We start from the raw sequence: 57,671 nt of genomic DNA on the forward strand, positions 1-57,671 counted from the left end.
TGGAAGCCCAGTAATGGGTGGAGCTGACCGGTACTAATAGGCCGAGGGCTTGTCCTCAGTTGCTCGCGTCCACTGTGTTAGTTCTGAAGTAACGAACACGCCCCCTTCGGGGTGCGGCGGTTCAACTTCATAGTGTTTCGGTGGTCATAGCGTTAGGGAAACGCCCGGTTACATTCCGAACCCGGAAGCTAAGCCTTTCAGCGCCGATGGTACTGCAGGGGGGACCCTGTGGGAGAGTAGGACGCCGCCGAACAACCCGCCCTTTTAGCTCAGTCGGTAGAGCGTCTCCATGGTAAGGAGAAGGTCAACGGTTCGATTCCGTTAAAGGGCTCAGAGAAAAGGCCCCCGCCAGCTGGCGGGGGCCTTTTTGCGTTTCCGGGGTCGGCGTCTCACCCCAGCCGATCGGCGGCCGCGTCGATGAAGCTACGTACGCGCTGCTCGAAGTCCCGCTCGATCTCGACGAGCGACCGGCGGTCCTGCGCGTGGGTGATCTCCCCGAGCTTGTCCGATATCGCGTCCATCAGGGGGCGTAGGCCCGGGTCGTCCGCCACCAGACGGAGCCGGAACGCTGCCGTCTCCGCGGCGGCGCCGAGCCGGTCGCTCTCCAGAAGGGCGGTGAAGAGGCTTTCCTCGTCCCTTGGCGTGCGGTTGCGGCGGAACCACAGGGTGATCATGCCGCGTTTGAGGTCGGTCACGGCGCCGGCGTAGGCGCTGTACGCGGTGAGGCGCTCCTGGCGGAGGCGCTCCACACGGGCCACCGCCTCCGAGCGTTCCGCGGTGCGGCGTTGGAAGAGGTACGTGCTCAACGAGCCGACGAGTGTGCCGAATACGGCGACCAGGCTGGCCAGAACGGTAGTCACGGCCGGGCACGCTAACGCAGGACCGGGCTCCCCGCCCGGTGTGCGGGCACACGCGTCGAGCCCGGCTCGTTGCGGGACGGGGGCACGACCGCTCAGTCGCCCTGGCGGGGCTCCGGGACGCGGAAGGCCAGGATGGCCATGTCGTCCGAGGCCGGCTCGGCGGCGAAGCGCTCCACGGCGCGCAGGACGCGGGAGGCGACGGCGCCGGCCGTGAGGCCCGTACACGTCGTCAGGACGTCCGCGAGGCCGTCGTCGCCCAGCATGCGGGTGCCCTCGCGGCGCTCGGTCACGCCGTCCGTCACGCAGAGCAGGACGTCACCCGGGTCGAGCGTGAGGTTCTCCTCGTACAGCTCCAGGTCGTCCATGACGCCCAGCAGGGGCTGCGGCTCCGCCGCCGGTTCGACCGTGCCGTCGGGGCGCAGCCGCAGCGGCAGGGGGTGGCCGGCGCAGACCAGCTTGAGGGCCGCCCCGCCGTCGTCCTGCGGGCGCAGTTCGCCGTACAGGAGCGTGAGGAACCGGCTGCGGGCGCCCTCGTCGAGGATCGCCGCGTTCAGCCGCTCCAGCACCGCCGGACCGCCGAAGCCCTCACGGGCCAGCAGGCGCAGCGCGTGGCGGGCCAGGCCGGTGACCGCGGCGGCCTCCGGGCCCGTGCCGCAGACGTCGCCGATGGCGAAGCCGTACGCGCCGTCCTCGATGGGGAAGACGTCGTAGAAGTCGCCGCCGACCTCGTTGCCCTCGCCCGCGGCCCGGTAGATGACCTCGACCTCCATGCCCGGGATCGCGGGCTGGCTCGGCGGCAGCAGGCTGCGTTGCAGGGAGCGGCTGATCGCCATGCGCTCCGAGTACAGGCGGGCGTTGTCGAGGGCCAGGGCGGCCCGCCGGGACAGGTCCTCGGCGAGTTCGAGGATCTCCTGGCGGAAGTGGTCCTCGGCCGGCTTCCCTAGGGTGAGCATGCCGATGACCCGGTTGCGGGCCATGAGCGGCAGGACGACGGTCTCGCCGGCCACGGCCGAGGCAGTGGCCAGGGTGGTGCCGATGCCGGAGGTGTGGTCGGTGGGCGAGCCGAGGCCGACGGTGCGCATGGACGTGCGCAGGGCGGCCTGCCGGGCCGCCTCCGAGGGGGCCGTCCAGTGGCGGACGGTCTGGTCCGCGGCCGGCTCGGGCGGTGCGATGCGGGACAGCAGTGCCTTGAGGCCGTCGATCAGCTCCTCGTCCTCGTGCAGGACGTATGACAGGAGCGGCTCGGAGGCCGGATCCGCGATCGTGTACACGGCGCACCAGGTGGCCAGGGTGGGCACCGTCATCTGGGCCATGAGGGCCAGGGTCTGGTCCCGGTCGAGGGTGCCGGCCAGCAGGTCGGAGGCCTCGACGAGGAACGACAGGGAGCCGCGGCGCAGCCGCTCCAGCTCGCCGAGCCGGGCGGACTCCACGGCGAGGGCGATCCGGTCGGCGGCGAACTGCAGGCGCAGGGCCTCGTCGTTGCTGTAGCGGCCGGGCGTCTCGGCGGCGACGCCGAGGGAGCCGGTGAGGCGGCCCTCGACCTTGAGGGGCACGGTGACGACGGAGCGCATGCCGGTGCCGCCCAGGAGCGGTACGGCGCCGGGGACGGCGGTGAGGTCGTCGTGGACGGCGGGCATGCGGGCGGAGCCGTACCGGCTGGTGCCGGCCTCGACGGGTACCCGGGCGAAGCGCTGGCGGGTGGAGGGCAGGCCCGTGGTGGCCCGCACCTCCAGCTCGGTCTCGTCGTCGGTGGCCAGGAGCAGGAAGGCCGCGTCGCCGTCGAGCATGTCGCGGGCGCGCTCCACGGTGCGCTGGAGGAGGCTGTCGAGGTCGTCGGGGGCCGGGGAGCCGATGAAGACCTCGAAGGGGTCGCCGGCGCGGTTCTCCGACAGCTGGCCGGGGTCGGCGGGTGCGGCGGCGCGGGCCGGGGTCTGCAGCACCGCGCGCTCGGTGTCCTGGACGAGCAGGCAGACCGTCGAGGGCTCACCGGCGGCGTCGCGGACGCGCAGGTGGGAGGCGTACACGGGGATGACGCGACCATCGGCTCCGCGCAGCCCGTAGCTGCCCTCCCAGCGGGACAGGCGCAGGGCCTCGGCGATGCCGGTCCCGGTGCCGGGGGTGTGCGGCCAGGCGGCGAGGTCGGCGAGGGGGCGGCCGGTGGCCTTGTCCGCCGAGTAGCCGAACAGTTGTTCGGCGTCTTCGTTCCAGGCCGCGATCAGGCCCTGGCGGTCGATCTGGAGGACGGCGACCCGGACCCGGGTGTCGGTGACCGGCAGCTGGTCGTCGGGGACCGCGGGGCCCGCGGACCGGGTGCCGACGGGACGGGCGGGGAGGGCGAGCTGGAACCAGACGTGCTTGCCGGCGGTGGCGTACTCGACGCCCCAGCGGTCGGCCAGGGCGGCGCAGAGCATCAGGCCGCGGCCGCCCTCGTGGTCGGGGCTGGCGTAGGCGCGGTCGGGGTGCTGGAGCGGGACCTCGCGCTCGGGGTAGTGGTCGGCGACCTCGACGCGGACGCCGTCGGCGGAGCGCAGGCACAGGACGTCGGCGCGGGTGCCGGCGTGGACCACGGCGTTGGTGACGAGTTCGCTGGTCAGGACCACGGCGTCGTCGACGATGTCGGCGAAGCCCCAGCCCTGGAGGGTGTCGCGGACGAAGGCGCGGGCCGTGGCGACCGAGCGCCCCTCGGGTTCGAAGCTCGCCGCCGCCCGGGCCGTGATCACAGCACTCCTCGTTCGTGTCGCACCACCCGGCTCCACCATGGACCGCCCCTCCGGTGCCCGGTTCCTCACGCGCCGCCGCCCCTGCCGGGCGGACCGGGGCGGTTGGACAGTCGCCTGCCAGGTTACTTACCTTCGCCGTCTCGGCGGACGGGGTCCGCGGGGATTCCACCCGCAAGGTGCGGGTCCGGTACGAAGGTGCCGAAGTTTTATGGCCGGGTTCGGCCAGGGTGAAACACTGGGAAGGCTTGGCAAGAGGCGTACCCCGGTACGTACCCCGGTACGGCGGTCGACCCTTTCGGGAGGGACACGGTGGAGTCTGGCGTGGCGGCGCGGAGGGCCAGTGCGCGCGGCAAGGGAGGGCGGCCGCGGCGTGGCGGGACCACGGAAGTGGACTCGGCGGCCCTCGACCGGCTACTGGTCGCGCTCGTCTCGATGCGCGACGGCAACTTCCGCAAGAGGCTGACGGTCTCCGGCGACGGGGTGATGGCGGAGATCGCCGCCGTCTACAACGAGGTCGCGGACCGCAATCTCCACCTGACGGGCGAGATCGCCCGAGTGCGGCGCATGGTGGGGCGCGAGGGGAAGTTGAGCGAGCGGCTGGAGACCGGGGCCTGCGAGGGCTCCTGGGCGGCCGCGATCGACGCCTCGAACCAGTTGGTGGAGGATTTGGCGCGGCCGGTGTCCGAGGTCGGCCGGGTCCTGTCGGCCGTCGCGGAGGGCGACCTGGGCCAGCGGATGGACCTGCGGACGCAGGCGGCCGACGGGGTCGGGCACCCGCTGCGCGGGGAGTTCCTCAAGGTCGGGCGCACGGTCAACAACCTGGTGGACCAGCTGTCGGCCTTCACCGACGAGGTGACGCGGGTCGCGCTGGAGGTGGGCACCGAGGGCAAGCTCGGCGGCCAGGCCCAGGTGCGCGGTATGTCCGGTTCGTGGAAGGACCTCACGGACTCCGTCAACACGATGGCGTACCGGCTCACCGCTCAGGTGCGTGATATCGCGCTGGTGACGACGGCCGTGGCCAAGGGCGACCTGTCGCGCAAGGTCACGGTGCACGTGGCCGGCGAGATGCTCCAGCTCAAGAACACCGTCAACACGATGGTGGACCAGCTGTCGTCGTTCTCCTCCGAGGTCACGCGGGTGGCCCGGGAGGTGGGCACCGAGGGCGAGCTGGGCGGCCAGGCGCAGGTGCCCGGCGTGGCGGGCGTGTGGAAGGACCTGACGGACTCCGTCAACACGATGGCGGGCAACCTGACCGCCCAGGTGCGCGGGATCGCGCAGGTCACGACGGCCGTGGCGAACGGCGACCTGTCCCAGAAGGTGACGGTCAGCGCGCGCGGCGAGGTCGCGCAGCTGGCCGAAACGATCAACCAGATGACGGAGACCCTGCGGACCTTCGCCGACGAGGTCACCCGGGTGGCGAGCGAGGTCGGCGCGAAGGGCCTGCTCGGCGGTCAGGCGCAGGTGCCGGGCGCGGCGGGTACGTGGAAGGACCTCACCGACTCGGTGAACACGGTCTTCCGCAACCTGACCACGCAGGTGCGCGACATCGCGCAGGTGACCACCGCGGTGGCCAACGGCGACCTGTCGCAGAAGGTCACGGTCGACGTCGCGGGCGAGATGCTGGAGCTGAAGAACACCGTCAACACGATGGTGGACCAGCTGCAGTCCTTCGGTTCCGAGGTGACGCGGGTGGCCCGCGAGGTCGGCGTCGAGGGCGAGCTCGGCGGTCAGGCGCAGGTGCCGGGCGCGGCGGGTACGTGGAAGGACCTCACCGACTCGGTGAACACCGCCTTCCGGAACCTGACCGGTCAGGTGCGCAACATCGCGCAGGTCACGACGGCCGTGGCGAACGGCGACCTGTCCCAGAAGGTCACGGTGGACGTCTCCGGCGAGATGCTCCAGCTGAAGAACACCGTGAACACGATGGTCGACCAGCTGTCGTCGTTCGCCGACCAGGTCACGCGGATGGCCCGGGACGTGGGCACGGAGGGCCGGCTGGGCGGTCAGGCGCGGGTGGACGGGGTGTCGGGCACCTGGAAGGAGCTGACCGACTCCGTCAACTTCATGGCCGGCAACCTGACCTCCCAGGTGCGGCAGATCGCCCAGGTGACGACGGCGGTGGCGCGCGGCGACCTGTCGCAGAAGATCGACGTGGACGCGCGCGGCGAGATCCTCGAGCTCAAGAACACCATCAACACGATGGTCGACCAGCTCTCCGCGTTCGCCGAGCAGGTGACGCGGGTGGCCCGCGAGGTGGGTACGGACGGCCGGCTGGGCGGACAGGCCCAGGTGCCGGGCGTGGCCGGCGTGTGGCGGGACCTGACCGACTCCGTGAACGGCATGGCCGGGAACCTGACGGCCCAGGTGCGCAACATCGCCCAGGTCGCCACCGCGGTGGCGCGCGGCGACCTGTCGCAGAAGATCGACGTGGACGCGCGCGGCGAGATCCTTGAGCTCAAGAACACGCTCAACACGATGGTCGACCAGCTGTCGTCCTTCGCCGACCAGGTGACCCGGGTGGCCCGCGAGGTGGGCACCGAGGGCATCCTGGGCGGCCAGGCCGAGGTCAAGGGCGTCTCGGGCACCTGGAAGGACCTGACCCAGTCCGTCAACTTCATGGCGAACAACCTGACGTCCCAGGTGCGCAACATCGCCGAGGTGACCACCGCGGTGGCCATGGGCGACCTGTCGAAGAAGATCACCGTCGACGCCAAGGGCGAGATCCTCGAGCTGGTCACCACCGTGAACACGATGGTCGACCAGCTGTCGTCGTTCGCGGAGCAGGTGACGCGGGTGGCCCGCGAGGTGGGTTCCGAGGGCATCCTGGGCGGTCAGGCGCGGGTGCGCGGGGCGACCGGCATCTGGAAGGACCTGACCGACAACGTCAACCTGATGGCCAACAACCTGACCTCGCAGGTGCGCAACATCTCGCAGGTCTCGGCGGCCGTCGCCAACGGTGACCTGACGAAGAAGGTCACCGTCGAGGCGCGCGGCGAGGTCGCCCAGCTCGCCGACACCGTGAACACGATGGTGACCACGCTGTCCTCGTTCGCCGACGAGGTGACGCGGGTGGCGCGGGACGTGGGCACCGAGGGGCGGCTGGGGGGCCAGGCCCACGTGCCGGGCGTCTCGGGCACGTGGAAGGACCTCACGGAGTCCGTGAACCTGATGGCCTCCAACCTGACCGGCCAGGTGCGGCAGATCGCCATGGTCACCACCGCCATCGCCAAGGGCGACCTGACCAAGAAGATCGACATCGACGCGCGCGGCGAGATCCTGGAGCTGAAGACGACCATCAACACGATGGTCGACCAGCTGTCGTCGTTCGCCGACCAGGTGACGCGGGTGGCCCGCGAGGTGGGAACCGAGGGCATCCTCGGCGGCCAGGCGCGGGTGCGCGACGTGGACGGCACCTGGCGGGACCTGACCGAGTCCGTGAACGAGATGGCCGGGAACCTGACCCGGCAGGTGCGCGCCATCGCGGCCGTGGCCACCGCGGTGACCCGCGGCGACCTGAACCTGAAGATCGACGTGGACGCGGCCGGTGAGATCCAGGTCCTCCAGGACAACATCAACACCATGATCGCGAACCTGCGCGACACCACCCTGGCCAACAAGGAGCAGGACTGGCTCAAGGGCAACCTGGCCCGCATCTCCGGCCTGATGCAGGGCCGCCGGGACCTCGACGACGTCGCCTCGCTCATCATGAGCGAGCTCACCCCGGTGGTCTCCGCGCAGCACGGCGCGTTCTTCCTGGCCGTGCCGCCCGGCGGCAGCGACGAGATCGGCACCGGCGCCGGGGGCCCGTACGAGCTGCGGATGCGCGGCAGCTACGCGTACGCGGGCAGTGCCATGCCCACCAGCTTCCGGCCCGGCGAGGGGCTCATCGGGACCGTCGCGGAGGAGAAGCGGACGATCCTGGTCGAGAACACCCCGCCCGGCTACCTGAAGATCTCCTCCGGGCTGGGGGAGGCCCCGCCGGCCCACGTGATCGTGCTGCCGGTGCTGTTCGAGGGGCAGGTGCTGGGCGTCATCGAGCTGGCCTCGTTCCAGCCGTTCACGCAGATCCAGAAGGACTTCCTGTCGCAGATCGCCGAGATGATCGCGACCAGCGTCAACACCATCAGCGTCAACTCCAAGACCGAGGCGCTGCTCAAGCAGTCGCAGGAGATGACCGAGCAGCTGCGCGAGCGCTCCGCGGAGCTGGAGAACCGGCAGAACGCGCTCCAGCTGGCCAACGCGGAACTGGAGGAGAAGGCCGAGCTGCTGGCCCAGCAGAACCGGGACATCGAGGTGAAGAACACCGAGATCGAGGAGGCCCGGCAGGTCCTGGAGGAGCGGGCCGAGCAACTCGCGGTCTCCATGCGCTACAAGAGCGAGTTCCTGGCCAACATGTCGCACGAGCTGCGCACTCCGCTGAACTCGCTGCTGATCCTGGCCAAGCTGCTGGCGGACAACGCCGACGCCAACCTCTCCCCGAAGCAGGTGGAGTTCGCCGAGACCATCCACGGCGCCGGCTCCGACCTGCTCCAGCTCATCAACGACATCCTCGACCTGTCGAAGGTCGAGGCGGGCAAGATGGACGTCTCCCCGACCCGGATCGCCCTGGTGCAGCTGGTCGACTACGTGGAGGCCACCTTCCGGCCGCTGACCGCGGAGAAGGGCCTGGACTTCTCGGTGCGGGTCTCGCCCGAACTGCCGGCCACCCTGCACACCGACGAGCAGCGGCTCCTGCAGGTGCTGCGCAACCTGCTGTCCAACGCGGTGAAGTTCACCGACACCGGTGCGGTGGAGCTGGTGATCCGGCCGGCCGGGGCGGACGTGCCCGTGGAGATCCGCGAGCAGCTGCTGGAGGCCGGCTCCCTGCGCGAGCCGGACGGCGACCTGATCGCCTTCTCGGTGACCGACACCGGCATCGGCATCGCGGCCAGCAAGATGCTGGTGATCTTCGAGGCGTTCAAGCAGGCCGACGGCACGACCAGCCGCAAGTACGGCGGCACGGGCCTGGGCCTGTCGATCAGCCGCGAGATCGCCCGCCTGCTGGGCGGCGAGATCCACGCGGCCAGCGAGCCCGGCCGCGGCTCCACCTTCACGCTGTACCTGCCGCTGCACCCGAGCGAGCTGCCGCCGCAGGGGTACGCGCCGCCGGCGCCCGGCGGACGGGCCGACGTGCACCGACGGCCGGCCCGGGTACAGCCCGCCCCGGTCCCGCCGGCGCTGGAGCCGCCGAGGCCGGCGGGCATCGAGGCGGGCGCGCCCGGTGCGGCGCCCACGCTGTTCCGACGGCGGCGCAAGACGCTCAGCGAGCTGGAGCCGCGGCCCGCGCTGCCCGGTCAGGGCGGCCAGGTCGGGGTGCCGGAGCCCGGGGCGTGGGCGACGGTGCCCGAGGAGCCGCCCGCGGCGCCGCGGACGTACGACTTCCACGGCGGCGAGAAGGTGCTGATCGTCGACGACGACGTGCGCAACGTCTTCGCGCTGACCTCGGTGCTGGAGCAGCACGGGCTGGCGGTGCTGTACGCGGAGAACGGCCGCGAGGGGATCGAGGTCCTCGAGCAGCACGACGACGTCACGGTCGTGCTGATGGACATCATGATGCCCGAGATGGACGGGTACGCGACCACGGCGGCGATCCGCAGGATGCCGCAGTTCGCGGGCCTGCCGATCATCGCGCTGACCGCGAAGGCCATGCAGGGCGACCGGGAGAAGGCCATCGACTCCGGGGCGTCGGACTACGTCACCAAGCCGGTGGACCCGGACTACCTGCTGACGGTGATGGAGCAGTACATGCGCAGCAAGTGACGCCCGGCGCGGCGGCGGGGACCCCAGGGGGCGTCCCGGGGCGTCCCGGGAACCTTCCGTCCCGCCGCCGCGTTCCCGCTCCGGAGAGCTCCGTTCACAGTGACATCTCGGTGACAGGGTGTGGCGATCTCGGGAGTGGGGCTACGATGACCGGCACAAGGACGGGCGGGTTCTGCGAGCCGGGGAGGCCCCCTGAGGGGGCGAGGAGGACAGGGCATGGTGCAGAAGGCCAAGATCCTCCTGGTCGACGACCGACCGGAGAATCTGCTGGCGCTGGAGGCCATCCTCTCCGCGCTCGATCAGACACTGGTCCGGGCGTCGTCGGGAGAGGAAGCGCTCAAGGCGCTGCTCACGGACGATTTCGCGGTCATCCTGCTGGACGTCCAGATGCCGGGCATGGACGGGTTCGAGACGGCCGCGCACATCAAGCGGCGGGAGCGGACCCGGGACATCCCGATCATCTTCCTGACCGCGATCAACCACGGTCCGCACCACACCTTCCGCGGGTACGCGGCGGGCGCGGTGGACTACATCTCCAAGCCCTTCGACCCGTGGGTGCTGCGGGCGAAGGTGTCGGTGTTCGTCGAGCTGTACATGAAGAACTGCCAGCTGCGGGAGCAGGCCGCGCTGCTCCGGCTCCAACTGGAGGGCGGCGGGCACACCGGCGCCGGCGGCTCGAAGGAGTCGGCCGGGCTGCTCGCCGAGCTGTCGGCACGACTGGCGGCCGTCGAGGAGCAGGCCGAGGCACTGACCAAGCAGCTGGACGACGACTCGGCGGACGCGGCGGCGGTGGCGACCGCCGCCCACCTGGAGCGCAAGCTCACCGGGCTGCGGCGCGCGCTGGACGCCCTGGAGCCCGGCACCGGCGGGGCCTCGGCCGTGCTGCCGGCCCAGACCTGAGGCACGACGGGCCCGCCGCCACCCGGACCTGACGCCGCGTCGGCCGTGAGCCCACGGCCGACCCGACGTCAAATCGCCACCCGCGTCGGCGACACGAACGGGTGAAGCGGTGGGCACACGTGTCCCCCGCCCCCGACACCGGTACCCTCGCCCCCATGGCCTCACGTACGTCCGGCAAGGGTTCCCAGGGCACGGCGGGCACCGCGAAGGCCCGCTCCGGCCGTACCCCGGCGGCGAAGAAGGCCGCCCCCGCGCGCAAGCCGCCCGCGAAGAAGGCGGCGCCCGCCAAGCGGCCCCCGGCCAAGAAGGCGGCGGCCGCGCCCAAGGCGGCGCCGTCCCCCACCGGGGGCGTCGTCCGGGTCGTGCGCGCCCTCTGGCTCGGTGTGGCCCACGCGGTGGGTTCGGTGCTGCGCGGTTTCGGCCGCGGCGCGAAGAACCTCGACCCCGTGCACCGCAAGGACGGCCTCGCGCTGCTCCTCCTCGGCCTCGCCCTGATCGTCGCCGCGGGCACCTGGTCCAACCTGCGCGGCCCCGTCGGCGAACTGGTCACCATGCTCGTCACCGGCGCCTTCGGCCGGCTCGACCTGCTGGTCCCGCTGCTCCTGGGCGCCATGGCCGTCCGGTTCATCCGGCACCCCGAACAGGTCGACGCCAACGGCCGCATCGGCATCGGCCTGACCGCCCTCGTCGTCGGCGTCCTCGGACAGGTGCACATCGCCTGCGGCTCGCCCGGCCGGGACGCCGGCAGCGCCGCCATCCGCGACGCGGGCGGCCTGATCGGCTGGGGAGCCTCCCAGCCGCTGGTCTTCACCATGGGCGCGCCGCTGGCCGTGCCCATGCTCGTGCTGCTCACCGTCTTCGGCCTCCTGGTGGTCACCGCCACCCCGGTCAACGCAGTCCCGCAGCGGCTGCGCCAGCTGGGCGTACGGCTCGGGGTCGTGGCACCGCTGGAGGAGGACCCGTACGAGGCCGGCGCCGACCGGCACGACGAGGCGCAGTGGCGGGCCCGCACCCGCCGGGGCGGCCGTCCCGACGACGGCACGGACGACCTGGACGGCGTCGACGGCCCGGAGCGGGCCGAGGAGCAGGCGCTCGCCAAGCGCCGCCGGACCCGCCGGCCGTCGGGGCAGCCCGCCCTGGACCGGCCGATGGACGCGGTGGACGTGGCCGCGGCGGCCGCCGCGGCCCTCGACGGGGCGGTGCTCAACGGGCTGCCGCCGTCGCCGCTGGTCGCCGATCTGACCCAGGGCGTGTCCGTCGACCGCCCCGCGGGCCGGCCGGCGGAGACCACGGCACCGGTGCCGGCGCCCGTGGCGCCCGTGCCCGTGCCGACGGCGCGCGAGGCGCGGCCCCCGGTCGTTCCGGACCTCACCAAGTCCGCGCCCGAGGTGTCCGACCCGCTGCCGCCGCGGGCCGAGCAGCTGCAGTTGCGCGGCGACATCACGTACGCGCTGCCCTCGCTGAACCTGCTGGAGAAGGGCGGCCCCGGCAAGACCCGCAGCGCCGCGAACGACGCGGTGGTCGCCTCGCTGACGAACGTCTTCTCCGAGTTCAAGGTGGACGCCGCCGTCACCGGCTTCACCCGCGGCCCGACGGTCACCCGGTACGAGGTGGAGCTCGGCCCCGCCGTGAAGGTCGAGCGGATCACCGCCCTGACCAAGAACATCGCGTACGCCGTGGCCAGCCCGGACGTGCGGATCATCAGCCCGATCCCCGGCAAGTCCGCGGTGGGCATCGAGATCCCCAACACCGACCGCGAGATGGTCAACCTCGGCGACGTGCTCCGGCTGGCGGAGTCGGCGGAGGACGACCACCCGATGCTGGTCGCCCTCGGCAAGGACGTCGAGGGCGGCTACGTCATGGCCAACCTCGCGAAGATGCCGCACGTGCTGGTGGCCGGCGCCACCGGCTCCGGCAAGTCGTCCTGCATCAACTGCCTGATCACCTCGATCATGGTGCGGGCCACCCCGGAGGACGTGCGGATGGTGCTGGTCGACCCCAAGCGGGTCGAGCTGACCGCGTACGAGGGCATCCCGCACCTGATCACCCCGATCATCACCAATCCCAAGCGGGCCGCCGAGGCCCTGCAGTGGGTGGTGCGCGAGATGGACCTGCGCTACGACGACCTGGCGGCCTTCGGCTTCCGGCACATCGACGACTTCAACGAGGCGATCAGGAACGGCAAGGTCAAGCTGCCCCCCGGCAGCGAGCGGGAGCTGAGCCCGTACCCGTACCTGCTGGTGATCGTCGACGAGCTGGCCGACCTGATGATGGTCGCCCCGCGCGACGTCGAGGACGCGATCGTCCGCATCACGCAGCTGGCCCGCGCGGCCGGCATCCACCTGGTGCTCGCCACCCAGCGGCCCTCGGTGGACGTGGTCACCGGCCTGATCAAGGCGAACGTGCCCTCGCGGCTGGCCTTCGCGACCTCCTCGCTCGCCGACAGCCGCGTCATCCTCGACCAGCCCGGGGCCGAGAAGCTCATCGGCAAGGGCGACGGGCTGTTCCTGCCGATGGGGGCCAACAAGCCGGTCCGACTGCAGGGCGCCTTCATCACCGAGGGCGAGATCCAGGCGGTCGTGCAGCACTGCAAAGACCAGATGACGCCGGTCTTCCGGGACGACGTCACGGTCGGGCAGAAGCAGAAGAAGGAGATCGACGAGGAGATCGGCGACGACCTCGACCTGCTGTGCCAGGCGGCCGAGCTCGTGGTCTCCACCCAGTTCGGCTCGACCTCGATGCTCCAGCGCAAGCTGCGGGTGGGCTTCGCGAAGGCCGGGCGGCTCATGGACCTGATGGAGTCGCGCGGGGTGGTGGGGCCCAGCGAGGGCTCCAAGGCCCGGGACGTGCTGGTCAAGCCGGACGAGCTGGACGGGGTGCTGGCCGTGATCCGCGGGGAGACCGAGGCGTAGCGGGGGCGCACCCGGGGTGCGGCGGGGGCGTGGCGGGGCGGATCCCGTGAGGGTTCCGCGTCCGGTTCGTGAGGACTTCCGGGAGTGTCCGGCCAGTCTCACCCGTAAGGGATCGGGGGGCAACCGTTTCCCTTGGTCGTGCGTCAAGTTGAGGTGAAAGGGCGGTGCCGCCCCGCAGGCTCCGCCGACGGGCTGCGAAACGCCATACGGATGGCGTACGCGGTCCGCGCTCCCGGTTGCTCCACCCTTTCGTCACCCCCCTAGACTGGACATCCAGCAGGTGGTTACACGCTCGAAAGGCGCCCTCGTGTCCATCGGCAACGCCAACTCCCCCGAAGACGACCGGCCTTCCACCGGCGACGACACCGGTACCGGCGACGGCACCGGGCCGTCCATCGGCCGGGTCCTCCAGCAGGCCCGCATCAGTGCCGGCCTCACCGTCGACGAGGTCTCCTCCACCACGCGCGTCCGCATTCCGATCGTGCACGCGATCGAGCAGGACGACTTCACGCGGTGCGGCGGCGACGTGTACGCGCGCGGCCACATCCGCACCCTGGCGCGCGCCGTGGGGCTCGATCCGGCCGAGCTGATCGAGCAGTACGACGCCGCCCACGGCGGCCGCCCCGCCCCGACCCCCGCCGCACCCCTGTTCGAAGCCGAAAGGATCCGGCCAGAGCGGCAGCGGCCCAACTGGACCGCCGCCATGGTCGCGGCGATCGTCGCCGTGATCGGGTTCGTCGGCTTCACCGCCTTCGGCGGCGGGGACGACTCGAAGAAGCACGCGGTGGCGGAAGGTTCCGCCTCGCCCCAGCCCGCCCCGAAGCCCAGTGCCACCGTCAAGCAGGTCAGGCCGAGCCCGGCCAAGCCCACCGCCGAGCCCTCGGACAGCGCCATCGCGGCCGCCCCGAAGGACATGGTCACCGTCGTGATGACCGCGGTCGGCGGGGAGAGCTGGATCTCGGCGAAGGACCACAACGGCCGGCTGCTCTTCGACGGCATGCTCGAAGAGGGCGACTCGAAGACCTTCACCGACAAGAAGTCCGTCGACCTCGTGCTCGGCGACGCCGGATCCGTGAAGCTCTTCGTGAACGGCAAGGAGATCAAGGACGAATTCCAGCCAGGTCAGGTCGAGCGCCTGACCTACACCAAGGACGACCCGCGGCCGGCCGACGGAACCGGCCAGGGCGACGCCCAGGCGGGCTGACCTCGGCGTTCCGGTCCGCGCGGACATCCGCGACGAACCGGGCGGAAGCTCCTCCGGATCCCCGGGGCGCGACACGACGCCCCGGGGATCCGCGCTGGTCGGGGGCACCCGGCGGGGGCCGGCGCCGGGACGAAGTAGTCTTGAGTCCATGCCCGAACGCCGTACCGTCGCCCTTGTCACCCTTGGCTGCGCCCGTAACGAGGTGGACTCGGAGGAGCTCGCAGGCCGCTTGGCGGCGGATGGCTGGGAGCTCGTCGAGGACGCCGCCGACGCGGACGTCGCCGTCGTCAACACCTGTGGCTTCGTCGAAGCCGCGAAGAAGGACTCCGTGGACGCCCTGCTGGAGGCCAACGATCTCAAGGATCATGGCCGCACGCAGGCCGTCGTGGCCGTCGGCTGCATGGCCGAGCGCTACGGGAAGGAGCTCGCCGAGGCCCTTCCCGAGGCCGACGGCGTGCTCGGTTTCGACGACTACTCCGACATCTCCAACCGCCTCCAGCTGATCCTCAGCGGCGGCCACGTCGAGGCCCACACGCCGCGCGACCGCCGCAAGCTGCTCCCGATCAGCCCCGCCGAGCGCCAGGACGCCGCCGGCGTCGCCCTGCCGGGCCACGCCCAGGAGGAGCCCGCCCCGGCCCCCAGCGACCTCCCCGAGGGCCTCGCGCCCGCCTCCGGCCCGCGTGCGCCGCTGCGCCGCCGCCTGGACACGAGCCCGGTCGCCTCGGTCAAGCTCGCCTCCGGCTGCGACCGGCGCTGCTCCTTCTGCGCCATCCCGTCCTTCCGCGGCTCGTTCATCTCGCGCCGCCCGAGCGACGTGCTGGGCGAGACCCGCTGGCTGGCCGAGCAGGGCGTCAAGGAGATCATGCTGGTCTCCGAGAACAACACCTCGTACGGCAAGGACCTGGGCGACATCCGCCTGCTGGAGACCCTGCTGCCCGAGCTCGCCGAGGTCGAGGGCATCGAGCGGGTCCGGGTCAGCTACCTGCAGCCCGCCGAGATGCGCCCCGGCCTGATCGACGTGCTGACCGCGACGCCGAAGGTCGTGCCGTACTTCGACCTGTCCTTCCAGCACTCCGCCCCGGACGTGCTGCGGGCCATGCGCCGCTTCGGTGACACCGACCGCTTCCTGGAGCTGCTGGACACCATCCGCTCCAAGGCCCCGCAGGCCGGTGTGCGGTCCAACTTCATCGTCGGCTTCCCGGGCGAGACCGAGGCTGACTTCGCCGAGCTGGAGCGCTTCCTGACCGGCGCCCGGCTCGACGCCATCGGCGTCTTCGGCTACTCCGACGAGGAGGGCACCGAGGCCGTCACGTACGACAACAAGCTCGACGAGGACGTCATCGCCGAGCGGCTGGCCCACATGCAGCGGCTCGCCGAGGAGCTCACGGCGCAGCGCGCCGAGGAGCGGGTCGGCGAGACGGTCGAGGTCCTCGTGGAGGCCGTCGGCGAGGAGACCGGTGACGAGGACGGGGCCACCGGCCGCGCCGCTCACCAGGCCCCGGAGACCGACGGCCAGGTGATCTTCACCAGTGGCGAGGGCCTGACGGTCGGCCGCATCGTGACGGCCAAGGTGGTCGGCAGCCTGGGCGTGGACCTGGTCGCCGAGGCCCTGGACCTCGAGGGGGCGGCGGGATGACCGGAGTCCCGGCACCGGCGGCGGGCGGCACCGGCCGTCGGCCCGCACCCAGCGGCAAGCTGGGCGCGGCGGCCGTCAACCAGGCCAGCCTGTGGAACATCGCGAACATCCTCACGATGGTCCGCCTCGTGCTGGTGCCGGGATTCGTGCTCCTGCTCCTGGCGAACGGCGGGTACGACCCGGCCTGGCGCTCGCTGGCCTGGGCGGCCTTCGCCGTCGCCATGATCACCGACCTGTTCGACGGCCATCTGGCCCGGACCTACAACCTGGTCACGGACTTCGGGAAGATCGCCGACCCGATCGCCGACAAGGCGATCATGGGGGCCGCGCTGATCTGCCTGTCCTGGCTGGGCGACCTGCCCTGGTGGGTGACCGGGGTGATCCTCGGGCGGGAGCTCGGGATCACGTTGCTGCGCTTCTGGGTGATCCGGTACGGAGTGATCCCGGCGAGCCGCGGCGGCAAGATGAAGACCCTGGCGCAGGGCACCGCGGTCGGCATGTACGTCCTGGCGCTGACCGGACCGCTGGCGACACTGCGCTTCTGGGTGATGGCGATCGCCGTCGTGTTGACGGTGGTGACCGGCCTCGACTACGTCCGCCAGGCGATCGTCCTGAGGCGGCGGGGGATGGCCGAGGAGCGCGCCGCACGCGGCGCGGAGGGCTGACCGCGAGACGACATGGGCGAGCTGGTGGGGAGTAACGGGGAAACCGGTGCGGCTGGGACCGCCACCGAGGTACTCTCCTTGCTCGCGGAGCGTGACCAGACGCTCGCGGTCGCCGAGTCGCTCACCGGAGGACTGGTCGCGGCGGAGTTGACCGCGGTTCCCGGTGCGTCCCGGAGCTTCCGTGGCTCGGTCACGGCGTACGCCACCGACCTCAAGCGCGATGTGCTGGGCGTCGACGGCGCACTGCTCGCGGCCCGCGGCGCGGTCGATCCGCAGGTGGCGGCCGCGATGGCGGTCGGAGTGCGGAACGCGCTGGGGGCTTCGTGGGGCATCGCGACGACCGGAGTGGCCGGTCCGGATCCGCAGGACGGGCAGCCGGTCGGCACGGTCTACGTCGCCGTGGCCGGTCCGACGGGCGGGAAAACCGCCGCGCTGAGGTTGAACGGCGGCCGCGCGGAAATCCGTATGGAGAGTGTACGGAGGGTGCTCGAACTGCTCTCGAGCGAACTCCAGGACAATGCGGGGACACAGGATACGGAACAGAACGGGGGGATTTGATGTTTGCAGCCCTGAGTGAACACGACATCGCTCCCCGCACGGCCGCGGCGCGAGGCGGTACGGTGGGGCGTGAAGGATGCGGCTATACGGTCAGAGGAGGGAGCCACCGATGATTCTGCTCCGTCGCCTGCTGGGTGACGTGCTGCGTCGGCAGCGCCAGGCCCAGGGCCGTACTCTGCGCGAAGTCTCCTCGTCCGCCCGAGTCTCGCTCGGCTATCTCTCCGAGGTGGAGCGGGGGCAGAAGGAGGCGTCCTCCGAGCTGCTCTCCGCGATCTGCGACGCGCTGGACGTACGGATGTCCGAGCTGATGCGTGAAGTCAGCGATGAACTCTCGCTCGCCGAGCTGGCCGCGTCCGCGGCCGCGAGCGACCCGGTGCCGGCACCGGTACGCCCGATGCTCAACTCGGTGTCCGTGGCCTCGGTCGCGGGTGGACCCGAGCGGGTGACCATCAAGACGCCGGCCGAAGCGGTGGCAGTCGTAGCCGCGTGAGCTGAGTGTGGCCGGGGCCCCGGCGGTGCGCGTGAGGCGTGCCGGCCGGGGCTCCGTGCTGTCCGGTGACGTGCGGCGGCTGCGCTGCGTGCCGTTCTGGGTGCGGAGCGTAGGACCGTACGGGAGACTGGGGCGCGTGGCGGAGCGGCGCGGCGTCGGGGGCCCGGGGGGTTCCTCGGGCGTGCGCGGCCGCGGCCCGCGGGGGTGCATACCCGTGCCCGTGCGGGTGGGGCTGGGCCTGCTCGGCGGTCTCCTGTGGTGGTGGGCCGTGGCGCGGCTGGCGCTCGCCCCGCCGGGGCGGGCGGGGCTCCTGGAGGGGGCCCTGGCGTTCGGGGGCTGGGGGCTGGGCCTGCTGCCGGTGCACTGCGTGGGGCTGGCGGAGGCGCCGGGGGTGTCCGCGGCCCGACGGCGCGGCGAGGGGCTGCTGACGGGGGCGTGGGCGGGGCTCACCAGGGCATGGCGACGCCGCCGTTCGGGCGCAGGATCTGGCCGGTCATGAAGGACGACGCGTCCGAGGCCAGGAACAGCACGGTACGGGCGATGTCCGCCGCCTCGCCGACCCGGCGCAGCGGGGACAGCCGCACCATCGCCGCCTCGGTCTGCTCCTGGGCCTCGGGGGAGTGCTTGTCCGTCATCGCGGTGCGGATCCAGCCCGGGGCGACGGCGTTGACGCGGATGCCGTACGGCCCGGTCTCGGTGGCCAGGGTCTTCGTCATCTGCACGACGGCGGCCTTGGCGGCGCTGTAGCAGAGCAGGCCGGGGCTGGCCGCGTCGACGGCGCCGGAGGCCATCGTGACGATGCTGCCCGGGGTGCCGGCCGCGAGCATGGTGCGGGCCGCCTCCTGGCAGGCGTACAGCACCCCCTTGAAATTGACGGCGAAGACCCGGTCGAGGTCCTCGTCGAGGGTGTCGACCACGCTGCTGGTGTGCATGATGCCGGCGATCGCCGCGGTGACGTCGAGGCGTCCGGTGGCCCGGGCGGCGCTCGCGACGGCCTCCTTGAGCTGGGTGCGGTCGGTGACGTCCAGGGGGTGGGCGCGGGCGGCGCCGCCGGCGTCCGCGATCTCGGCGACGGTCTCGGCCAGGCCCTTCTCGTCGCGGTCCGCGCAGTGCACGGTGGCACCGGCCGCGGCGAGCAGGAGGGCGGAGGCGCGGCCGATGCCGCTGGCGGCGCCGGTGATCAGTGCGGTGCGGCCGGTGAGCCCGTACGGCGTCGGGGGCGGGGGCGTAGGGGGCATGCCGGGACGGTACGACCGGATCTGACGGGTCGTCAACTAGCGGGTGGGTCCCGATTGGCAGCGCGGGCACCAGTAGGTGGGGCGACCGTCCTGCGGGGCGCTGCGCAGGGGAGTGCCGCAGCGGAAGCACGGGCGGCGGGCCCGGCCGTAGACGTACAGGGTCTGGCCGGGGCGGTGGCTGCCGGTGGTGCTGCGGCGGCCGGGGTGGGCGCGGTTGGCCTCCAGGAGGCGGTGGGCGAGCTCGACGATCCGGTCGGGCTCGGGGAGCTCGCCGACCGGGAGCCAGGGGGTGACCTGGGACAGGAAGCAGAGCTCGCACTTGTACACGTTGCCGATGCCGGCGAGGTTGCGCTGGTCGAGCAGGGCCTCGCCGAGGGGGCGGGCGGGGTCGCGGAGCAGGTTCGCGCGGGCGGCGTCCGGGTCCCAGTCCGGCCCGAGGAGGTCGGGGCCGAGGTGGCCGACGGCCTTGGGCTCGGCCGCGGTGCGCAACAGCTCCAGGACGGGCAGGCGGTAGCCGACGGCGGTGTGGGCGCTGTTGCCGAGGACCGCGCGGATCTGGAAGGCGGGGCCGCCGGTCCACTTCTCGCCCGGGGCGTAGAGGCGCCAGGCGCCCTCCATGCGGAGGTGGCTGTGCAGCGTGAGGCCTCCCTCGACGCGGGTGAGCAGGTGCTTGCCGCGGGGTGTCACGTCCAGGACGGTGCGGCCGGTCAGGTCGACCGTGGCGAGGCGGGGCACGCGCAGGTCGCACGTCGTGAGCACCTCGCCCGCGAGCGCCTCGTGCAGTCGGTGCGCCGCGTGCCAGACCGTGTCTCCTTCGGGCATGGGGCCATTGTCCTCCCGGCACGGGAGGGCGACGGCGCCGGGAGCGAGGTGGTCGGGAACGGGAGGGGCCCGCCCCGCTCCTGGGAGCGGGGCGGGCCCGGGGCCGCGGGATCAGCCCGCGAACTGCTCGCCGAAGAGGGCCTGGCCCGACGGGTGGCCGGTCTCCTTCAGGTTGAAGGACGTGGCTCCGGTGCCGGTGCCGGCCGGCAGCTGCCAGACGCGGCCCACCTTCTTGTCCTCGCCCGGCCCGCCGACGTAGAGCTCGGGGATGCCGTTGCGGTCGCCGTCGACCCAGGCCACGGCCGCGCCGAAGCGGTCCATCTCCTCGGACGTGCTGGGCACTCCGGCGGTGTTCTGCGTGATCGTCCGGGCGCCTGCCGTGGTCAGCCCCTGCTTGCCGCCGCGCAGGAGGGTGACGGAGCCGGCCCGGCGGACGGTGCCGCCCTGGGCGTCCTTGTACTCGGCGCCCACGGCGAGGTCCGCGTAGCCGTCCTTGTCGACGTCGGCGAGGGAGCGGGCCTCGCCCCAGCTGTCGTAGCGCTCCAGCGGGCCGGGGACGCCGGGGGTGTCCTGGTCGATGCGGCGCGGCGTGAGGGTCGTGCTGAAGCCGTCCTTGCCGCCGTAGGCGACGAAGATCTTGCCGAGCGGGTCCGTGTACGTCCGGCGGTGCCCGAGGACCATGTCCTGGGCGCCGTCGCCGTTGATGTCGCCGATCTCGGGCTGCATCCACATGTAGCGGGTGCCGGGCAGGGCGATCTGGCGGCTCGCGGTCCATCCGGTGGCGGTGCCCTTGTAGACCATCAGGTTCTGCTTCCAGGGGTTCGCGCTGATCGCGCCCATGTCGGGGCGGCCGTCGCCGGTGAAGTCGGCGATCACGAAACCGCGCGGAGCCGTGCCGTCCTGCCGCAGGGTCTCCCGGTAGCGGACGGGCTTGAAGCCGCCGCTCCGGGTGACGGGACCGCGCACGATGCCGAAGCCGGCCTCCGTGTACGTGCTCGGGCCCATGCGGGTGATCGTGCCGACGAGGTCGGCGATGCCGTCTCCGTCGGTGTCGCCGACGTCGACCCACCACGGGTCGAGGGCATGCGGGGTGGTGGAGGCGGTGACGGCCAGGAGCGTGCTCCCTGACAGGCCCTGCTTGCTGCCCCACAGCACCCAGATCCTGCCGTCGCCCCGGGCGTTCATGACCACCAGGTCGTCGAGGCCGTCGCCGTCCAGATCGCCGAAGCCCTGGATGCGGCCCCACCGACCCCCGGGGTCCGGGGCCTCGGTGCCGTTTGCGTCGGTCTGGGTGACCAGACGGGTGCCGGCCTTGCCGATCCCGGTGGCGGAGCCGTAGGCGACGGCGACGGCGCCCGCCTGCTCGACCGTCCCCACCGTGGCTTCGCTCGCGCTGATCGCGAGGTCCGGGTAGCCGTCGCCGTTGTAGTCGGCGTACGTGCGGTGCTTGGCGGGCGCCGCCGCGGTGCTGATCGCGGTGGCGGTGGCGGTGGCGGCGACGGTGCTGCCGGGCGCCGCGGTCGCCGTGACGGGCGACAGGGCGGCGGCGGTGAGTGCGGTGGCCGCGGACAGGCCGATCGCACCCATGGCGCGCATGCGCATGGGATTCCCCCCGTGTTCGTGTTGTCGGTGAAGCGTGGCCGAATGGATCCCCCCACCGGCCGGTTCACGATGATCGTAAGGGCGGACGAGGGGCCTCCGCCCAGGCTGCTTCCACGACCGGTCACGGCCTCAGCCGCAGCCCCCGCGGGGTGGCGTGGAAACCGGCCGACTCGAGCGAGCGGCCCAGGGGCGAGGTGAGGGCCGGGGCGCCGTTGGTGCGCTCGACCGTCAGGGAGCCGACCTGGCCCGCGCGGGCCGCGGCGGCCAGCGCGGACGTGGCGGCCAGCAGCGCGGGAGAGTCCGGCTCCGACCAGGCGAGCAGGGTCTTGCCGCCGCGCTCCAGGTAGAGCACCAGCTCGCCGTCCACCAGGACCACCAACGAGCCCGCCTTGCGGCCGGGCTTGTGGCCGGCGCCGTCCGGCGGCTCCGGCCAGGGCAGGGCGGCCCCGTAGGCGTTCGCCGGATCGGCCGCGGCCAGCACGCGGGCGTCCAGTGGCGAGTCGGCCCGGTCGCGGGCCGTGGCGGTGGCGCGCAGCCGGTCCACGGCGCCGTCCATCGCGAACTGGGCCGCGCCCAGGCCTTCCACGACGTACCCCCGGCGCGCCTGGCCGCTGTCCTCGAACGCCGACAGGACGCGGTAGACGGCGGAGAAGCCGCCCTCGATCCCCTCGGCCGCGACCGCCCCGCGGGTGACCACACCGTGCCGGTCGAGGAGCGTACGCGCCACGGCGTGCGCCCGGTGCGTGGTGTCCGGCTCCGCCTCCGGCAGCAGCGACCAGCGGCCGGAGACCGTCGGCGGGCCGGTCCGGGAGGCCGGGCGGGCGGCCGCGGTGAGGCTGCCGTACCGGCCCCGGGGGACGGTGCGCTTGGCGCGGTGGGCGGTCGAGCCGGCCGTGCGGCCGCTGCCCAACAGGGAGCGCAGCGGCGCCAGGGTGTCGTTCGTGAGCCGGCCCGACCAGGCCAGGTCCCACACCGCCTCGGACAGCTGGACGTCCGAGGCCTCGGGGTGGGCGCGCCGCACCGAGTCCGCGATCTGGCGGAAGAACAGCCCGTACCCGCCCGCCAGCGCGTCCAGCACCGTCTGGTGCAGCGGGGACAACTCCAGCGGGTGCGGCGGCGGGAGCAGCAGCGGGGCCGCGTCCGCGAGGTAGAGGGAGACCCAGCCGTCCTTGCCCGGCAGCGCGCCGGCGCCCGCCCACACCACCTCGCCGGCGGTGGTCAGCTCGTCCAGCATCCCCGGCTGGTACTGCGCCACCCGCGACGGCAGCACCAGCCGCTCGAGGGCCGAGGCGGGCACCGGGGCTCCCTGGAGCTGCTCGACGGCCCGGGCCAGGCCGTCGAGGCCGCGCAGACCGCCGCCCCCGCCCCCGGACGCGCCCACGTGCTGCCACTGCGGCAGGAACGAGGCCAGCGCGGCCGGCGGCACCGGCTCCAGCTCCTGGCGCAGCGCGGCCAACGACCGCCGCCGCAGCCGGCGCAGCACGGCCGCGTCGCACCACTCCTGGCCCAGCCCCGAGGGGTGGAACTCGCCCTGCACGACCCGGCCCGCCCCCGCGAGCCGCTGCAACGCGCCCTCGGTCACCGCCACGCCCAGCCCGAACCGGGCCGCCGCGGCCGCCGACGTGAACGGGCCGTGGGTGCGCGCGTACCGGGCCAGCAGGTCCCCCAGCGGGTCCTTGACCGGCTCGGTGAAGGCCTCCGGCACCCCCACCGGCAGGGCCGTGCCCAGCGCGTCCCGCAGCCGGCCGGCGTCCTCGACCGCAGCCCAGTGGTCCGCGCCCGCGATCCGCACCGCGATCACCCGTCGGGCGTGGTTCAGCTCCGCCACCCAGGCCGGGTCGCCGCCGCGCTCCACCAGCTCGGCCGGCGTCAACGGGCCCAGCAGGCGCAGCAGGTCGGCGATCCCCTCCGCGTCCTTGACGCGCCGGTCCTCCGTCAGCCACTGGAGCTCCGACTCCAGCTCGGCCAGCACGTCCGCGTCGAGCAGTTCGCGCAGCTCCGCCTGGCCCAGCAGCTCCGCCAGCAGCCTCGAGTCCAGCGACAGCGCCGCCGCCCGGCGCTCCGCCAGCGGGGAGTCGCCCTCGTACAGGAACTGGGCGACGTAACCGAACAGCAGGGAGCGGGCGAACGGCGAGGGCTCCGGCGTGGTCACCTCGACCAGCCGCACCCGGCGCGCCTCGATGTCCCCCATCAGTTCCGTCAGGCCCGGTACGTCGAACACGTCCTGGAGGCATTCGCGCACGGCCTCCAGCACGATCGGGAACGAACCGAACTCCGAAGCCACCTGCAGCAGCTGGGCCGCCCGCTGGCGCTGCTGCCACAGCGGCGTCCGCCGGCCCGGGTTGCGGCGCGGCAGCAGCAGGGCCCGGGCCGCGCACTCCCGGAACCGGGCCGCGAACAGGGCCGAGCCGCCGACCTGGTCGGTGACGATCTGGTCGACCTCGCCCTTGTCGAAGGCCACCTCGGCCGCGCCCAGCGGGGCCTGCTCGCTGTCGAACTCGAAGCCGGGGGCGGCCGGATCGGAGTCCAGCAGGTCCAGCCCCAGCAGGTCGGCGTCCGGCAGCCGCAGCACGATGCCGTCGTCCGCGTGCATCACCTGGGCGTCCATTCCGAACCGCTCGGCCAGCCGGGCCCCCAGCGCCAGCGCCCACGGTGCGTGCACCTGCGCGCCGAACGGGGAGTGCACCACGACCCGCCAGTCGCCCAGTTCGTCGCGGAACCGCTCCACGACGATCGTCCGGTCGTCCGGCACGTGCCCGCAGGCCTCGCGCTGCTCCTTCAGGTAGGCCAGGACGTTGTCCGCCGCCCAGGCGTCCAGGCCGGCGGCCAGCAGCCGCAGCCGGGCGTCGTCCTCCGCCAGACCGCCCACCTCGCGCAGGAACGCACCCACCGCCCGCCCCAGTTCGAGGGGCCGGCCGAGCTGGTCGCCCTTCCAGAACGGCAGCCGGCCCGGCACCCCGGGGGCCGGGGTGACCAGCACCCGGTCCCGGGTGATGTCCTCGATCCGCCACGAGGTGGTGCCGAGCGTGAACACGTCCCCGACCCGGGACTCGTACACCATCTCCTCGTCCAGCTCGCCGACCCGGCCGCCGCCCTTCTTCGGGTCGGACCCGGCCAGGAACACCCCGAACAGGCCGCGGTCCGGGATCGTGCCGCCCGAGGTGACGGCCAGTCGCTGCGCACCCGGCCGGCCCGTGACCGTACCCGCCACCCGGTCCCACACCACCCGCGGCCGCAACTCCGCGAACGCGTCCGAGGGGTAACGCCCCGCCAGCATGTCCAGCACCGCCGTGAACGCCGACTCCGGCAGCGCGGCGAACGGCGCGGCCCGGCGCACCAGCGCCAGCAGGTCGTCCACCTGCCACGTGTCGAGGGCCGTCATCGCCACCACCTGCTGCGCGAGCACGTCCAGCGGATTGGCCGGGATCCGCAGCGACTCGATGGACCCGCTGCGCATCCGCTCGGTCACCACCGCCGCCTGCACCAGGTCGCCCCGGTACTTCGGGAACACCACGCCCGTCGAGACCGCGCCCACCTGGTGGCCGGCGCGGCCCACCCGCTGCAGCCCGGACGCCACCGACGGCGGGGACTCCACCTGGACGACCAGGTCCACGGCGCCCATGTCGATGCCGAGTTCGAGGCTGGAGGTGGCGACGACGGCCGGCAGCCGGCCCGCCTTGAGGTCCTCCTCCACCAGCGCCCGCTGCTCCTTGGAGACCGAGCCGTGGTGCGCCCGGGCCAGCAGGGGCGGGGCGCCGTGGGACGCACCCGACTGCGCCATGATCTCCGCCGGCGGTACGCCCTCCGGCAGCGCCTCGCCCACCGCCCGCTCGTACGCGATCTCGTTGAGCCGGTTGCACAGCCGCTCCGCCAACCGCCGCGAGTTGGCGAACACGATCGTCGAGCGGTGCGCCTGGACCAGGTCCGCGATCCGCTCCTCCACGTGCGGCCAGATGGACGGCTTGTCCCCGCCGTCCCGGCCTTCGGAGGCGGGGGAGCCGCCCAGCTCGCCCATGTCCTCCACCGGTACGACGACCGAGAGGTCGAACTCCTTGCCGGAGGGCGGCTGGACGATCTCCACCTTGCGGCGCGGGGACAGGTAGCGGGCCACCTCGTCCACCGGCCGGACGGTCGCCGACAGGCCGATCCGGCGCGCCGGACGGGGCAGCAACTCGTCCAACCGCTCCAGGGACAGGGCCAGGTGCGCGCCGCGCTTGGTGCCGGCCACCGCGTGCACCTCGTCGAGGATGACCGTCTCGACGCCCGCGAGGGCGTCCCGGGTCGCCGAGGTGAGCATCAGGAACAGCGACTCGGGCGTGGTGATCAGGATGTCCGGCGGCCGGGTGGCCAGGGCCCGCCGCTCGGCGGGCGGGGTGTCACCCGAGCGGATGCCCACCTTGATGTCCGGCTCCGGCAGCCCCAGCCGCACCGACTCCTGCCGGATGCCGGTCAGGGGGCTGCGCAGGTTGCGCTCCACGTCGACGGCGAGCGCCTTCAGCGGGGACACGTACAGCACGCGGCAGCGCTTCCTCGGCTCCGCGGGCGCGGGCGTGCTCGCCAGCCGGTCGAGGGCGGCGAGGAAGGCGGCGAGGGTCTTGCCGGATCCGGTCGGCGCGACGACGAGCACGTCCGAACCCTCCGCGATGGCCCGCCAGGCGCCGTCCTGGGCGGCGGTGGGCGAACGGAAGGCCCCCGAGAACCAGGAGCGGGTCGCGGGGGAGAACGAGTCGAGCGCGGAACCGGCCATGCACCCCATCGTGCACCCCGGCACTGACAAGCGGACCGAACGGCGGGGGCCGCGGGCTGGCGGTGGCCGGTCCTCAGCGTCCGGTGCGTTCGCGGCGGTACGCGCCCGGCGGGACGCCCACGATGCGGGTGAAGTGGCGGTTCAGGTGCGGCTGGTCGGTGAAGCCCACCGCCACGGCGGCCTCCGCCACCGGCGCACCCGACTCGAGCAGCGCCCGGGCCCGGCGCACGCGCGCGTCGGTGAGCCAGGCGTGCGGGGGCAGCCCGTACGCGTCCTTGAAGGCCCGCAGCAGCGCGAACGGGCTCGTGTCGAGCGAGGCGGCCAGCCGCTCCAGCGACGGCGGCTCGGCCAGCCGCTCTTCCAGCACGGCCCGCGCGCGGGCCGCGGTGGCCGCCCCCGCCCCGCGCACGGTGCGGGCCGGCAGGGTGCCGCCGTGCCGGCGCAGCAGGCCCGCCAACGCCACCCGCAGCAGGCTGTCGGCGGCCAGCGCGTTGCCCTCCTCGGCGGCCCGGTGCACCTCCTTGATGAGCCGGGCGGCCTGGGCGTCGGCCACGACGTCGGCCGTGAATCCCGGGGTGCCGTGCAGGGTGGACAGCTCACGCGCCACGTCGGCGATCAGGTCCCGGGCCGGGTACAGCGTGTGGTACGCCCAGCCGTCGCTGGATCCTGCCTTCGCCGTGTGCGGGACCTCCGGGTTGATCAGTACGACGTCCCCGGCACTGGCCCGGACCGGACCGGTCGGCAGCCCGACCTCCTCGATGCCGCCCGTGACGGTGGCCACCACGTAGCCGTCGTGCGCGTGACGGGGGAAGGCGTGCCGGACGTAGTGGGCCTTCAAGAGGTCCAGGCCGGGCAGCTCGGGCGGCTGCCAGTGCCGTGCCCACTCCCCGTTGCCGCTCATGGGGCCATTCTGCGCCCGCCGCCCGGGGCCCGGCCGCGGGTGTCCGGTGGGCGAGACCGGTCGGCGAGACCGGTCGGTGGCAGGTGCAAGAACGTACAAGACCCGGTCACCCCCTCCCCCCTACCGTCGGGGGCGTGGCAGAGACAGCAGCAGCACCGGCGGCAGGGACGGCGACCGCTTCGACCGAGGCGGCCCGGCGGGCCGTGGTGCGGGACGGACTCGGCGTCGGCGTGGCCGTCGGCCTCTCCGGCTTCGCCTTCGGCGTCACCGCCGCGGGGTCGGGCCTCAGCGTGGCGCAGGCGTGCGTGCTCAGCCTGCTCGTCTTCACCGGCGCCTCGCAGTTCGCGCTGGTCGGAGCCCTCGCGGCCGGGGGCAACCCGTTCACGGCGGCCGCCGGGGCGTTCTTCCTCGGCACCCGCAACGCCTTCTACGGCCTGCGCCTGTCGCGGCTGCTGGCCGTGCCCCGCCCCGTGCGCCCGCTCGCCGCGCACTGGGTGATCGACGAGACGGCCGCCGTGGCCATGGCCCAGAAGGACCGGGCCACCGCCCGGCTCGGCTTCACCGTCACCGGCCTCACCCTGTACGTGCTGTGGAACCTCACCACCCTGCTCGGCGCCCTCGGTGCCGAGGCCATCGGCGACACCGACGCGTGGGGGCTGGACGCGGCCGGGCCCGCGGTGTTCCTCGCGCTGCTCGCGCCGAAGCTGCGTACCGCCACCGAGCGGGCCGCGGCCGCCCTGGCCGTCGTCCTGGGCCTGGGCTTCCTGCCCGTACTGCCCGCCGGCGTGCCCGTCCTGGTGGCGGCCCTCGCCGCCCCCGCCGTCCTCTACGTCAAGGGACGCGAGGCCAGGCGGCGTGACGGGCACGGCGCCCCCACCTCCGAGACCCCGCAGGGAGACGACCGATGAACGTCTGGATCGCGATCGCCGCCACCGCCGCGGGCTGCTACCTCCTCAAGCTGGCGGGACTCCTCGTCCCCGCCGGCACCCTGGAGCGGCCGGCCGTGCGCCAGCTGGCCGGCCTGCTGCCGGTGGCCCTGCTGGCCGCCCTCACGGCCCAGCAGACCTTCGGCTCGGGCCAGGCCCTGGTGCTGGACGCGCGGGCCGCGGGCGTGGCGGCCGCCGGTGTCGCGCTGCTGCTGCGCGCCCCGTTCCTGCTCGTCGTCGCGGTCGCGGTGCTGGTCACGGCCGGAGTGCGGGCGCTGGGCGGCTGACCCCGGGCCACGGCCGCGTCACCGCCCACGGCCCGTGGTGAGCGGCCGGCCGTACGCCCGCAGCGTCAGCAGCGCCTCGATCGCCGCGATCGGCCGGCGCTCCAGGCTGCTGCCGGGGGCCCAGGCCCGGCGGCGCACCGGCCAGCCGCCGTCCTCCTGCTGTTCGGCCGCCAGGAAGTCCAGCGACCGGGCCAGCTCCTCGTCCGTGAACCACCCCCTGGCCAGCGACTCCGGTCTGCGGGCCAGGTCGTGGGGGAAGAGCCGCTCGCCCGGCGCGTAGCCGGGCGCCACCGGGTACGCGTCCTGCTCGCCCGGGTCGAGCACGACCAGCCGGTCCTCGCGCACCAGCCGCCCCAGCCGGTCGGCCGCGGCCAGGGCCCGCGACCGGTCGGGCGCCCCGTCGAGGAAGTCCACCGCGGCCTGGATCTCGTACGGGTGGGACCTGCGCAGCGTCTCGACCCGCTCCCAGCAGTAGTCCGTGGCCCGGAACAGCCACGCGTGCCAGACCCGGTTGCGGTGCAGGACGCCCACCACCGGGCCGGTCGTCAGCAGCTCGCTCGGCGGGTCGTCGAGCAGCGGGTGGTACGGCGCCCCCGGGTAGTCGCGCGCGGCAGGGCGCAGCACCGGGAGCGCGCCGTCGGGCGTGGAGGCCTGCGTCAGGTGCCGGCACAGCCGCTCCACGCGCTGGCCCGCGCAGCGCCCGAGGGAGTCCAGCACGCGCAGGGCGTACGCCGAGTGCAGGGGCTGGCTGACCGGGCCCCGCAGGTCCGGGTCGAGGGCGTGGCCGTAGCCGCCGTCGGGGTTCAGGTACGGGCCGAGGGCGGCGTCGACCGGATCGGCCCCGCCGCCCAGGAAGTGGTACGCGAACCGCCGCTGCTCCAGGACCCGGGCCGTGAGCCAGACGAACCGCTCGGCGCGGGCCAGGGGGGATCCGGGGGATGCTTCGTCACCAGGCATGCCCGAAACCGTAGGGGTCGGGACGGCGGCGGATCGGCAGCTCGGCGGGGGTGCACCCCGGGGGCGGGATACTGGGCGCATGCGGTTGACGATTTTCTGGGAGCGGATGGCCGAGCACTTCGGCGCCGCCTACGCCGATTCCTTCGCGCGCGACCACGTGATGTCCGAACTGGGCGGACGCACGGTCCACCAGGCCCTCGACGCGGGCTGGGAGGCCAAGGACGTGTGGCGGGCGGTCTGCCGGGCGATGGACGTGCCCGAGTACAAGCGCTGACGGGCCGCCCCGCCGGTACGAGAGACTGGCCCGGTGGCAGCCACCCGTGACACCGACCAGCCCGAGCACCCGCGCCGCGCCGCGGCCCCCGCGGCGCAGATCCCCGCCCCCGCACCCGCCCCTGATGCCGGTGCCGGTGCCGACACCGATGCCGATGCGGGCAAGGAGCCGCCGTCGGGCCCCCGCACCGCCCTGCGGGCCGGCTCGCCGCGGATGCCGCGCTGGCTGCCGCGCGCCGTGATCCTGGTCCTGGCCCTCTACGCCTGCTTCCAGCTCGCCAGCTGGGCCTTCCACCAGCTGGTCGCCCTGCTGCTCAACATCCTGATCGCCTTCTTCCTCGCCCTGGCCGTGGAGCCGGCGGTGAGCCGGATGTCCGCGCGCGGGATGCGCCGGGGGATCGCCACCTTCCTGGTGTTCCTCGGCGTCCTGGTCCTCGGGCTGGGCTTCGTCGCCCTGATGGGTTCGATGCTGGCCGGTCAGATCGTCGACATGGTCGACCGCTTCCCGCAGTACCTGGACTCGCTCATCGGGTCGATCAACAAGACGTTCCGCACCGACCTGTCCCGGCTGGCCATCCAGGACAGCCTGCTGCACTCCGACTGGCTCCAGAAGTACGTGCAGAACAGTGCGACCGGCGTGCTGGACGTCTCCGCGACCGTCCTGGGCGGGCTCTTCAAGCTGCTGACGATCGGCCTGTTCTCCTTCTACTTCGCCGCCGACGGACCCCGGCTGCGGCGCGCGCTGTGCTCGGTGCTGCCGCCGGCGCGCCAGGCGGAGGTGCTGCGGGCGTGGGAGATCGCGGTCGCCAAGACGGGCGGCTACCTCTACTCGCGCGGCCTCATGGCGCTGATCTCGGCGGTGGCCCACTACGTGGTGCTGGTCGTGCTGGGCGTGCCGTACGCGCCCGCGCTGGCGCTGTGGGTGGGGCTGGTCTCGCAGTTCATCCCGACGATCGGCACGTACCTGGCGGGTGCGCTGCCGATGCTGATCGCCTTCACGGTCAACCCGTGGTACGCGGTGTACGTGCTGGTGTTCGTGGTGATCTACCAGCAGTTCGAGAACTACATGCTGCAGCCGAAGCTGACCTCGCGGACCGTGGACATCCACCCGGCGGTCGCGTTCGGGTCGGTGATCGCGGGGACCGCGCTGCTCGGGGCCATCGGGGCGCTGATCGCCATTCCGGCGGTGGCCACGCTGCAGTCGTTCCTCGGGGCGTACATCAAGCGGTACGAGGTCGCGGACGACCCCGGGGTGTGGCGGCGGGAGCGCTCCACGACCTCGTGACGCCGGGGCGTACGAGGTCGCGGGGCGCGCGTCGTGCCGCTCAGCGGCCCTTGCGGGGCTTGCCGCGGCCGGTACCGCCGCCGCGCTTGGCGGCGGACGGGGCTCCGCCGGTGCGCGGCCCGCGACCGCCCGCCTTCGCGGCCCCCTTGGCCGCGGCCGGCCTGCCCTTCTGATGGGCCTTCTGCGGGGTCTTGCCCTGGCCCTTGCCCTGCGCCTTCCCCTGGTCCCCGGACCCGGACGCGCCCCGGTCCCGGCCGCGGGTGCTGTTCACGGTCCGGCCGCGGACGATGCCGATGAAGTCCTCCACCATGTCGGTGGTCCGCTCCTCGGGCCACGACAGGGCCACCTGCGACTGCGGGACGTCCGTGACCGTGCGGTACGTCAGGTCACGCCGGTGGTGCAGCCGGGCCAGCGACTGGGGGACGAGCAGGACGCCCACGTTCGCGGCGACCAGCTCGATGGCGTCCGCCGTGGTGGCCGGGCGCTCGATCGCGGGCCGGCCGGGCGGCTGCTCCCAGCCGAGGGTGTCGTCGAGCGGGTGGAAGACGACCTCGTCGGCCAGCTCCGCCGCGGACACCTCCTCCACCGCCGCGACGAGGTGGTCCTTGGGGACCACCACCACGGTCGTCTCGGTGTAGAGGGGGATGGCGCTGAAGTACGTACGGTCGACCGGGAGCCGTACGAGACCGGCGTCCGCGTCGCCGCGGCGCAGTACGTCCTCGACCTCGCCGGCCTCCACCTGGACGAGCTGCAGTGGGACGTCGGGCAGCCGCTCCTGCCAGATCCGCACCCACTTCGCGGGGGTCGCGCCCGGCACGTACGCGAGGCGGAAGGACGGCGAGGGCGGTGCGGGGGATGCTGCGGAGCCTGTCACCCGGCCAGGTTACCCGGGCGTGGTCGGAGGCCGCGCATATGCTCGATACCCTTGGTGCATGACGTCGCAGCACCAGAACTCCCAGACCATGAAGCCCGCCACCGCGGCCAAGAAGCTGGGTGTGTACCTCGAGGCCACCCCCGCCGAGTTCCGGGAGGGCGTCGTCACGCGCGACGAGCTGAACGCGCTCCAGGCCGAGCCGCCGGCGTGGCTGGTGGAGCTGCGGCGCACCGGCCCGCACCCGCGGCCCGTGGTCGCGGCGAAGCTGGGCGTCTCCATCTCGGGCCTCGCGCGCGGCGGCGTGACCGAGGCGCTCACGACCGAGCAGATCGAGGCGCTGAAGCAGGAGAACCCGGAGTGGCTCCAGAAGGAGCGGGCCACCCAGGCCGAGGTGCGCAAGGAAGCGGTGCGCATCAAGCAGGTGCAGGCCGAGCGCGCGGAGCGCGCCGAGCGCCGCGACTGACCCCGGCTCCCGCACCTTCCGTCCCGCGGGGGCGGAAGGTGGGATTCCGGCCCGCCGGGCGACGGCGGCAGCCATGATCGTGTCCATGGCATTCTCAGACGACACGGGTTCCATCGTTCCGCAGGCCGGCACCCCGAAAGCGCCGCGCGCCGAGCTCTTCGTCGACGAGGCGGGCGACGGCCGCTTCGCCGGACCGGCGACGGGGGACGAGCGACCCATGCTCACGGACATGCTCGCGGCCCAGCGCGCGACGCTGGAACTGAAGTGCGCCGGACTGGGCGAGGAGCTGGCCCGCAGGTCGGTCGAGCCGTCCACCCTGTCGCTGCTCGGGCTGTTGCGGCACCTCGCCGACGTGGAGCGGCGCTGGTTCCGGAGCGTCCTCGCCGGTCAGGACGCGCCGCCCCGCTACTCCTCGCCGCAGGACCCGGACGGCGACTTCGACGGGGCCGCGCCCGGGACCGCCGACGCGGCCTGGCGGGACTGGCGCGACGAGGTCGCCTTCGCCGAGCGTTTCGCGGCGCAGGCCCCGGACCTCGACGTCGAGGGCGACGACCACTGGCGCGGCCGGGTCTCCCTGCGCTGGGTGCTGATCCACATGATCGAGGAGTACGCCCGCCACAACGGCCACGCCGACCTCCTGCGCGAACGCATCGACGGCCGCGTGGGCCTCTGAGCCGACCGTTCGCCCCCGCGTGACGGTGCCTGCGGGCGGCGACGCGGGCGGCGACGGCGGGAACCGTGCGGCGCCGACGCGGCGTCTGGCGGGGGGCGGGACGACGGGAACGGCCGGGGACGACCGGGGACAGGGGGCGACGGGACAGGTGGGGGACGCAGTGCGACCGGAGAGCGGAACGGCAGGCGGGCCCGGCCCGAGGGAGGCCGCCGCGCTTCTCCTGGACAAGATCCGCCAGGGCAACGACTACGCCGGCGGCAAGAAGAGGCGGTTCGGTCGGAGCGCCTCCCTCACCAAGGTGGCGACGCTGGTGCTGTCGGCCGCGTCGACCGTCATCCTCGGCCTGCAGGACCTCAACGCGTGGGCCGACCTCGCCCTGGCGTGCGTGGCGCTGGTGACGTTGCTGGGAGCCGTCGAACCGTTCTTCAACTGGCGCTCCCGGTCGGTCCTGATGGAGGAGGCGCAGTACCGCTTCCGGCGGCTCGCCGACGACCTCGAGTACCTCCTGGCGACGACGGCCGCGGACGAGCTCACCTTCGACCGGCTGGGCGAGGTGTACGTCCGGTACCAGGCGATCTGGGACGACCTGAGCCGCGGCTGGCTGGAGCAGCGCCGGGCACCCGCCCCGTCGACCGGCCCCTGATCCGCCGCGCGACCGGCGGCTGCGCGCCGCGACCGGGCGTGGTGCCGGCCGCCCGCTGTCCCGTGCCACCGGATCCTGACCGTTTGCCATCGGACTTCGACGGACGCGAGTTCGTGTCGTCGGAGTTTGATCACCGCAGGTCGGCGACTCGGTGCACCTTCGGCGCGCCGAGTCGCTGACCTGCACTCATGTGCAGTTCCTCGTAGACGTGCAGGTCAGAGCCCTGTGATCGTCATGCAGGCTGCTCGATGTGCGGGGACGGGGGGTCAGGAAGGCTTGACCGCCGAGACCGGGGTGGCGGTCACCTTGTTGTCGCACTCGGCCCACCACCCGTCCTTCAGGGCGACCTGGTGCTTCCCGGAGTGCGGCAGCCCGATGACCATCGTCGGATATGCCTTCGGGGTCTTGCCCGACGCGCAGTAGCCGTCGCCCTCCCCCTGGACCTGGACGAAGGTCAGCTTCACCCACGCCTTGCCGTGCGGCCGGACCGTCACGGTGGTCGCCCTGCCGGTGGGGGTGACCTTGAGCGGGGTGCTGTGGGCGGGGGAGCCGTTGCCGGCGCCCGCGACCGTCGGATGGCCCTTCAGGACGCACGTCTTCCGGGAGACGTTGGTGAACTGCACGACCGCCGCCCCGGTCCCGGTCCCGACGGGCGGGTGGGCGGCCTGCCGGGCGCTGACCTGGAGGGCGGAGGCCGGGCAGGCGGGCGGCGGGGTGGAGGTGGTGGTGCTCGCCGCCATGGCGGCGCCGGGCAGGATGCCGGTCATCGCCGCCGCGACGGCCGTGACCGCCGTCGTCGCCAGAGCCGCCCTGCGAATGCCGTTGATGTGACGCATGCTGTCGTCCCCCTGAGTCGTCTCGTCCGCGGGTTTCGGTCGTCGGTTGTTGCCCCGCGGTACGCGTGGTACGTGAGTGCAGATAGGGCGGGAGAGCGGCAGGGTTCCGTGCGGCGAGCACTTGTGACGGAACGGTCAAAGTCCGATGGCAAACGGTCAAGATCCAGTGGCACGGGACACCCGCCCCGTGCGGCGGCCCGGTGGGGCGGCTTGACACGAAAATCGAACATCCATTCTCATGGGGGTCTCCGGCCGCGCGATTGCTGGGGTTTTACCCGGTTATCCACAGCCGGAAGGGGCGCGGAGGCGCATTGTCAGTGGCAGGCGTTAGCGTCTTTGACGTGAAGCGATCGACTCAAGCAACCCGGGTGGAACCCATGGCAGGCACCGACCGCGAGAAGGCGCTCGACGCCGCGCTCGCACAGATTGAACGACAATTCGGCAAGGGCGCCGTGATGCGCCTCGGCGACCGGCCGAACGACCCCATCGAGGTCATCCCCACCGGGTCGACCGCTCTCGACGTCGCCCTCGGCGTCGGCGGCCTGCCCCGCGGCCGCGTCGTCGAGATCTACGGACCGGAGTCCTCCGGTAAGACCACGCTGACGCTGCACGCCGTGGCCAACGCCCAGCGCGCCGGCGGCACCGTCGCCTTCGTGGACGCCGAGCACGCCCTCGACCCCGAGTACGCCAAGGCGCTCGGCGTCGACACCGACAACCTGATCCTGTCGCAGCCGGACACCGGCGAGCAGGCCCTGGAGATCGTGGACATGCTGGTCCGCTCCGGCGCCCTCGACCTCATCGTCATCGACTCCGTGGCCGCGCTCGTGCCGCGCGCGGAGATCGAGGGCGAGATGGGCGACTCCCACGTGGGTCTCCAGGCCCGCCTGATGAGCCAGGCGCTCCGGAAGATCACCAGCGCGCTCAACCAGTCCAAGACCACCGCGATCTTCATCAACCAGCTCCGCGAGAAGATCGGCGTGATGTTCGGCTCGCCCGAGACCACGACCGGTGGCCGCGCGCTGAAGTTCTACGCCTCCGTGCGCATCGACATCCGCCGCATCGAGACCCTCAAGGACGGCACCGAGGCGGTCGGTAACCGCACCCGCTGCAAGGTCGTCAAGAACAAGGTCGCCCCGCCCTTCAAGCAGGCCGAGTTCGACATCCTCTACGGCCAGGGCATCAGCCGCGAGGGCGGCCTGATCGACATGGGCGTCGAGCACGGGTTCGTCCGCAAGGCCGGCGCCTGGTACACGTACGAGGGCGACCAGCTGGGCCAGGGCAAGGAGAACGCCCGCAACTTCCTGAAGGACAACCCGGACCTCGCCAACGAGATCGAGAAGAAGATCAAGGAGAAGCTCGGCGTGGGTGTCCGCAAGGACGCCCCCACCGCCGAGCCGGGTCCCGACGCGGCCGGCGGCTCCGCCGAGGACGCCAAGGCCGTGCCCGCTCCGGCGAGCAAGGCGAAGGCGACCAAGGCCACCGCGGCCAAGAGCTGATCCGGAGCTGATCGGTGTTGGCCGCATCACCCGAGGACGGCGACGGCCCCGGCCCGTCGAGGGCCGGGCAGGGGCCGCCGCTCGGCGGACGGCGGCGGGCGCGCGGTGGCTCCGGCCCCCGGGCAGCCCGTGACGAGGAGTGGCAGGGCCGGGAGGACTCCGAGTCCCCGGCCCCTGCCGCCCCGCGGCAGAGCCCCGAGGAGCAGGCGCGGGCGATCTGCCTCCGGCTGCTCACCGGCAGCCCCCGCACCCGCCGCCAGCTCGGGGACGCCCTGCACAAGCGGGGCATCCCCGAGGAGGTCTCGGAGGAGGTCCTCTCCCGCTTCGAGGAGGCGGGCCTGATCGACGACGCCGCGTTCGCGGGCGCCTGGGTGGAGTCCCGGCACCACGGCCGCGGACTCGCCCGCCGGGCGCTCGCCCGCGAGCTGCGCACCAAGGGGGTCGACTCCGCGCTGATCGACCGGGCGATGGAGCGACTCGACTCCGACCGCGAGGAGGAGACCGCCCGCGACCTCGTCGACCGCAAACTGCGTTCCACCCGGGGACTCGACCGCGACAAGCGCATCCGCCGCCTCGCCGGCATGCTCGCCCGCAAGGGCTACCCGGAGGGCATGGCCCTGCGGGTGGTCCGGCGCGCGCTGGAAGAGGAGGGCGAGGAGACCGAGGACCTCGGCTACGGCTTCGACTGACGTCCCGGACCTCCACCGAACGGGCGCGGGCCGAAAGCACCGGGGGAGCGGGCGGCCCGCCGACCCGAGGCCGGGGGTGGGGTTAGCCCCCGTGGGGATTGGGCGGGGCGCTCCAGTGAGCAGGACCCCCGCCGGGCGACAGGCTTGCCCCCATGATGCTGCGTTACGCCCTCCTGAGCGTCAGGGACCGCAAGGCCGGGTTCCTGGGCGCGTTCGTCGCCTTCCTGTGCGCGGCGGCCCTCATCACCGCCTGCGGTTCCCTCCTCGAGACCGGCCTGCGCGGCACCGTCGCCACCGAGCGGTACGCCGCCACCCCCGTGATCGTCTCCGCCGACCAGCAGGTCCACCAGACCACCGTCAAGGACAAGGGCAACGGCAAGCGGAAGGTCAAGCACAAGTCCAAGCCCGTCGCGGAGCGTGCCTGGCTGCCCGCGGGCGTGCTCACCGCCGTCCGCTCGGCGCCCGGCGTCGGCCGCGCCGTACCCGAACTGACCTTCCGCGCCCGGCCGCTCACCCGGACCCCCGACGACCGCCCCGCGTACGGGCACGCCTGGGACTCCGCCGCCCTGACGCCCTTCACCCTCACCGCGGGCCGCGCCCCGCGCACCGACCGGGAGCTCGTCGTCGACCGCGGCCTGGCCGAACGGGCCGGCCTGCGCCCCGGCTCCCCGCTCACCGTCCAGTCGACGACCACCCCCCGCACGTACACCGTGACCGGGATCGCCGCCGCCGGCGGCGCGGGCCTGCGCCACCAGAGCGCCCTCTTCTTCAACCCCGCCGAAGCCCGCCGGCTCTCGGCCCGCCCCGCCGGCACCTACACCGCCATCGGCGTCCGGCCCGCCCCCGGCACCAGCCCCGCCGCGCTCGAAGCCGCCCTCGCCACCGCCCTGAAGGGCACCACCGCCCAGGTGAGCGGCGGAGCCGACCGCGGACCCGTCGAGTTCCTCGACGCCGCCGGCGCCCGCGTCACCCTGGTCTCCATGGGCGGCTCGATGGCCGGCACCTCCCTCCTCGTCGCCGTCTTCGTCGCGGCGGGCACCCTCGCCCTCGCCGTGCGCCAGCGCCACCGCGAGCTCGCCCTGCTCCGCGCCATCGCCGCCTCCGCCCGCCAGGTCCGGAGCCTGCTCGCCACCGAGGCCACCCTCGTGGGCCTGGCCGGCGGCGTCCTCGGCGCCCTCGCCGGACTGCCCCTCGCCGCCTGGCTGCACCACCGGTTCACCGCCGCCGGGGTGCTGCCCCCGACACTGAAGACCGGCACCGGCGTCTTCCCCGCCCTCGCCGCCGTCGCCATCACCGTGCTCGGCGCCCGCGCCGCGGCCCGGATCAGCGCCCGCCACATCACCCGCATCAGCCCCGCCCGGGCCCTGTCCGAAGCCGCACTGGAGCCCCGGCGCCCGGCCCTGACACGGACCGTGCTCGGCCTGCTGTGCGCGGCCGCCGGCGTGGTGCTCGTGGTGGTGCTCAGCGCACTGCGCACCGAGCCCGCCGCCACCCCCGTCACGTTCCTCACGGTCATCGTCCTGGCCGCGGCCGTCTCCCTGCTGGGCCCGCTGCTGGTCCGCGCCGCCGCCTGGCTGCTCACCGGCCCGCTCCGGCTGGCCGGCCCCAACGGCCGCCTGGCCGCCGCCAACCTGCGCGGCAACGCCACCCGCATGGCCTCCGCGGTCACCCCCGTCGCCCTGCTCGTCGGCATGACCTGCACGGTCCTGTTCAGCCAGCCCACCCTCTCCCACGCCGCCCGCGCCCAGGCCCGCGAGGGTCTGCGGGCCGGCTGGGTGCTGGCCTCCGGGGGGCCGGGCGTACCGGGTGCGGCCGCGGCGAGGATCCGTACGGTCGAGGGCGTCACGGCCGCCACCGAGGTCGTTACCACCCAGGTCCGGATCGGTCTCACGAAGTACGCCGCCCAGGGCGTGACCCCCGCCGGCCTCGAGCGCACCTGGGACCCCGGCGTCACCAGCGGCTCCCTCCGCGGCTTCGGCCCGCGCAGCGCGGCGGTCAGCGAACTCGCCGCCGAACAGCTGGGGCTGCGGCCCGGCAGCCGGCTGGCCGTGCACCTCGGCGACGGCACGCCCGTGACCGTCACGGTCGCCGCCGTCTACGCCCGGGGCCTCGGCTTCGGCGACCTCACGCTCGCCCACGACCTGGTGGCGGCACACGTCGACAACCCGCTGTCCGCAGCGGTCTACGTCGCCGCCGCCCCTTCCGTCACCCGGGCCGGGCTCACCGCCGCCGTCGCCCCCTACCCCGGTGTCTCCGTGCTGACCCCGGACGCGCTGGACGCGGTACGGGCCGCGCGGCAGCGGGCCGGGGCCGAGGTGAACCTGATCGCGATGGGCCTGGTGCTCGCCTTCACCGCGATCTCCGTGGTCAACACCCTGGCGATGTCCACGGGCGAGCGGATCCGCGAGTTCGCCATGCTGCGGCTGGCGGGGGCGACGCGGCGCCAGGTGCTGCGGATGCTGCGCCTGGAGGCGCTGTCCGTGCTCCTGATGGGGGCGGTGCTGGGGACCGGCATCGCGGCCGCGGTGCTGACGGCCTTCAGCGTGGGGATGACGGGGGAGGCGGCCCCGGCCGTCCTGCCCCTGGTGTACGCCGCCGTGGTCGGGGCCGCCGGCTTGCTGGCCCTGACCGCCACCGCGGTGCCGGGACGGGCGGCCCTCCGGGTGCGGGCGGTGACGGTGGCTACGGCCAAGGAGTAGGTGTTGGTCGACACCCGCGACATGGCCCCTGGTCCGGGTGGACCGGGGGCCGCGTTGTGTGTGGGGGTGGGCGGGTGGTCGGGTCCCTTGGGGGGCTCGCTTCGGGGGTGGGTCGTGTGGTGTGTGGGTCCCCTCGGTGCTTGACCCGTCGTGGCCTGCAGGCCCTGCGGCAGGCCCACCCCGGAGGCTTCGGGGCTTCGCCCTGGCCTGCGGCCACTTCCGGCCCGGGCCTGCCTCCGGACCAGCCTGCCACGACGCCTCAAGCACCTCCCCCACACCACACGACCCACGGCACCACCAAGGAGCCGGCGACCGGGGCGGGTGGGCGCACTGCTCCGGGGCGTGAGGGTCCTTCCCGGACCCGTGTCGTCAGGGCGGGGACACCGGGAGGCCCGCGGCGCGCCAGGCCTGGAAGCCGCCGACCAGGTCGGTGGCGTGGGGGAGGCCGATGCGCTGCAGTTCGGCGGCCGCGAGGCTGGAGGCGTAGCCCTCGTTGCAGATCACGACCACCGTCAGGTCGTGGCCCGCGGCCTCGGGCAGCCGGTGGCTGCCGAGCGGGTCCAGCCGCCACTCGAGTTCGTTGCGCTCGACCACCAGCGCCCCGGGGATCAGCCCGTCGCGCTCGCGCAGGGCCTGGTAGCGGATGTCGACCAGCAGCGCGCCGGTGGCGGCGGCCGCCCGGGCCCCGTGCGGGTCCAGCCGGTCGAGGCCCGCGCGGACCCGGTCGAGGTACGCGTCGACGCCCGGCGGGCGGTCGCCGCTCACTGCCAGTCCGCCGGGCGCTCGACCTGCTCCAGCCGCAGCCGGGGCCCGCTCCGCGCGTAGCGGCGGATCAGCGGCAGGGGCGGGTAGTACGCGTGCACGGAGACGGCGTGCTCGGTGGTGGAGGCGTTGGACACCTCGTGCAGGTGGTCCCGGCCGAAGGCCCGGCCGCTGCCCTCGGGCAGCGAGCGGCTGCGGTCCACCCCATCGGCCAGCTCCAGGCTGGTCCACCCGCCGGAGGGCAGTCGGACGGACAGGGAGCGCTCGGTGAGCCGGCCGGCGGCGGTGGCGAAGGCCCCGCGGGACTCGGCGTGGTCGTGCCAGCCGGTGCCGGTGCCGGGCGGCCAGCCGATCAGCCAGGCCTCGCTGCCGCCGGGCCCGTCGAGGCGCACCCAGGTGCGGCCCTCGGGATCGAGGGGGAGCGTGGCGACCACCTCGGGGTCGGCGGCGGCGGTCAGCGCGAAGTCGAGGAGTTCGGCGGCCGTGGGGCCGGCGGGGATTCGGTGATCGGTTGCGGTTCGGGTGCCGGCGGGCGAGGGGGCGCCGGTGTAAGGCGTGCGGAGGGAGGGAGACATGACCGTCCTGGGGTTCGTTCGCGTACGGGCGCGCCGGTGCCGAGGGCGCGCGGGAGCGGGATCCGAATCAGCGGGACGGGCGACACACGCAGCCCGCGAAGCGCAGCAGGTCCATGTGGACCCGCCGCCACAGGCGGACGTGATCGGTGCCGGTCATGCCGTGAGTACAGCACGGCCGTGCGAAAGCGGTCAATCGGTTCGCGCCCGGACGAGCCGGACGTTCACGCAGCCGTCATGAACCGCCCGTCACGGTCCTCCGCGAACCGGCCCTCACTCCGCCGCGCCCGCCTCCGAGGCCACCGTGGCCCGGACTCCTTCGGGCGCGCCGCCGCGGACCGCGTCGGCGGCCTCGTACAGCTCGGCCGGCCGGACGCCGGCGAACGCGGCTGCCAGGTGGCCGTCCGGGCGCACCAGAAGGACCGTGTGCGCGGCGGCTCCCGGGTACGCGTCGGCCACCAGCAGCTCCGCGCGCGCCGGCAGAGCGCTCACGGCGGCCGCCAGCCGGGGCATCAGCCCGGCCTGCAGCCAGTGGCGGCGGTCCCACACCCCGGTGCCGGGGGCCACCAGCACCACCAGCAGGCGGCCCCCTCCCAGCCGGTCCCGCAGCGGCACGGTGGTGCCGTCCGGTGCGGTCACCGGTACGTCCGCGGCCAGTGCGCCCGGCTCGGTGGCGGTGGGCGACGCGCCCTCCGACGGGGCCGGGGCGAGGACGGAGCGGCCGTACGCGGGGGCCGCGCCCAGGGGACCGCGACCCAGGTGGGCGTCGGTCAGCAGGGCGGCGTGCGCCTTCCCCGATCCGGGTACGAGCACGCGCAGGCCGCCCGAGGAGCGCAGCGCCGGCATGGCCTGGTCGGCGGCGCGCAGCCGGGCCGCGACGTCGGTGCGGCGTTCGGCCTGGTAGCTGTCGAGCAGGGTGCGCGAGGCTCCCTGGTGCCAGGCCTGGGCGAGCTTCCAGGCCAGGTTCTCCGCGTCCCGCAGCCCCTCCTCGACGCCCTGTGTGCCCAGGGCGCCCAGCAGGTGCGCCGCGTCCCCGGCGAGGAAGGCCCGGTCCACGCGCCAGCGGCGGGCGAGGCGGTGGTGGAGGGTGTGCACGCCGGTGTCGATGAGCTCGTACGCCGGCGTGGACCCGCCGCACCACCGCGCGAGGGTGTCGCGTACGCGGGAGACCAGCACGTCCGGGGTGACCAGGTCGCCGCGCGGGGGCAGCAGCCAGTCCAGCCGCCAGACCCCGTCGGGCAGCGGGCGGGCGGTGACCTCCTCGGGCGGGTCGCGGTGCAGCAGCGCCTCGTCGGGCCAGGGGAGTTCGGTGCGCAGCGCGGCCACCGCGTACCGCTCCACGGCGGTGCGGCCGGGGAACCGGATGCCGAGGAGCTTGCGGACGGTGGAGCGGGCGCCGTCGCAGCCCACCAGGTAACTGCCGCGCCACCAGGTGGTCTCGGCGCCGCGGGTGTGGGCGGTCACGCCGTGGTCGTCCTGCTCCAGGGCGTCGAGCCGGCTCTCGGGGACCAGTCGGACGAGCGGGTGGGCGTGGGCCGCGTCGCGCAGGCCGCGGGCGAGGGCGTGCTGCGGGACGTGCAGCGGGGCCGGTCCGCCCTCGGCCCCGGCCGTCGTGGAGCCCCACGGGTCGAAGGGGATGCGCACCGGCTCCTGTCGGCGGCGCGCGGTGCGCCAGGCCGTCCAGCGGGAGCCCTCGTCGCGCAGGGTGGCGCAGCCGAGCCGGGCGGCCATCGCGGCGGTGTCGGCGTGCAGGACGACGGTCCGGGCCGGCCGCGACTCGTCCTTGCCGGGGCCGTCGTCGAGGACGACGCTGGGCACGCCCTGGCCGCCCAGGGCCAGGGCGAGGGCCAGCCCGACGGGCCCCGCGCCGACGACGATCACCGGGTCCATGATGCGGCCCCGATGGTCCGAAATGTGATCACAGAACGTATGCAACCCACTGCGCGTGCTTGCGTCAAGTGACCCCCGGATGCGGGACGCCGCACGGTGCGGCGGAGGAGGGGTTCCACCACACCGTGCGGCGCGTAGGGGGGTGCTGATCGGGCGTCAGGAAGAGGCTCCGTCAGACGCGGGTGCGGCTCAGGCCTTGTCCGCCGGGTTGGGGCCCGCCCCCAGGTCCTCGAGCTCCTCGGCGTGCACCACGGCGCCCGTGGTCCGCTTCGAGCGGCGCAGCCACTTCTCCAGCCAGGAGGCGAAGGAGGTGAGCAGGAAGTTCACCGCGATGTAGATGAGGGCGATGACGACCAGCGTCGCGATGGTGTTCGAGCCGTAGTTGGCCGACACCGTGCGGAACGCGGCCATGAGGTCCTCGACGCCCAGCAGGGCGCCGCCGAGCGCGGTGTCCTTGAGGATCACCACGAGCTGGCTGACCAGGGCCGGCAGCATGGCGGTGACGGCCTGCGGCAGCAGGACGTACGACATGATCTGGCCCTTGCGCATGCCCAGTGCCTTGGCCGCGTCGGTCTGCCCGTACGGCAGGGAGTGCACGCCGGCCCGCACGATCTCGGCGATGACCGAGGAGTTGTACAGCACGAGGCCGGTGACCACCGCGTACAGCGGCCGGATGTCGGAGTCGACGTCGGCGTACGACACGTACAGCTGGTTGGCGAACAGCATCAGCATCAGGACCGGGATGGCCCGGAAGAACTCGACCACGGCGCCGACCGGGACCCGCACCCAGGCGTGGTCGGACATCCGGCCGATGCCGAACAGGGCACCCAGCGGGAGCGCGATGACGATCGAGAGGGACGCCGCCTTGAGGGTCTCACCGAGGCCGGGCAGGAGGAACGTGGTCCAGACGTTGCTGTCCGTGACGAAAGGCGACCACTTGTCGGCGGCCAGCTGGCCCTTGTCGGCCATGATGGTCAAGGCCCAGGCCAGGGCGCCGCAGAAGACGACCGCGAAGCCGATCGTGTAGTAGACGTTGCGCCGCTTGGCCTTGGGGCCGGGGGTGTCGTACAGGACGGAGCTCATCGCTTCACCGCCATTCGCTTGGCCACCCAGCCCAGCAGCAGGCCGGTCGGCAGGGTGAGGACGATGAACCCGAAGGCGAACACCGCGAAGACGGCGAGGATCGCGTCGGACTCGTTCTCGAGCATGGTCTTCATCAGGGTCGCGGCCTCGGCCACGCCGATCGCGGACGCCACCGTGGTGTTCTTGGTGAGCGCGATCAGGACGTTGGCGAGCGGTGCGATGACGGCGCGGAACGCCTGCGGCAGCACCACCAGCCGGACGACCTGGGTGAAGCTCAGGCCCAGTGCGCGGGCGGCCTCGGCCTGGCCCGGCGGCACGGTGTTGATGCCGGAGCGCAGCGCCTCGCACACGAACGTGCCGGTGTACGCGATGAAGCCCAGGACCGCGAGGCGGAAGCCCTTCTGCTCGAAGGTGTCACCGCCGAGGGTGACGCCCAGCGTCGAGCCGAGGGCCAGCGAACAGCCCACGATGATCAGCGTCAGCGGGGTGTTGCGCACCAGGTTGACGTACGCGGTGCCGAAGGACCGCATCAGCGGGACGGGGCTGACCCGCATGGCGGCCAGCAGCGTGCCCCAGATCAGGGAGCCGGCAGTCGACCAGAGGGTGAGCTGCACGGTCACCCAGAAGGCGCCGAGCACGTTGTACTGCGGATTGTCTAGAAAATCGAACACGTCGTAGCCCTGCGCTCTCCCCAGGATGGCGGGTGGGGCGCGCCGCCGGTGACAGGCCGGCGGCGAGCCCCACCGCGTAACTCAGCTGCCCTCGGTGACCTGCGGGGCCGGCTCGTTCTTGTAGTTCGCGGGGCCGAAGTTGGCCTTCACGAACTTGTCCCAGGAGCCGTCCTTGACCATGTCCTGCAGCGCGGCGTTGATCTTGGTCTGGAGCTCCTTGTCGCCCTTCTTCAGACCGATGCCGTAGTGCTCGTCGCTCAGCTTCAGGCCGACCAGCTTGAACTTGCCCTTGAACTGCGGCTGGGCGGCGTAGCCGGCCAGGATCGAGTCGTCGGTGGTGAGGGCGTCGACGGACCCGTTCTCCAGGCTGGTGATGCACTCGGAGTAGCCGCCCAGCTGCTGGAGGTCGGCCTTCGGGGCCAGCTTCTCCTTGACGTTCTGCGCGGAGGTCGAGCCGGTGACCGAGCAGAGCTTCTTGTTGTTGAGGTCCTCGGCCTTCTTGATCGAGTTGTCGTCGGCGCGGACCAGCAGGTCCTGGTGGGCCAGGAGGTACGGGCCGGCGAAGTCAACCTTGGCCTTGCGCTTGTCGTTGATCGAGTAGCTCGCGACGATGAAGTTGACGTCGCCGTTCTGGATCATCGCCTCGCGCTGGGCGCTCGGCGCCTGCTTGAACTCGACCTCGTCGTAGCCGAGCTTCTTCGCGACGTAGTTGGCGACGTCCACGTCGAAGCCGGTGAACTTGCCGTCCGGGGTCTTCAGGCCGATGCCCGGCTGGTCGAACTTGATCCCGACGACGACCTTCTTGCCGTCGTCGCTGCCCTTGTCGCTGTCGCCGCCGCACGCGGTGGCGGTCAGGGCGAGGGCGACGACGGTCGCGGCGGCCGCGCCGGCCTTGAGAACCTTCATGGTGAACTTCCCTCGGATGAGACGTTGTTGGCGTTGCGCTTGCACGCTAACGGCTGAGCGCCTGACGCTCCCGCGGATCACCGCAGGACCGCCGCGTCGATGTCGGCGTTCGTGACGCGTCGCGGCGGCGGTGGTGGTGGTGGCGGGCGGGTCGCGTCAGTGGTGGAGGATCTTCGAAAGGAAGTCCTTGGCGCGGTCGCTGCGCGGGTTGCTGAAGAACTGGTCGGGCGTCGCCTCCTCGACGATCCGCCCGTCGGCCATGAAGACCACCCGGTTGGCCGCGGAGCGGGCGAAGCCCATCTCGTGCGTGACGACGACCATCGTCATGCCCTCCGTGGCGAGCTGCTGCATGACCTCCAGCACCTCGTTGATCATCTCCGGGTCGAGCGCGGACGTCGGCTCGTCGAACAGCATGACCTTGGGGTCCATGGCGAGCGCGCGGGCGATCGCCACGCGCTGCTGCTGACCGCCGGACAGCTGCGCCGGGTACTTGTCCGCCTGCGTCCCGACACCCACCCGGTCCAGCAGGGTGCGGGCCTTGCGCTCGGCCGTCGCCTTGTCCGTCTTGCGGACCTTGATCTGGCCGATCATCACGTTCTCGAGCACGGTCTTGTGCGCGAAGAGGTTGAACGACTGGAAGACCATGCCCACGTCGGAGCGCAGTCGGGCGAGCTCGCGGCCCTCCGACGGCAGCTCCTTCCCGTCGATCGTGATCTTCCCGGAGTCGATCGACTCCAGTCGGTTGATCGTCCGGCACAGCGTCGACTTGCCCGAACCGGACGGGCCGATCACGACCACGACCTCGCCCGCCGCGATGCTCAGGTCGATGTCCTGGAGCACGTGCAGCGCGCCGAAGTGCTTGTTGACGCCGCTCAGTACGACCAGGCCGTCCGCGGCGGCAGTCGCGTCCTCCGTGCCCTTGGTCACCGATACTCCGCTCATCGGGATCCTGCTCCGTCCTTCTCGGTTGCATGGACATTAATGAGCCGGTGAGCACAGCGTCATCACATCTGAGCGGAAATTGAGGATAACGATACGGCTTCACCCGGATACCCTCGGTGAGCTGTGCGGCGGCGTCCGTACCGGGTGCATAACGGAAGGCCCACCGGGCCCGGAGGCCCTTGACGTGGGGCGATCGATCGGCGTGGATGCTTGGTGGTCATGTGCGCGCCCCTGCCCATTTACTCGGGTACGCACACACGTCACCCGGGTAGGCACACACGGCGACGGTCGGAGCACCCGGCGACAGCGTGCGGCCCGACCACCGTGTGGGGCCGCGTCCGGTACGTTCCACGAGTTCAGTTCACGACCGACCACCGTGACGACCGTGCGGACTGACCGGCCGACCGACCGCCCGGCCGACCGACTGACCGAGGCCGGCCGACGTGCCGACCGAGAACGGGCCGACAGGCCGAGAGACGACACCGGATCCGGAAGGGGGACCCTTGAGACTGCTGCTCGTGGAGGACGACGACCACGTCGCCGCCGCCCTGTCCGCGATCCTGGCGCGCCACGGCTTCCAGGTGACCCACGCCCGCAACGGCGAGGAAGCCCTGCAGGCCCTGCTGCCCGCCGGGGCCGCGCCCTTCGGCGTGGTCCTGCTCGACCTCGGCCTGCCCGACCAGGACGGCTACGAGGTCTGCGGCAAGATCCGCAAGCGCACCGACGTACCCGTGATCATGGTGACCGCGCGCTCCGACGTGCGTTCCCGCATCCACGGCCTGAACCTCGGCGCCGACGACTACGTCGTCAAGCCCTACGACACCGGCGAGCTGCTGGCCCGCATCCACGCCGTCGCCCGGCGCCGCTCCGGCGCGCCCGCCGACGACACCACGGGCACCGGCACCCCCGGTGACGCCGACACCGTCCGCCTCGGGCCCGTCGCCGTCGAGTTGGCCACCCGCCGCGTCACCGTCGACGGTGCCGAGGTGCCGCTGACCCGCAAGGAGTTCGACCTGCTCGCGCTGCTCGCCCAGCGTCCCGGCGTCGTCTTCCGCCGCGAGCAGATCATCAGCGAGGTCTGGCGCACCAGCTGGGAGGGCACCGGCCGCACCCTCGAGGTGCACGTGGCCTCGCTGCGCTCCAAGCTGCGCATGCCCGCGCTGATCGAGACCGTCCGCGGAGTGGGCTACCGGCTGGTCGTCCCGCCCGCCGCCGCGTAGCCGGCCCGGTCCGTCCGTGCGTACCCGTCTCCTCCCCCTCCTCGTCGTCCTGATGGCGGGCATCCTGGTCGCCCTCGGGCTCCCGCTCGCCGTCAGCTTCGCGAACGCCGAGCAGCAACGGGTGGTCGTCGACCGCATCGACGACACCGTGCGCTTCGCCTCGCTCGCCCAGTTCGTCAGCGACGCCGCGGCCTCCGGCTCCGAGGGCGCCGACGAGCGCCGCGAGACGCTCCAGACCGAGCTCGCCCGCTACCACGAGCTCTACGGCATCCGGGTGGGCATCTTCCTGCGCGACGACAACGCGATGGCCCGCGCGCCCGGCTGGTGGAACCTCCCCGACACCGGTGAGGGCCGCCGCGCCTTCGAGGAGGCGCTGGCCGGCCGGCGCAGCCACGACCCGCCCCAGGTGTGGCCCTGGCAGCCCGACGGCCGGCTCGTCGTCGCCTCGCCCGTGGTCCTCGACGGCGACGTCGTCGCGGTCGTCGTCACCGATTCGCCCACCGGGGCGATGCGCGCCCGCATCCTGCGCGGCTGGCTCGTCATCGTGGGCGGGCTCGCCGCCGCCATGCTGGTCGCGTTCGGCGCCGCCCTGCGCCTGACCAGCTGGGTGCTGCGCCCCGTACGCATCCTCGACGCGGCCACCCACGACATCGCCACCGGCCGGATGAACTCGCGCGTCGCGGCCTCCGGCGGTCCTCCGGAGCTCAAGCGGCTGGCCCACTCGTTCAACGAGATGGCCGACCACGTCGAGGAGGTCCTCGAACAGCAGCGCGCCTTCGTGGCCGACGCCTCGCACCAGCTGCGCAACCCGCTCGCCGCGCTGCTGCTGCGCATCGAGCTGCTCGCCCTGGAACTGCCCGAGGGCAACGCCGAGATCGCCTCCGTACGGGCCGAGGGCAAGCGGCTCACCCAGGTGCTCGACGACCTGCTGAACCTCGCCCTGGCCGAGCACACCAGCGCCGAGCTGACCCTGGTCGACGTCGGCGCACTGGCGGCCGAACGGGTGGCCGCCTGGCGGCCGCTGGCCGAGGAGAAGGGCGTACGGCTGGACGAAGGCGGCCGGGCCGCCGTCACCGGCTGGGCCGACCCGATCGCCTTCTCCAGCGCGCTCGACGCCGTCATCGACAACGCGCTGAAGTTCACGCCCGAGGGGGAGCGGGTCACCGTGACCGCGGAGGCCCGCGACCGCTACGCCGCCGTGGTCGTCGCCGACCGCGGGCCCGGGCTCACGGAGGACGAGCTGACCCGCGTCGGCGACCGCTTCTGGCGCAGCGGACGGCACCAGAACATCAAGGGGTCGGGGCTGGGCCTCGCGATCTCCCGCTCGCTGCTCGCGGCCGGCGGGGGCTTCCTCGCGTACGAGAAGAACCCCCCGCACGGCCTGCGCGTCACCGTCGCCGTGCCGAGGACCGCCCCGGAGCGGTGAGGCGGCGGGCGCCGTCCGCGTGCCGGCGGAGCCGCATCACCAGGGGAAGGCCGCCCGGGCCGGCGCCGAGCACCGGTACAGCTCGTCGACCGCGCGCAGTTCGAGGCGGGCGGCCCGCTCGCCGGGGTGCCGCTCCAGCGCCGGTACGTAGAACGCCGCGCCGCAGGTGCCGCCCAGGAAGCACCGGTCGCCGTCCGGGAGCCGCCGGTACAGCTCGTAGTGGCGCACCGGGTAGGGGGAGGGGCGCCACGAGAGCCGGAGGGCGGCCGCGCCCGCTCCGCCCGCCCCCGCGTCCGGTCCCGCCGGGCCGCTCCCGGGCGGGTACGGGCCGTCCGCGCCCGCGTGGGAGCGCGCCGCGGCGTCCACCCTGAGGCCGGTCGGGGCCGCCGGCCGGGCGGCGTCCCCGCGGTCGCGCACCGCCAGCGCGCCCAGACGCCACCGGACGCTGGCGGTCGGGCCCGTTCCGGCCGCCGGAGCCGTCAGGCGGACGGCCACGCCGTACACGGTCCGCCCCGCGAGGGCGCCCAGCCGCACCGTGTCCGTGCGCCAGCCGGCACCGGTCCGCCCCGATCGGGTCGGGCTTCCGGCCGGGAGCCAGGTATAGGGGACCGGCGCGCCGGGCCCGGCGGGCTCGGACACGGCCACCCCGACCTCGACCCGGACGACGGCCGACGCCTTGTGCGTCAGGTCCAGGACCGTCCCGCGCCGCACGGGCAGCCGCACCGCGTGCAGCCCGACGGCCGTCGGCGCCGTCAGCTCGCCCTCGACCAGCAGACTGCTGCCGCCCCGCCAGGCGTCGTCGAAGTCCAGGGCCACGACGGGTCGGGCGCCCGTCGTGACCACGACCCAGCGGCGGCCGGGCAGCCGGTCCTGCAGGCCCAGGTGGTTCCAGGGCGCGGTGGAGCGCACCACGCCGTCCTCGTACCAGGCCAGCCCGTGCCCGGTGTTGAAGGACGTCGCGAACGGCACCTCGGCGACCGTGGAGCGGTCGGCCACCGCCGTGGCGGGCGCGCGCCACGGGTCCTCCGGGTCCGGGCGGGCGGGGTCGAGCGAACGCCCGGTCCAGAAGCGGTCGTCGGCCGCGTGGAAGGCGCGGGGCGAACGGTCGGTGAGGTGGTTCCTGGTCCACTCGGGACGATAGAGGCCGAGGGAGACGACGTGATCCCCCGTGCGGGGGAGGAGGGCGTCCCAGTCAGGCCGGGTATCCCAGCCGCGGGCTTCCACGTCCACCCCGGCCCACAGCTCGTACCGGCTGCGCCCCAGCCGGTCGGCCAGCGCCCCGGACGCCGCGAGCTTCTCGCGGGTCCAGCCGAAGTCGACGTACATCGTGTCGGACACGGGACCGCGGCGGTCCTCGAAGAACTCCTGGTTGCGGTCGTTGAGGGCGCCCTGCCAGGCCACCCGTCCGGTGGCGTCCATCGCGTCGTACCAGGTCACGCGTAGTCCCCGGGCCGCGCCGAGGGTGCGCAGCGCTCGCAGGAAGGCGCGCATGCGGGTGGCGAGCTCCACGTCGCCGCCGTCCGTCTCGGCGTTGACGAACCATCCGTCGAACCCGTGTGCCTCGGCCACGCGCGCGAGTTGCGCGGCGGCCGGGAAGCCGCCGTCCGCGTCCGTGCGGACCAGGTCCCGGGTCCAGCGGAGGTCGCCGCCGTACGCCACCGGGGGGAGGAAGACGGTCCCGAGGACGGGGACGCCGTTGCGGTGCGCCGCGTCCGTCACCGGCGCGTTGGGCGCCAGGACGAGGCCCTCGCCCGCCGAGCCGCCCCAGAAGACCAGCTCGTCGAGGTACGCCCAGTGCGTGGGGGCGTAGTGGTCCGCGGTGGGCGAGCCCTGGGAGGGGTTGCCCGCGGTGCCGGCGAACGAGACCAGCGCGCTGACGCGGGCCCGGCCGGCGCGGGCCCACGGGTGTGCGGGGACCGGGGTGAAGCGGTCGGCGAGGGGGACGGTCGACGCGTTGTACGGGAGGTCCGGATCGGTCTCGGGGGACCAGGAACTGAGGGAGCGCCAGACCACGCCGGGAGCCGGGTCGCCCGGGGGGAGGGAGTGGGGGAACCAGTACGAGGCGTACGGCTGGAGCGCGGCCGGGGCGGCGCTCGGACCGGGGGGAGCCGTGGGTGCGGGTGCGGGTGCGGGTGCGGGTGCGGGTGTGGCGGGTGGCCGGGGGCCGGGAGCCAGGGCGGCGGTGGCGACCGCGAGGACGCGCCGACGGGTCGGGTGCGTGGCGGGGGTCGGCGCGGGGGAGCGGCCGGGCGTGGGAGTGTCCATGCGGAAGCTCCTTCGGGGCGACGCCGTTGCGGGGCGCCAGTTCAGCGCGCCTCGGCGACCGTGACCACCTCGCGGATGCCGCGCGTGGCCAGATGCGTACGGTCCGCCGCCCGCTCGGCCCGGACCACCGCGGGCCGCACCCCGCGCCCGGCCAACGCCGCCCAGGCCTCGAAGAACGCGCCGCCCGGCGCGCACGCCGACCGCGACGGCGCGCGGGCCGCGTCGTCCGCGTCCAGCACCAGGGCGGTGGTGCGGGGGGCCGGCCGGCCCGGCCGCTGCCGGGCGATGCGGGCGAGCGCCCGGCCCGCGGGCTTGACCCGGCGGTCGTTGGTCAGCAGGCCGAGCGAGTACTCCAGTTCGGGGAAGTCAGCCAGGTCGCGCGAGACGTCGTGCGAACACCACCAGGTGACGCCCCACAGGTCCTCGCAGTCGAGGGCGGCCGTGAGCGTCGCCTCCGTGAACGCGGCCGCGTGCTCCGGCGGGACCAACGGGGCCGGCGCACCCACCTCCTGGAGCCACACGGGCCGGTGCGGATCGTCCGCCCAGGCCTTGGACAGCTCGACGAGGTACGCCGCGTGGTGCCGGGTGGCGGTCCCGGACCGGCCGTGGCGCTGCGCGGTGCCGTTGAAGACCCACGAGTGCACCGCGGTCGCGGCCCCGAGCCGGGCCGCGTGCGCGGGGGTGAAGGGGTGCCCGTCCCGGTACCACGCGGCGTCGTACTCCGCGTGCACGTGGAACCGCCCCGGCGCGCCCGCCTCGCAGGCCGCCAGCATCCGCTCCAGCCAGGCCCCGGCCTCGGCGGGGGTGATGCGGTCGGGGTCGGGGTGGGGGTCGTCCGAGAACTGGTCGATCTCGTTGCCGACCGTCATGCCGAGGAAGTTCGGCCGGTCCGCCAGGGCCGCGGCGAGCGTGCGCAGGTACTCCTCCTGGCCCGAGAGGACCTCGGGGTGCGTGAAGAGGTTGCGGCGGTGCCAGGTCCGGGTCCAGGAGGGCAGGAAGTCGAAGCTGGAGAGGTGCCCCTGCAGGCCGTCGACGCTGACGTCGAGGCCGCGTGCGGCGGCCGCGTCGGCGAGTCGGACGAGGTCGTCCACGGCCCGTCGGCGGATGAGGGCGCGGTTCGGCTGGAAGACGGGCCACAGCGGGAACACGCGGACGTGGTCGAGGCCGAGCGCGGCGACGGAGTCGAGGTCGGCCGCCACCTCGTCCGGATCGAAGTCGAGCCAGTGGTGGAACCAGCCGCGGGAGGGCGTGTAGTTGACGCCGAACCGCGGGGTGCGGGGTACGGGGGCTGTGGGTGCGGTGGACATCCTTCTCCCGGGCGCGAAGTGACGGGGTGGTGGCTTGGGGGTGGGCAGGGGGCGGCGGGTGCCGTCGGCCGCCGGTGCGGGCCGGGCGACCACGTTCGCGGTCCTCCTGGCGGACGGTCAACAGGGCCCCGTACGACCGGCGGACGGGCTCCGGGCGCCGCGGGTCGCATCCGGGGGTGTGACGGGGGCGATCGGTGGGGAGGGCGTACCGCGCATACTGGGAGCCGCCCGTCCTCCAGGAGACCACCGTGACCAGCCCCGCCCCTGCCGTTCCGCCGTCCCGCAGCGTCGGCGGGGACGCCGGTGTCACCGCCGCCATCGACATCGGCGGGACCAAGATCGCCGGGGGGCTGGTGCGCTCCGACGGGAGCCTGGCGGCCGCCGCCCGGCGGGCCACGCCGCGCGGAGTCGACGGTGACGGGGTCATGGCGGCCGTCGAGGAGGTCGTGGCCGAGCTCGCCCGGGACGAGGCCTGGGCCCGGGTGCGGCGCTGCGGGATCGGGAGCGCGGGGCCGGTGGACGCCTCGCGGGGCACCGTCAGTCCGGTCAACATCGGGGCCTGGCGCGACTACCCCGTGCTCGCCCGCACCGGCGCGGCACTGGCCGCCCACGGAGCGCGGGTGCCCACCGTCCTGGTGGGCGACGGGCCCGCGATGACGGCGGCCGAGCACTGGCTGGGCGCGGCCCGCGGGCACGACAACGCGCTGTGCATGGTCGTGTCCACCGGCGTCGGCGGCGGGCTGGTGCTCAACGGCCGGCTGCACCCGGGGCCGACCGGCAACGCCGGACACATCGGGCACATCTCCGTCGCCTTCGACGGGGAGCCCTGCGTGTGCGGGGCGCGCGGCTGCGTCGAGGCGATCGCCTCCGGCACGTCGATCGCCCGGTGGGCGCTGGAGCAGGGCTGGCGGCCGGACGCGGGCGCGGCCGCCGGGGCCGACCGCAGCGCGGCCGGGGTCGCGGTGGCCGCCCGGGGCGGGGACCCGGTCGCCCTCGCGGCCTTCGACCGGGCCGGTCGCGCGCTCGCGGCGGCCATCGCCGCCACCGCGACGCTGGTCGAGGTGGACGTCGCCGTCATCGGGGGCGGGGTCGCGGCGGCGGGCGAGACGCTGTTCGGGCCGCTGCGGGCGCACCTGTCCTCGTACGCCACGCTGTCGTTCGTCCGGGGACTGGAGGTCGTACCGGCGGCCCTGGGGACCGACGCCGGGGTCATCGGTGCGGCCGCCGCGGCCCTGGAGCTGCTGTAGCGCTGCGGCGGGCGCGTCTCGCGGCGCTGCGGGGGACCGTGGGACGCCGGGCGGGGCCGGACCCGCAGGACTCCACGGTCAGGAGTTCGCGGTCAGGGCTTCGCGGTCAGGACTCGGCGGTCAGGACTTCGCGGGTCGGGACGCCGCCGGCGCTCCGCGGTCAGGGCTTCACCGACCGGTAGTAGCGGGCCGCGCCGTCATGCAGCTGCAGCGGGTCCGTGAAGATCGCCGTGCGCAGGTCGACCAGCTGCGCGGCGTGGACCTGGCCGCCGATCCGGTCGCGGTTGTCGATCACCGTGCGGGTCACGCCCTCGGTCAGCGCCGCGTCGGTGCCGTCGGTCGTGACCAGCAGGTTCGGGACCGCCAGGGTGGCGACCGCCGAGGTGTTCCGGGCCAGCCGGTACGCGTCCTGCTGGATCACCGCCGCCCGGTAGTAGCCGGCCGTCGGGCCGGTGCGCTGGAGCTCCTGGACGAGGTCCCCCAGCGGCACCAGCCGGATCTGGTAGCGCTCCGACAGCTCCTTGACCGCCATGGTGGGCAGGCCGCCCGACCAGAAGAACGCGTCGATGCGGTGCGCCTCCAGCTCGGTCGGCATGCGGTCGATGCCTATCGAGACCGGGGTGATGTCCTTCACCGGGTCCAGGCGCGCGGCCGAGAGCAGCCGCTCGGAGAGCAGGCGCACGCCCGAGCCCGGCTGCCCGATCGCCACGCGCTTGCCGCGCAGGTCGGCCGCCGACTGCACCGGGGAGTCCGCGGGCACGACCAGCTGCACGTAGTCGTCGTAGAGGCGGGCGCAGCCGCGCAGGTGGTCCGACCCGGGCTTGCGGTCCATCTCGTACTTGGCCACCGCGTCGGCCGTCGCGATGGTGAAATCCGCCTCACCCGAGGCGACGCGCGCCAGGTTCTGCTGCGACCCCTCGCTGTTGACCAGCGTCACGTCCACCTTCGGCAGGTCCCGCGCCATGGCCTGCCGCAGCAGCTCGCCGTAGCGCTGGTAGACGCCCGTGCGCACGCCCGTACTGAAGGTCAGCCGACCCGACGGCTCCTGCGCCCCCAGCGGCAGCAGCCACCACAGCAGCAGGCCGAGCGCGGCCAGGGCGGCCGTGCCGGCCACGAGGACGCGCCGGCTGGGGCGGGGGAGTACGGGGGGCATGGGCGCGATCCTGCCAGCCGCCGCGGCACATGTCACGGCCGGGCCCCTTTACCCTGGACAGGTGACGAAGACGTACGAGGTGCGCACCTACGGGTGCCAGATGAATGTGCACGACTCCGAGCGGCTCTCCGGCCTGCTGGAGGACGCCGGCTACGTCCGCGCGCCCGAGGGCACCGCGGAGGGCGACGCCGACGTCGTCGTCTTCAACACGTGCGCGGTCCGCGAGAACGCCGACAACAAGCTGTACGGCAACCTCGGCCGGCTCGCGCCCATGAAGGCCAAGCGCCCCGGCATGCAGATCGCCGTCGGCGGCTGCCTGGCCCAGAAGGACCGCGAGACCATCGTCACGCGCGCGCCTTGGGTCGACGTCGTGTTCGGCACCCACAACATCGGCAAGCTGCCGGTGCTGCTGGAGCGGGCCCGCATCCAGGAGGAGGCGCAGGTCGAGATCGCGGAGTCGCTGGAGGCCTTCCCCTCGACGCTGCCGACCCGCCGCGAGTCCGCGTACGCCGCCTGGGTGTCGATCTCCGTCGGCTGCAACAACACGTGCACCTTCTGCATCGTGCCCGCGCTGCGCGGCAAGGAGGAGGACCGCCGCCCCGGCGACATCCTCGCCGAGATCGAGGCGCTGGTCGCCGAGGGCGTCTCCGAGATCACCCTGCTCGGCCAGAACGTCAACGCCTACGGCTCCGACCTGGGCGACCGCGAGGCGTTCAGCAAGCTGCTGCGCGCCTGCGGCGAGATCGAGGGGCTGGAGCGCGTGCGCTTCACCTCCCCGCACCCGCGCGACTTCACCGACGACGTGATCGCGGCCATGGCCGAGACCCCGAACGTGATGCCGCAGCTGCACATGCCCCTGCAGTCCGGCTCGGACCCGATCCTGAAGGCGATGCGCCGCTCGTACCGGCAGGAGCGCTTCCTCGGGATCATCGAGAAGGTGCGCGCCGCGATCCCGCACGCCGCCATCTCCACCGACATCATCGTGGGCTTCCCCGGCGAGACCGAGGAGGATTTCGAGCAGACCATGCACGTGGTGCGCGAGGCCCGCTTCGCGAGCGCGTTCACCTTCCAGTACTCCAAGCGGCCGGGCACCCCGGCCGCCGACATGGAGGGCCAGATCCCCAAGGAGGTCGTCCAGGAGCGCTACATGCGCCTGGTCGCCCTCCAGGAGGAGATCTCCTGGGAGGAGAACAAGAAGCAGGTCGGCCGCACCCTGGAGGTCATGGTCGCCGAGGGCGAGGGCCGCAAGGACGGCGAGACCCACCGGCTCTCCGGCCGCGCCGCCGACAACCGCCTCGTGCACTTCACGAAGCCGGAGCAGGAGGTGCGTCCGGGCGACCTGGTGACCGTCGAGATCACCTACGCCGCCCCGCACCACCTGCTCGCCGAGGGCCCGACCACGCAGGTGCGGCGCACCCGCTCCGGCGACGCCTGGGCCAAGCGGCAGGCCGCGGCCGCGGACGCCAAGCCCGCCGGCGTGATGCTCGGGCTGCCGGCGATCGGCATCCCGGCGCCGCTGCCGGCCGCCACCTCCGGGTGCGGCTCGTCCTCCTGCTGACGGCACGTGGGTGACGGCGGTGGCGGGGTGGGGGCCGCCGACCTGCTGACGGCACATGCATGACGTGATGCCGGGTGGGCCCGCTTCGCGGTGGGTCACGTGGTGTGTGGGGGAGGTGCTTGAGGCGCTGTGGCAGGCTGGTCCGGAGGCAGGCCCGGGCCTGGGGTGGCCGAAGGCCAGGGGCGGAGCCCCCTTGCCCCAGGGGTGGGCCTGCCGCAGGGCCTGCAGGCCACAGCGGGTCAAGCATCGAGGGGACCCACACACCACGTGACCCACCCACCCCGTCCCCGAACCCAGGGGCGGGGTCGCCGCACGCATGCGGGCCCGCCCGTCGCGGTGGCAGCGATAGGCTGCCGATCATGCTGGTAGCCGCCGCCGTATGCCCCTGTCCGCCGCTGCTCGTGCCGCAGGTCGCGGCCGGGGCCGCCGCCGAACTCGCCGATGCCCGCACCGCGTGTTCCGACGCGCTCGCGGTGCTCGCCGCCGCTCGCCCCGACCGGCTGGTCGTGGTCGGTCCGGCCGGTCCCGAGGGGGGCGGCCGTCATGCCCAGGGGGTCCGCGGGTCCTTCCGGGGGGTCGGCGTCGACCTCGACGTACGCCTCGGCCCCGGGCCGGAGGCGGCGGGCGAGCTGCCCGCCTCGCTCGCCGTGGCCGCGTGGCTGCTGGAACACACCGACTGGTCCGGCGCGCCCGTGGAAGGACTCGCGGTCGCCTCGGGGCTCGGCCCGCAGGAGTGCCTGGCCGCGGGCCGCGAGCTGGCCGGCAGCGCCGGGCGCGTCGCGCTGCTCGTGATGGGCGACGGCAGCGCCTGCCGCACCCTGAAGGCCCCCGGTTACCTCGACGAGCGCGCCGCCGACTTCGACGCCGCCGCCGGGCGCGCACTGGGCGCGGCCGACACCGCGGCCCTGGCCGCGCTCGACCCGGGCCTCGCGCACGAGCTCCTGGTGGCCGGCCGGGCGCCCTGGCAGGTGCTCGCGGGGGCCGCCGAGGGCGCGGGCCTGGAGGGGCGCCTGCTGTACGAGGACGCGCCGTACGGGGTCGGGTACTTCGTGGCCGCCTGGTCCTGACCCGCACCGGCCCGGCCCCGGGCACCGGAACGGGGCACGAGCACGGGGGCGCGGAGCCTCCGCGCCCCCGTGCTCGAGAACCGCTCAGGTGGCCGCGGGCGGGGTGCCGGGCGGGCCGGCGGTCGGGCCGGCAGCCGGGCTGCCGGGCGGGGTGGACGGGCCGCCGTCGTCCTTGTGGGCGACCTTGCCCACGGCGCCCTTGGCCTTGTCCGTGCCGGTCGCGATCCGGTCGTGGTACTTGCCCTTGGTCTTGGAGTCGACGGCCCTGGCCATCTTGTCCAGGCCGTCACCGATCTTGCCCTCGTGCTTCTGCGCGAGGCCGACCGCCTTCTCCTTGTTCCTGTGGGCGAGGTCGGCGGCCTTGTCCTTGTTCTTGTGCGCGAGGTCGACGGCCTTGTCCTTGGCAGGCCCGAGCTTGGCCTTGAGATTGTCCATCAGGCCCATGGG

The 57,671-nt window shown here is 73.7% G+C and carries 45 protein-coding genes, 1 tRNA gene and 1 rRNA gene; 25 read left to right on the forward strand and 22 right to left on the reverse strand.

Features of this window, described 5'->3' with window-relative positions; all coding sequences use genetic code 11:
- The first annotated feature begins 136 nt into the window (after window positions 1-136).
- Window positions 137-253: ribosomal RNA gene (gene rrf, locus ACIQCH_RS05785) — 5S ribosomal RNA — on the forward strand.
- 5 nt (window positions 254-258) lie between these two features.
- Window positions 259-331 (forward strand) — tRNA-Thr (locus ACIQCH_RS05790).
- 58 nt (window positions 332-389) lie between these two features.
- Here the strand turns inward: ACIQCH_RS05790 and ACIQCH_RS05795 are convergent.
- A complete protein-coding gene (locus ACIQCH_RS05795) occupies window positions 390-860 on the reverse strand; it encodes a hypothetical protein (RefSeq protein ID WP_402578311.1) in 471 nt (156 codons plus the stop codon).
- Window positions 861-952: 92 nt separating this feature from the next.
- Window positions 953-3,619 (reverse strand): SpoIIE family protein phosphatase, encoded by a 2,667-nt coding sequence (locus tag ACIQCH_RS05800; RefSeq protein ID WP_402578313.1) that lies wholly within the window; start codon window positions 3,617-3,619, stop codon window positions 953-955.
- A gap of 270 nt (window positions 3,620-3,889) precedes the next feature.
- On the opposite strand from ACIQCH_RS05800, the gene ACIQCH_RS05805 reads away from it, so the two are divergent.
- From ACIQCH_RS05805 to ACIQCH_RS05840, 8 genes are all read left to right on the forward strand, one after another.
- The gene (locus tag ACIQCH_RS05805) at window positions 3,890-9,379 is read left to right on the forward strand and encodes a HAMP domain-containing protein (RefSeq protein ID WP_402578315.1); all 5,490 of its coding nucleotides are present in this window, start codon (window positions 3,890-3,892) and stop codon (window positions 9,377-9,379) included.
- 216 nt (window positions 9,380-9,595) lie between these two features.
- On the forward strand, window positions 9,596-10,279 hold the full coding sequence (locus ACIQCH_RS05810) for a two-component system response regulator (RefSeq protein ID WP_402578317.1): 684 nt from the start codon (window positions 9,596-9,598) through the stop codon (window positions 10,277-10,279).
- A gap of 155 nt (window positions 10,280-10,434) precedes the next feature.
- Window positions 10,435-13,191 (forward strand): DNA translocase FtsK, encoded by a 2,757-nt coding sequence (locus ACIQCH_RS05815; protein WP_402578319.1) that lies wholly within the window; start codon window positions 10,435-10,437, stop codon window positions 13,189-13,191.
- 307 nt (window positions 13,192-13,498) lie between these two features.
- Window positions 13,499-14,395, forward strand: a complete 897-nt coding sequence (locus ACIQCH_RS05820) for a helix-turn-helix domain-containing protein (RefSeq protein WP_402578321.1) — start codon at window positions 13,499-13,501, stop codon at window positions 14,393-14,395.
- A gap of 148 nt (window positions 14,396-14,543) precedes the next feature.
- A complete protein-coding gene (gene rimO, locus ACIQCH_RS05825) occupies window positions 14,544-16,031 on the forward strand; it encodes a 30S ribosomal protein S12 methylthiotransferase RimO (RefSeq protein WP_402578323.1) in 1,488 nt (495 codons plus the stop codon).
- Entirely contained in the window at window positions 16,028-16,696 is a 669-nt protein-coding gene (gene pgsA / locus ACIQCH_RS05830; RefSeq protein WP_402578325.1) for a CDP-diacylglycerol--glycerol-3-phosphate 3-phosphatidyltransferase, read from the forward strand. Before rimO ends, pgsA begins: the two co-directional genes overlap by 4 nt.
- Before the next feature lie 12 nt (window positions 16,697-16,708).
- Entirely contained in the window at window positions 16,709-17,254 is a 546-nt protein-coding gene (locus ACIQCH_RS05835; RefSeq protein ID WP_402578327.1) for a CinA family protein, read from the forward strand.
- A gap of 109 nt (window positions 17,255-17,363) precedes the next feature.
- Window positions 17,364-17,744 (forward strand): helix-turn-helix domain-containing protein, encoded by a 381-nt coding sequence (locus ACIQCH_RS05840; protein ID WP_402578329.1) that lies wholly within the window; start codon window positions 17,364-17,366, stop codon window positions 17,742-17,744.
- A gap of 446 nt (window positions 17,745-18,190) precedes the next feature.
- On the opposite strand, the gene ACIQCH_RS05845 is transcribed toward ACIQCH_RS05840, so the two are convergent.
- From ACIQCH_RS05845 to ACIQCH_RS05865, 5 genes are all read right to left on the reverse strand, one after another.
- On the reverse strand, window positions 18,191-18,982 hold the full coding sequence (locus ACIQCH_RS05845; protein ID WP_402578331.1) for an SDR family NAD(P)-dependent oxidoreductase: 792 nt from the start codon (window positions 18,980-18,982) through the stop codon (window positions 18,191-18,193).
- A 36-nt stretch (window positions 18,983-19,018) separates the two neighbouring features.
- Window positions 19,019-19,804 (reverse strand): Fpg/Nei family DNA glycosylase, encoded by a 786-nt coding sequence (locus ACIQCH_RS05850; RefSeq protein ID WP_402578332.1) that lies wholly within the window; start codon window positions 19,802-19,804, stop codon window positions 19,019-19,021.
- 111 nt (window positions 19,805-19,915) lie between these two features.
- Entirely contained in the window at window positions 19,916-21,406 is a 1,491-nt protein-coding gene (locus tag ACIQCH_RS05855) for an FG-GAP-like repeat-containing protein (RefSeq protein WP_402578334.1), read from the reverse strand.
- Between the two features lie 121 nt (window positions 21,407-21,527).
- The gene (locus tag ACIQCH_RS05860) at window positions 21,528-26,153 is read right to left on the reverse strand and encodes an ATP-dependent helicase (protein ID WP_402578336.1); all 4,626 of its coding nucleotides are present in this window, start codon (window positions 26,151-26,153) and stop codon (window positions 21,528-21,530) included.
- A 73-nt stretch (window positions 26,154-26,226) separates the two neighbouring features.
- On the reverse strand, window positions 26,227-27,054 hold the full coding sequence (locus ACIQCH_RS05865) for an AraC family ligand binding domain-containing protein (RefSeq protein WP_402578338.1): 828 nt from the start codon (window positions 27,052-27,054) through the stop codon (window positions 26,227-26,229).
- A 134-nt stretch (window positions 27,055-27,188) separates the two neighbouring features.
- Here ACIQCH_RS05865 and ACIQCH_RS05870 point away from each other — a divergent pair, with 134 nt between their 5' ends.
- A complete protein-coding gene (locus tag ACIQCH_RS05870; RefSeq protein WP_402578340.1) occupies window positions 27,189-27,962 on the forward strand; it encodes an AzlC family ABC transporter permease in 774 nt (257 codons plus the stop codon).
- Window positions 27,959-28,267, forward strand: coding sequence for an AzlD domain-containing protein (locus ACIQCH_RS05875; RefSeq protein WP_030208064.1), 309 nt, complete (start codon window positions 27,959-27,961; stop codon window positions 28,265-28,267). Before ACIQCH_RS05870 ends, ACIQCH_RS05875 begins: the two co-directional genes overlap by 4 nt.
- A gap of 18 nt (window positions 28,268-28,285) precedes the next feature.
- Here the strand turns inward: ACIQCH_RS05875 and ACIQCH_RS05880 are convergent, their stop codons facing one another.
- On the reverse strand, window positions 28,286-29,224 hold the full coding sequence (locus tag ACIQCH_RS05880) for a hypothetical protein (protein WP_402578342.1): 939 nt from the start codon (window positions 29,222-29,224) through the stop codon (window positions 28,286-28,288).
- A gap of 79 nt (window positions 29,225-29,303) precedes the next feature.
- On the opposite strand from ACIQCH_RS05880, the gene ACIQCH_RS05885 reads away from it, so the two are divergent.
- Window positions 29,304-29,498 carry a DUF3046 domain-containing protein gene (locus ACIQCH_RS05885; protein ID WP_402578344.1) on the forward strand — a complete coding sequence of 65 codons (195 nt, stop codon included), beginning with the start codon at window positions 29,304-29,306 and terminating at the stop codon, window positions 29,496-29,498.
- A gap of 213 nt (window positions 29,499-29,711) precedes the next feature.
- Window positions 29,712-30,782, forward strand: a complete 1,071-nt coding sequence (locus ACIQCH_RS05890; RefSeq protein ID WP_402578680.1) for an AI-2E family transporter — start codon at window positions 29,712-29,714, stop codon at window positions 30,780-30,782.
- 40 nt (window positions 30,783-30,822) lie between these two features.
- Here ACIQCH_RS05890 and ACIQCH_RS05895 read toward each other — a convergent pair whose 3' ends face one another.
- Window positions 30,823-31,656, reverse strand: a complete 834-nt coding sequence (locus tag ACIQCH_RS05895; RefSeq protein ID WP_402578346.1) for a LysR family transcriptional regulator substrate-binding protein — start codon at window positions 31,654-31,656, stop codon at window positions 30,823-30,825.
- 58 nt (window positions 31,657-31,714) lie between these two features.
- Here ACIQCH_RS05895 and ACIQCH_RS05900 point away from each other — a divergent pair, with 58 nt between their 5' ends.
- From ACIQCH_RS05900 to ACIQCH_RS05910, 3 genes are all read left to right on the forward strand, one after another.
- Entirely contained in the window at window positions 31,715-32,119 is a 405-nt protein-coding gene (locus tag ACIQCH_RS05900) for a DUF5997 family protein (RefSeq protein WP_402578348.1), read from the forward strand.
- An 85-nt stretch (window positions 32,120-32,204) separates the two neighbouring features.
- Window positions 32,205-32,792 carry a DinB family protein gene (locus ACIQCH_RS05905; RefSeq protein WP_402578350.1) on the forward strand — a complete coding sequence of 196 codons (588 nt, stop codon included), beginning with the start codon at window positions 32,205-32,207 and terminating at the stop codon, window positions 32,790-32,792.
- Window positions 32,793-32,952: 160 nt separating this feature from the next.
- Window positions 32,953-33,435 (forward strand): SLATT domain-containing protein, encoded by a 483-nt coding sequence (locus ACIQCH_RS05910; RefSeq protein WP_402578352.1) that lies wholly within the window; start codon window positions 32,953-32,955, stop codon window positions 33,433-33,435.
- Window positions 33,436-33,701: 266 nt separating this feature from the next.
- On the opposite strand, the gene ACIQCH_RS05915 is transcribed toward ACIQCH_RS05910, so the two are convergent.
- Window positions 33,702-34,271: a DUF4232 domain-containing protein gene (locus ACIQCH_RS05915; protein WP_402578353.1), complete on the reverse strand. Its 570-nt coding sequence runs from the start codon at window positions 34,269-34,271 to the stop codon at window positions 33,702-33,704.
- A 377-nt stretch (window positions 34,272-34,648) separates the two neighbouring features.
- On the opposite strand from ACIQCH_RS05915, the gene recA reads away from it, so the two are divergent.
- The 3 genes from recA (at window position 34,649) to ACIQCH_RS05930 (ending at window position 39,155) form a co-directional block, all read left to right on the forward strand.
- A complete protein-coding gene (recA, locus tag ACIQCH_RS05920) occupies window positions 34,649-35,767 on the forward strand; it encodes a recombinase RecA (RefSeq protein ID WP_402578355.1) in 1,119 nt (372 codons plus the stop codon).
- 14 nt (window positions 35,768-35,781) lie between these two features.
- Window positions 35,782-36,456, forward strand: coding sequence for a recombination regulator RecX (recX, locus tag ACIQCH_RS05925; RefSeq protein ID WP_402578357.1), 675 nt, complete (start codon window positions 35,782-35,784; stop codon window positions 36,454-36,456).
- Window positions 36,457-36,608: 152 nt separating this feature from the next.
- A complete protein-coding gene (locus ACIQCH_RS05930; protein WP_402578358.1) occupies window positions 36,609-39,155 on the forward strand; it encodes an FtsX-like permease family protein in 2,547 nt (848 codons plus the stop codon).
- 369 nt (window positions 39,156-39,524) lie between these two features.
- Here ACIQCH_RS05930 and ACIQCH_RS05935 read toward each other — a convergent pair whose 3' ends face one another.
- From ACIQCH_RS05935 to ACIQCH_RS05970, 8 genes are all read right to left on the reverse strand, one after another.
- Window positions 39,525-39,920 (reverse strand): rhodanese-like domain-containing protein, encoded by a 396-nt coding sequence (locus ACIQCH_RS05935; RefSeq protein ID WP_402578360.1) that lies wholly within the window; start codon window positions 39,918-39,920, stop codon window positions 39,525-39,527.
- Entirely contained in the window at window positions 39,917-40,492 is a 576-nt protein-coding gene (locus ACIQCH_RS05940; RefSeq protein ID WP_402578362.1) for a cysteine dioxygenase, read from the reverse strand. Before ACIQCH_RS05940 ends, ACIQCH_RS05935 begins: the two co-directional genes overlap by 4 nt.
- Window positions 40,493-40,559: 67 nt before the next feature.
- Entirely contained in the window at window positions 40,560-40,649 is a 90-nt protein-coding gene (locus ACIQCH_RS05945) for a putative leader peptide (protein ID WP_402578364.1), read from the reverse strand.
- Between the two features lie 113 nt (window positions 40,650-40,762).
- Window positions 40,763-42,379 (reverse strand): FAD-dependent monooxygenase, encoded by a 1,617-nt coding sequence (locus ACIQCH_RS05950; RefSeq protein ID WP_402578366.1) that lies wholly within the window; start codon window positions 42,377-42,379, stop codon window positions 40,763-40,765.
- A gap of 189 nt (window positions 42,380-42,568) precedes the next feature.
- Complete coding sequence (locus ACIQCH_RS05955) at window positions 42,569-43,462, reverse strand: amino acid ABC transporter permease (protein WP_402578368.1); 894 nt, start codon at window positions 43,460-43,462, stop codon at window positions 42,569-42,571.
- On the reverse strand, window positions 43,459-44,133 hold the full coding sequence (locus ACIQCH_RS05960; protein WP_402578370.1) for an amino acid ABC transporter permease: 675 nt from the start codon (window positions 44,131-44,133) through the stop codon (window positions 43,459-43,461). Before ACIQCH_RS05960 ends, ACIQCH_RS05955 begins: the two co-directional genes overlap by 4 nt.
- Before the next feature lie 81 nt (window positions 44,134-44,214).
- Window positions 44,215-45,039, reverse strand: coding sequence for a glutamate ABC transporter substrate-binding protein (locus ACIQCH_RS05965; protein ID WP_402578372.1), 825 nt, complete (start codon window positions 45,037-45,039; stop codon window positions 44,215-44,217).
- Between the two features lie 156 nt (window positions 45,040-45,195).
- Entirely contained in the window at window positions 45,196-45,981 is a 786-nt protein-coding gene (locus ACIQCH_RS05970; protein ID WP_402578374.1) for an amino acid ABC transporter ATP-binding protein, read from the reverse strand.
- Between the two features lie 503 nt (window positions 45,982-46,484).
- Between ACIQCH_RS05970 and ACIQCH_RS05975 the strand changes: the two genes are divergently transcribed.
- A complete protein-coding gene (locus ACIQCH_RS05975; protein WP_402578376.1) occupies window positions 46,485-47,201 on the forward strand; it encodes a response regulator transcription factor in 717 nt (238 codons plus the stop codon).
- Between the two features lie 16 nt (window positions 47,202-47,217).
- Window positions 47,218-48,627: an ATP-binding protein gene (locus ACIQCH_RS05980; protein WP_402578378.1), complete on the forward strand. Its 1,410-nt coding sequence runs from the start codon at window positions 47,218-47,220 to the stop codon at window positions 48,625-48,627.
- Between the two features lie 36 nt (window positions 48,628-48,663).
- On the opposite strand, the gene ACIQCH_RS05985 is transcribed toward ACIQCH_RS05980, so the two are convergent.
- Together ACIQCH_RS05985 and ACIQCH_RS05990 are read right to left on the reverse strand one after the other, a co-directional pair.
- Window positions 48,664-50,892: an endo-beta-N-acetylglucosaminidase gene (locus tag ACIQCH_RS05985; protein ID WP_402578380.1), complete on the reverse strand. Its 2,229-nt coding sequence runs from the start codon at window positions 50,890-50,892 to the stop codon at window positions 48,664-48,666.
- 41 nt (window positions 50,893-50,933) lie between these two features.
- Window positions 50,934-52,199: a glycosyl hydrolase gene (locus ACIQCH_RS05990; RefSeq protein WP_402578382.1), complete on the reverse strand. Its 1,266-nt coding sequence runs from the start codon at window positions 52,197-52,199 to the stop codon at window positions 50,934-50,936.
- A 248-nt stretch (window positions 52,200-52,447) separates the two neighbouring features.
- Between ACIQCH_RS05990 and ACIQCH_RS05995 the strand changes: the two genes are divergently transcribed.
- Window positions 52,448-53,446, forward strand: a complete 999-nt coding sequence (locus ACIQCH_RS05995) for an ROK family protein (protein ID WP_402578384.1) — start codon at window positions 52,448-52,450, stop codon at window positions 53,444-53,446.
- Window positions 53,447-53,606: 160 nt separating this feature from the next.
- Here ACIQCH_RS05995 and ACIQCH_RS06000 read toward each other — a convergent pair whose 3' ends face one another.
- Window positions 53,607-54,599 carry a TAXI family TRAP transporter solute-binding subunit gene (locus tag ACIQCH_RS06000; RefSeq protein ID WP_402578386.1) on the reverse strand — a complete coding sequence of 331 codons (993 nt, stop codon included), beginning with the start codon at window positions 54,597-54,599 and terminating at the stop codon, window positions 53,607-53,609.
- 61 nt (window positions 54,600-54,660) lie between these two features.
- On the opposite strand from ACIQCH_RS06000, the gene miaB reads away from it, so the two are divergent.
- The gene (gene miaB, locus ACIQCH_RS06005; RefSeq protein WP_402578388.1) at window positions 54,661-56,157 is read left to right on the forward strand and encodes a tRNA (N6-isopentenyl adenosine(37)-C2)-methylthiotransferase MiaB; all 1,497 of its coding nucleotides are present in this window, start codon (window positions 54,661-54,663) and stop codon (window positions 56,155-56,157) included.
- A gap of 359 nt (window positions 56,158-56,516) precedes the next feature.
- Window positions 56,517-57,224 carry a class III extradiol dioxygenase subunit B-like domain-containing protein gene (locus tag ACIQCH_RS06010; protein WP_402578390.1) on the forward strand — a complete coding sequence of 236 codons (708 nt, stop codon included), beginning with the start codon at window positions 56,517-56,519 and terminating at the stop codon, window positions 57,222-57,224.
- A gap of 84 nt (window positions 57,225-57,308) precedes the next feature.
- On the opposite strand, the gene ACIQCH_RS06015 is transcribed toward ACIQCH_RS06010, so the two are convergent.
- Entirely contained in the window at window positions 57,309-57,659 is a 351-nt protein-coding gene (locus tag ACIQCH_RS06015; RefSeq protein WP_402578392.1) for an antitoxin, read from the reverse strand.
- Between the last annotated feature and the right edge of the window lie 12 nt (window positions 57,660-57,671).

Origin of the sequence: Streptomyces sp. NPDC093225, from assembly GCF_044753805.1 — a bacterium.
GTDB lineage: Bacteria > Actinomycetota > Actinomycetes > Streptomycetales > Streptomycetaceae > Streptomyces.

Coding starts and splice junctions, on each gene's coding strand:
- ACIQCH_RS05800 (WP_402578313.1), bottom strand. CDS start 3,619: ATGGTGGAGCCGGGTGGTGCGACACGAACGAGGAGTGCTGTGATCACG.
- ACIQCH_RS05810 (WP_402578317.1), top strand. CDS start 9,596: ATGGTGCAGAAGGCCAAGATCCTCCTGGTCGACGACCGACCGGAGAAT.
- ACIQCH_RS05815 (WP_402578319.1), top strand. CDS start 10,435: ATGGCCTCACGTACGTCCGGCAAGGGTTCCCAGGGCACGGCGGGCACC.
- rimO (WP_402578323.1), top strand. CDS start 14,544: ATGCCCGAACGCCGTACCGTCGCCCTTGTCACCCTTGGCTGCGCCCGT.
- pgsA (WP_402578325.1), top strand. CDS start 16,028: ATGACCGGAGTCCCGGCACCGGCGGCGGGCGGCACCGGCCGTCGGCCC.
- ACIQCH_RS05835 (WP_402578327.1), top strand. CDS start 16,709: ATGGGCGAGCTGGTGGGGAGTAACGGGGAAACCGGTGCGGCTGGGACC.
- ACIQCH_RS05840 (WP_402578329.1), top strand. CDS start 17,364: ATGATTCTGCTCCGTCGCCTGCTGGGTGACGTGCTGCGTCGGCAGCGC.
- ACIQCH_RS05845 (WP_402578331.1), bottom strand. CDS start 18,982: ATGCCCCCTACGCCCCCGCCCCCGACGCCGTACGGGCTCACCGGCCGC.
- ACIQCH_RS05850 (WP_402578332.1), bottom strand. CDS start 19,804: ATGCCCGAAGGAGACACGGTCTGGCACGCGGCGCACCGACTGCACGAG.
- ACIQCH_RS05855 (WP_402578334.1), bottom strand. CDS start 21,406: ATGCGCATGCGCGCCATGGGTGCGATCGGCCTGTCCGCGGCCACCGCA.
- ACIQCH_RS05860 (WP_402578336.1), bottom strand. CDS start 26,153: ATGGCCGGTTCCGCGCTCGACTCGTTCTCCCCCGCGACCCGCTCCTGG.
- ACIQCH_RS05865 (WP_402578338.1), bottom strand. CDS start 27,054: ATGAGCGGCAACGGGGAGTGGGCACGGCACTGGCAGCCGCCCGAGCTG.
- ACIQCH_RS05875 (WP_030208064.1), top strand. CDS start 27,959: ATGAACGTCTGGATCGCGATCGCCGCCACCGCCGCGGGCTGCTACCTC.
- ACIQCH_RS05880 (WP_402578342.1), bottom strand. CDS start 29,224: ATGCCTGGTGACGAAGCATCCCCCGGATCCCCCCTGGCCCGCGCCGAG.
- ACIQCH_RS05885 (WP_402578344.1), top strand. CDS start 29,304: ATGCGGTTGACGATTTTCTGGGAGCGGATGGCCGAGCACTTCGGCGCC.
- ACIQCH_RS05890 (WP_402578680.1), top strand. CDS start 29,712: ATGCCGCGCTGGCTGCCGCGCGCCGTGATCCTGGTCCTGGCCCTCTAC.
- ACIQCH_RS05900 (WP_402578348.1), top strand. CDS start 31,715: ATGACGTCGCAGCACCAGAACTCCCAGACCATGAAGCCCGCCACCGCG.
- ACIQCH_RS05905 (WP_402578350.1), top strand. CDS start 32,205: ATGGCATTCTCAGACGACACGGGTTCCATCGTTCCGCAGGCCGGCACC.
- ACIQCH_RS05915 (WP_402578353.1), bottom strand. CDS start 34,271: ATGCGTCACATCAACGGCATTCGCAGGGCGGCTCTGGCGACGACGGCG.
- recA (WP_402578355.1), top strand. CDS start 34,649: ATGGCAGGCACCGACCGCGAGAAGGCGCTCGACGCCGCGCTCGCACAG.
- ACIQCH_RS05930 (WP_402578358.1), top strand. CDS start 36,609: ATGATGCTGCGTTACGCCCTCCTGAGCGTCAGGGACCGCAAGGCCGGG.
- ACIQCH_RS05940 (WP_402578362.1), bottom strand. CDS start 40,492: ATGTCTCCCTCCCTCCGCACGCCTTACACCGGCGCCCCCTCGCCCGCC.
- ACIQCH_RS05945 (WP_402578364.1), bottom strand. CDS start 40,649: ATGACCGGCACCGATCACGTCCGCCTGTGGCGGCGGGTCCACATGGAC.
- ACIQCH_RS05950 (WP_402578366.1), bottom strand. CDS start 42,379: ATGGACCCGGTGATCGTCGTCGGCGCGGGGCCCGTCGGGCTGGCCCTC.
- ACIQCH_RS05955 (WP_402578368.1), bottom strand. CDS start 43,462: ATGAGCTCCGTCCTGTACGACACCCCCGGCCCCAAGGCCAAGCGGCGC.
- ACIQCH_RS05965 (WP_402578372.1), bottom strand. CDS start 45,039: ATGAAGGTTCTCAAGGCCGGCGCGGCCGCCGCGACCGTCGTCGCCCTC.
- ACIQCH_RS05970 (WP_402578374.1), bottom strand. CDS start 45,981: ATGAGCGGAGTATCGGTGACCAAGGGCACGGAGGACGCGACTGCCGCC.
- ACIQCH_RS05985 (WP_402578380.1), bottom strand. CDS start 50,892: ATGGACACTCCCACGCCCGGCCGCTCCCCCGCGCCGACCCCCGCCACG.
- ACIQCH_RS05990 (WP_402578382.1), bottom strand. CDS start 52,199: ATGTCCACCGCACCCACAGCCCCCGTACCCCGCACCCCGCGGTTCGGC.
- ACIQCH_RS06000 (WP_402578386.1), bottom strand. CDS start 54,599: ATGCCCCCCGTACTCCCCCGCCCCAGCCGGCGCGTCCTCGTGGCCGGC.
- ACIQCH_RS06010 (WP_402578390.1), top strand. CDS start 56,517: ATGCTGGTAGCCGCCGCCGTATGCCCCTGTCCGCCGCTGCTCGTGCCG.
- ACIQCH_RS06015 (WP_402578392.1), bottom strand. CDS start 57,659: ATGGACAATCTCAAGGCCAAGCTCGGGCCTGCCAAGGACAAGGCCGTC.